This window comes from Bacillus sp. MMSF_3328 (assembly GCF_030733525.1).
GTDB lineage: Bacteria > Bacillota > Bacilli > Bacillales > Cytobacillaceae > Bacillus_AB > Bacillus_AB infantis.
Window position 1 is genome coordinate 1 of record NZ_JASHIV010000020.1, and the last position, 57,671, is coordinate 57,671.

A 57,671-nucleotide genomic window follows, 5' to 3' on the forward strand; every position below is an offset into this window, starting at 1 on the left:
CGCCGCACATGCCGATTTCCTGTTTTGGTTATCTGTCCTTGGCTTCTTCTTTCTCCACTTGAATACTCGCTAGGTATAAGACCAACATACGCCATGAATTGTTTGGGCGTAGTAAAACGTTTAAACGAACCGATTTCTGCCACAATGCTTGTCGCTGTGATAAAAGCCACACCTCTTAATGATTGGAGTGCCTGAATTTTCTGGGCGTGAATCCCTTCATTGGACTGAATCCTAATTTCTTCTTCAAGCCTTAGGATCCGTTGTGATAATTCCTTAATTTGGTGATAGTATTCCTGGAAAGTGATTTGCAGGGAAGTATTTTCAAACTTTAAAGTATCAAGCCATTCAAAATACTTTTTTGTCCACTTGTTTATTCCACTTGGAGGTTTAATGTCATTGCGAAGTAAAAACTTACTTAATCGATGCTTCCCCCTCAGTTCGTCTTCTTTAGCGTCTTCTCTGCATCTAATAAGATCCCGCAGCGCCTCATCTTCTTTATCTGGAACATAGATGGCAGTCAATTCGCCAGCACGGTACAAATGAGCTAAGCGAATAGAGTCCCTGCGGTCCGTCTTAATGCGTTCTCCGGGTCTTTTAGGAATAAGAGAAGGGGCAATTACTGAACACTGAATTCCCATTGTCATGAGTAGCCGATAGAGTGGATATCCGGTCGGACCGGCTTCATAACACACTCGGAGTGTTTCAGGCCTGCCTAACTTTTTCATTACTTTTTTTACTGCTTCTGGGGTATGGGGAATTAATCCCCAGTATCTAGGCTCTGTCCGGCCTTCTTCTGCGATAGCGACCGCAATCTTTTCTTTTGATACGTCTAAACCTACGTATTTTATGGTATCCTGCATAATAACTAGCTCCTTCCGTAATGTAGCTCTGATTTGGGAATGTATTTTAACAGTAAACATTCTAACCAGATTAACCTACGATGTTACGAGTAGGAGCTAGTTTCGTTCATGATAACTCGCGCTTGCGCGCTGTGGGGTCTCAACATTTCCGCTGCAATCCCGCAGGCGTCTACGTGTCTTCCTCTCCGTCCATCAGTGTTTTTCAAAAATTGTTCTTGCTTAACCCCATTATAAAGCAGCTAGCCGCACATATTAATTCAATCCTGAATAAATTTACTAATAAGCACTATTGGCTGGAGTCTTTGTCCTCCACTCCAATCAACTGGGTTTTAAAAACTGTTGGCACTTTGTGACCGATAACTTCATACGCTTTAACTTCATACTCTTTTTTATACAAATTTTCCTAAACTAAGCAGTTTTTATTGAGTTGCTTCATTTTCGTGTTCAGAGATGTCTGTGAGGGCTTTTCCGGCCTGGGCGTTGGTGCGGCTGATGACGGCAAGGTCGCCGAGGGAAATGATGCCGGCCAGTTTGCCGTTTTCTACAACTGGAAGCCTCCTGATCTGATGCTCAGCCATGATCCTTGACGCTTCACTGATATTGGTATCAGGCGAGACTGTAACAAGATCACTGCTCATGATATCCTCCACTTTTGTGGAACCCGGATGCTTCTCTGCCACCCCTCTTACCACGATGTCCCGATCTGTAATCATCCCTACAAGCCTGTCAGCATCCACAATCGGGATGGCGCCGACATCCTGCTCCTTCATTTTCAAAGCTACCTCATACATATTGTCCAGAAGAGTGCAGCAATCTACATCTCTTGTCATTATATCGCCAATTTTCTTCATTATAAGCCCTCCTTATTTGATTCCTGCCTGCCGCCTCATTCAGAGGGGCAGACAGATTCGCTAAAAGATAGGTTTTCCAGTCAAGGGATAATTATGTACTGCAGCGGCAAAATAAGGACAGCCATAAAGACCAGCATAATTGTGACTGTTTTAAGTTTTCTTCATCTATTCGTTGCAACTTTGACATTTTTCTACTATTATTAAATTTGAGATAAAAGGGTCCCGATTTCATTGCTTATAGTCCCGGGATGCCTTTTTTGAAAGGCTTGGCCGCTGGTTGCCTTTACTTACAGAATTGCTGTCCAAAAGGACGGCATTGTTTTTCAGGAGGGACAAAGATGAAGTTCGAAAATACTGGTTTGGAAGAACTGAAAGCAGACCTTACACGTCTTGATGAAGTGATGCTTGAACATGGATTGGTCCGTGAAGGCCAATGGGATTATGAAAGAGTTACATACGACCGCAAGTTTGAATTAAAAGAAGGCGTTTTCTATCTGCGTGTCTTCGGTTACGCAGCGGAAGGGGATATCGGCTCCCATAAAGCCGTTATCCAGCTGATGACTCCTTTATTAGGAAAGCATTATTATCCCCATGGAATTGAGTATGGAGAAGGAGAAAGCTTCCCTAAGACACTGGTCAGCCAATGCGAAAAAACCCTTGCAGACATCCAGAGCAAAGTTAAAGGGTTTGCACTGTAAGCTGCAGGAACCGCATTACAATGGGAAGCACTGTAAAAGACGCATGAAACCATGCGTCTTTTTTTCCAGATAAAAAAGCGGACAAAATCAGTTGTAGGCCAGCAGTTCTGCGTAATATAATATAATAATATATCTCAGTTTAAAGAATCAATATCTGAAGCTAAACCCTCAGTGATTTGGAAAGGAGTTTCACCTTGTCCGGTTTTTTTACAAAACGTTTTTTCATCTGGCTTATTGGGCTAATCTTAATAGGCACGCTTTTCTATTTCATCCTCCCTGTTTCCGTCCCGCTGATTGTTGCTTTTATAACAGCACTCATGCTTGAACCGCTCGTAAAGCTTCTGCAGGGAAAACTTAACATCAAACGAAGAATTTCCGTCATGATCGTTTTCATTGCTTTTGTTCTGTTTATTGGACTGTCCGGATATTTTATTACGACAAAAGTGATCACCGAAGCCATTAAGCTGGTTGAAAATGCTCCGGAATATGTGAATGAAATAAACAATGCATGGCTTGATGCAGAGGAAAAGTTCACCCGTGCTGCAGAAGATCTTCCAAAAGATGTGGTGGATGAGATCAGCAACCAGGTACAGACTTTCCTGAATAAAACGAAAACTGAACTGGTTGCATATGTAAGCATTGATAATGTGAAGGCGCTGCTGACCAATATCCCGAATTATCTTGTCAGCTTCATTGTTTATTTAATTGCATTATTCCTGTTCCTGATCGATCTTCCGAGGCTCCGGCGTGGTGCCTACAACCACTTGACAGAAAAGACAGCCGATAAGGTCTCTTTCATGACATCCCGTCTCTCTTATGTTGTACTGGGCTTTTTCAAGGCACAGTTCCTCGTAAGCCTGATCATCTTTTTTGTGAGTCTTGTCGGGCTTCTTATCATAGCGCCGGATATCGCACTGGTCATGGCGCTCGTCCTGTGGATCATTGATTTCATTCCGATCATAGGCTCAATTGTTATACTCGGGCCGTGGGCGCTGTTTCATCTTTTGACAGGAGATGTGGTTCTGGGCACGAAGCTTGCCGTCCTGGCAGCCGTCCTGCTCATCATCAGAAGAACCGTAGAGCCAAAAGTAATGGGAACCCACATCGGGCTCTCCCCACTTTCCACCTTGATAGCCATGTATCTCGGGCTTAAGCTCCTTGGCATTCTTGGCTTTATCATCGGGCCGCTTATTTTGATTGCTTTCAATTCTGCAAAAGAAGCAGGGCTGATTAAGATGGATTTCAAAGTTTAAACAGTTTCAAAAAACAAGCAGGGCTCTTATATAAAAGATCCCTGCTTGTTTTTTTCTGGAGTTAAAGAGATTCGGCAGCTTACCCAAACTCATGCTGCTCAAAATTATTGTTAGAAAAAATCATAGAAAAACGCTTTTTGATGGGGAACCATTTTTTCAAATATGTCAGCATCTTCTGCAGATCCCTTGATCTCTCCAAGTTCATACAGCTCAATCGGCCGCTTGTATCCAGTGATAACAGCCGTCAGTGCATTGATGCTCAATTGCAGCCCTCTCTTTGGCGGATGGGCGCAGCTGCCCCCCTCTTTTGGCGGAAAGTATTGAACACCATTGGCTGACAGCTGATAGGTCCCTGTGTTCCAGGGAGCTAATTCGTCTGCAACATGCAGGAACAATGATTGTTCCGGAATTCCGTTAAATCGATAGGTGCCCAATGCCATTGAAAGATCTACAATCCGTGCCATAAAATAAGGGGTGACCTCCATATGCTGCTTTGGCTGCTTGAGATAGTACGGGAAAGGATCGTGGACCGATGTAAGCACCTTTACTTTATCAACCATAGAATCATGCTGGCAGATAAAGTTCCACAAACCAATCCGAGCTTCAGCAGTTAAAGCAGCTAATTCCTGAATGTCGAGGATGCTCTTTTCAACCTTGTAAAGAATATAACCTTCCGGCCTTCCTTCATCCGTTTGCCATACCGCAATTTGATAGTCGGAATAAACACTCTTGAGCCACCAGTCCCTGTCCCTGACAAGCATGCCGGAAAACTTGCTGGTGAAGCGGTCGTATATCTCTTCTGCTGTTGCATCATGGGTATCTTTGTTAAATCTGGTGATCCTTCCGGACAGCTGGCCGATCATATGTAAATCTATTTTATTGATTTCAACTCTTTTTTGGTCAGAAACCAGTTCCCATCCGTATTTCCTGTAAAAATGAATATTGAAGGGATGGAGAAAGGATATTATCTGCCCATTTTCCTTCATAGCCGACAGAGCCTGGCGCATTAGTCCTGATACATAGCCCCTTCTTCTGTACTCAGGAAAGGTGGCCACTCCTGCTATTCCGCCCATTTTCCATTCTTTGTCCTGAATTTTAACTTTTAAGTCCAGTAAGTGAAGCTTGGCAGCCAGTTTTCCATCTTCATAGGCTCCATATATCTTATGTTTCCTCATTGTTTCTTTCCTTTTAGGGAAATCACTTTCTGGTACATGATATTGAAAAGCATAACTGGAAAGCCTGATGGCTTCATCAAATGAATCCTCTTGCAATAATTTTATTTCCACTATGATTGCCTCCATTCTACTTTTATCTATTCTATAGAGTGGCTTGTATTTCCTTCATTCAGAATCATAAGACAGTAAAAGGGAGGCACCGTCAAGCGGAGCCTCCCTTTTGTATAGCAGCGGACTGCAGAGCTTAATCAGAATCCTAAAATTGCTTTAATGACTGATGTGGTTTCCCCGCCATGATAGAACACATATAACAGCAGATAAACAGCTACTCCTGTTATCGCCGTAAAAAACCAGATGATGCTTGTTATCGGACCAATTTTTCGGTGCTTTTCCAATTTATTCGTATAGCCGGTCAGCAGTGTGACAATGCCGAATACTGCTCCTGTAGTAGCCAATGTAATATGGAAAATCAAAAATAAGGTATAATAAATTTTTATATCATCCGGCCCTCCAAAGGCAGTATTGCCGATAAAAACCGTCCTGCTCGCATAAATAATGAAGAAAATGATAGCAAATACTGCCGCCAGCAGCATTGTCTTTTTATGCGCTTCTATTTTCCGCTGGCGGATCTGATACCAGCCGATCGCTACTGTAACAGCGCTCAATACAATGAACGTGGTGCTGATTGTAGGCAAAACAGGCAATGAATAGTTCATAATAACTTCCTCTCTGGACTCATGTTTACAAAATCAATTCTATTAAAACAGCGGCGATTTTTCAATAAACAATCCGCTTCTTTCAGCAATGTTCCCTAATTGTTCATAAATCCAGATACCATTTAATAGAAAAAATCTCCCGGCCTGGGAGATTTTTTCCTACTCGGCAATCTGCGGATCAAGCGATCTGGAAGCCTTAAGTTCTGCTTCAGTTTCCTGCTGTTCCTTCTTGTACCATTGGAAGAAGACCTGAGCGAGGACAACCCCGTATACAACTTCCTGGAATACCTTCATAAGAACGCCGCCAAGCTGCTGGTCATTGAGGGCAGACATGCTGTTGAACATTTCAGGACCGCTCAAATTGAGCGAAGCCAGCGTGGCTGAAGGAACACAGAGATGCATGGCATCAGCCCAGGCACGCGGATCCGAGAAGGTCGCGTAAATAGGTGTGTCTGCAAAAATGATCAGCGCACAAGCAGGTGTAAGAAGAATGCCGTCAGCAAAAATATACCCGACCTTCTTCAGCCCATTCAAGGATTCGTATTCTTCAAGTTTATTCACAAGAGGCCACCACATCAGCCCGGCAAGGATGAACAGAAGTATAGAATAGCCGCCATGAAGCCACATATTCGTCTTGACTGCGTCAAAGATCAATGGAATATGGTAAATGGAGAAAATTCCATTGAACAAAATCAGGGCTATCAGGGGCTTTGTTAAGAACCTGAAAACTTTTTGAATACTTGCCGGTGCCAGTATCTTTCGCCATAGCCATTCCGGGATCCCTGTAATCAAAAGGGGCGGTACAATCAGATATAGTATCGACATCTGAATCATATGCGCGTAAAAGGTGATATGGCTCATCAGGTCTACCGGTGAGCCTTTTACTGCATACACAAGAATGATAGCAGCCGTAAACAGAACTGCCTGTTTGGCTGAAAGCGGGGTGCTCCCGCTGAATCGCTGCCGGTATTTTACTGTCAGCAGAAAATAGGCTGCAAGGATTGCCAGCATGACTATAAAGAAATAAGGACTCCAAAGCGCTCTAAAACCGAATATGTCTAGTGTAAGCATCGCTTGCCACCTCTTAAAGTAATATTGTCGCTTGCACTGTCAAATGCATGTACAAAGCCATTATACCGCTGCTGGAGATGAAACTCAATAATACACAGCTTACTGCAGGCAAGCCCTGCACAAAGTTCATCAAATCTCCTTATTCATACAAAAAAAAGAAAATCGGCTAAAAGCCGATTTCTTTTTTACCACCAGATAATTGTCATGAAAGCCAATACTGTAATTGCACCCACGAGCAAGCCGGAATACAGGAACAGTGCAGGAGCCTCATGGCCCTTATGGCTCATATGCATGAAATAATAAAGCTGGAAGATAACTTGCACAACTGCAAGGATCAGGATGAACGGCACGATGAACCATGCCGAAAATTCCTCATAGCCAACAGCTACAAATGCTACAAGCGTAAGGAAAATCATCAGGGCAAAAGTGATGACCTGCATTCTCATTTCCTCTGCACTTTTCTTGCGACGGTATTCAATGTCTACTCTTGGGTTACCTGAGTTCGGTTGTTGATTCGCCATCAGTTTATCCCACCATTCCCATTAAGTATACTACTGTAAAGATAAATACCCAAACAACGTCAATAAAATGCCAGTATAAGCTTGCGACATAAAATTTTGGAGCGTTGTAAAGGCTCAATCCCCGTCTTGAGTTGCGGATCAGCAGTGTTGTGATCCACAGGAGACCGAATGCAACGTGTCCTCCATGGAAGCCTACCAACGTATAAAAGGCTGAACCGAAAGCACTGCTTGTGAATGTATGGTGGTATTCATGCACATAGTGATTGAATTCGTAAATCTCCAGTCCAAGGAACGCAGCGCCGAGGGCAACGGTGATCCACATCCAGAGCTGCATCTTCTTGAAGTTGAAATTTTTCATATGGTACATGGCGTAAACGCTTGTCAGTGAGCTCGTCAATAGAAGCATGGTAGCTGCAAAGACGAGCGGCAATTCAAACAGGTCCTTAGCCAGGGCATGTTCTGTTCCCGGAACCTTATCTTTTAAAGCAAGATAGGTTGCGAAGAGAGATGCGAAAAGCACCGTCTCCCCGCCAAGGAAGAACCAGAAGCCTAGAAATTTATTCTTTGCTTCGAGGGTTTGTTTCTCAGGCGATGCAGGCCATGTTTCTACAGTCATTTTTTCTTCTGTATGCATTATGCCTTTACCCCCTTGTCATCATCTTCTTTAAGTAAATCTTCTTTATGAATATGGAAGCCGTGGTCATCCTTGACAGATCTCAGGAACATGGAGCCCAGTGTAATGGCCATGCCGAGAATCAGGACAGGAATGCCCCAGTTGTTGCCGTCGTCGCCGTGGTACATTGCACCAAAGGCAGCTACGAACAGTCCAAACGAAATCATGAATGGAATGAAAGATGAATTAGGCATATGGATATCGCCGATCGGCTCTGCAGGCGTCAACGCGTTCTTGCCTTCCATCTTTTCAAGCCAGTATGCATCTAAACCGCGGACAAGCGGCGTCTGCTTAAAGTTGTAGAATGGCGGCGGTGAAGGGATAGCCCACTCCAGTGTGCGCCCGTCTCCCCAAGGGTCATTCCCGACTTTAACATTTTTAACACTTGTCACAATGATATTGATAAGCAAAATCAGCACGGCAACTGCCATGAAGAATGCACCAATTGTACTGATCATATTTCCTGTTTCAAGCCCCTGTCCAGGCAGGAATGTGAATACGCGGCGAGGCATACCCATCAAGCCCAGGAAGTGCTGGATAAAGAATGTCAGATGGAAACCGATCAGGAACAGCCAGAAAGTGATCTTTCCAAGCTTTTCGCTCAGCATGGTTCCAAACATTTTTGGCCAGTAGAAATGAAGGCCTGCCAATAGTCCAAGAACAACACCGCCAACGATTACATAGTGGAAGTGAGCTACAACAAAGTAGCTGTCATGGAACTGGTAATCGGCTGGAGCAGCTGCGTTCATAACCCCTGTTACCCCGCCGGCAACAAAGGAAGGAATGAAGGCTACTGCATAAAGCATCGGTGTTGTAAATCTGATGCTTCCCCCCCACATTGTAAAGAGCCAGTTGAAAATCTTGATTCCTGTAGGAACAGCGATCGCCATTGTCGCTACAGCAAAGATAGCGTTGGCAATTGGCCCGAGCCCTGTTGTAAACATATGGTGAGCCCATACCATGAAGCCAAGGAAACCGATCAATACCGTTGCGAATACCATGGAAGAATATCCGAACAGCCTTTTTCTTGAGAAAGTAGCAAAGATCTCAGAGAAAATACCGAAAGCAGGCAGAATCAGGATATATACTTCAGGGTGTCCGAAAATCCAGAATAAATGCTCCCAGATAACTGTGTTTCCTCCGTTGGCAACATCAAAGAAATTAGAGCCGAACATGCGGTCAAAGATCAATAGAAAGATACCGACAGTAAGAGCCGGGAACGCAAACAGAATAAGTGCAGATACTACAAATGTAGACCATGTGAACAATGGCATACGCATATATGTCATGCCAGGGGCACGCATATTGACAATCGTTACAAGGAAGTTAATCCCCCCGATAAGGGTACCAGCACCGGAAATCTGCAGTCCGAGTGCATAGAAATCGATCCCGTGGCCTTCAGATGCCATCGATAAGGAAGCGTAAGACGTCCAACCAGCATCTGGAGCCCCTCCTAAAAACCATGACAGATTAAGGAAGATTCCTCCAAAGAAGAACAGCCAGAACCCAAGTGAGTTAAGGAACGGGAACGCTACATCCCGCGCACCGATCTGAAGAGGAACGACTGCGTTCATAAAAGCAAAGATCAATGGCATAGCTGCCAGGAATATCATGGTTGTACCGTGCATTGTCAATATCTCATTGTACAAGCCGGCACTTAAGAAATCATTGTTTGGAACTGCCAGCTGAATACGGATGAACATGGCTTCAAGTCCACCCACTATAAAGAAGAAACCGCCGGCAATTAGATAAAGGATCGCGATTTTCTTATGGTCCACTGTTGTTAGATAGTCCCATAAAGTGGCGCCGAATCCTTTCTTCTGAGCGTAGGTACTCACAAGTTTTACCTCCCTTTCGAACTCGTTACTCCTGAACTTTAAGGCCCATCAGATATTCTGTCAGAGCGTCAAGCTCCTCATCTGAAAGCTGGCCATATGTACCAGTCATTTTATTCCCCGGCTTATAAGCTTCAGGATCCTTCAGCCAGTTCTTCAATTCTTTTTCATTGTGATCCAGGATACCGGCAACACGGTCGCGCTCGCCAAAGTTTGCAAGGTTTGGAGCCTGCCTTGCCTGCTCCGGCCTTCCATCCACAGGAGTCACAGCGTGACAGCCGATACAGCTGTTGTTAAAGATCTCCTGACCCTGCTGTGCAACTTCTGACTGAGGCTGAGGCTCTTCTGCATTCTGCATATCCGCAACCCACTGATCAAACTCTTCGCCAGAGATTGCTTTCACCTTGAAGTCCATCAGAGCATGTGAAGGTCCGCAAAGCTCCGCACATTTTCCGTAAAAAAGATCGCCTGCAACATCAGAGCTCTCTTTATCGAACTTCAGATAGAACTTATTGACATTATCAGTGTTCGTATCCATCTTGCCCCCGACTGCAGGGACCCAGAATGAATGCTTAACATCAGATGCCTTCAGATTAAAGTAAACCTTTTCACCAGTTGGAACGACAAGTTCCTGCCCAGTGATGATCTCCTGGTTTGGATACTCAAATTCCCACCAGTAAAGATTTGCACGGACATTGACAACCAATGCATCCGTTTTCCCTTCTTCGTTCTTTTTCTCCATTGGAGAAACATCCGCAAGCTTGAAAGTCTGTGCTACTGTAGGAACGGTCAGAACAAGAAGCAGAAGAATAGGAATAACTGTCCAGATGATTTCTAATTTGTGACTTCCTTCAACCTGTTTTGGAATTCTTTCGTCTTTGCGGCGAAACTTAAAAATAACAACCAGGAAAAGCACCGTGACAACGACAATTACTCCCACCATAATCGCCGTGCTCAGCAGCATTAAGTCATATTGCGTTTTCGCAACTTCCCCGGAAGGCTGAAGCGTGGACAAAAACGGTTCGCCGCACCCGGAAAGAATGAGCGTCAAAATTGCAAACAGTGATGCAAGACGCCATTTTGCAAGCCTTTTCATGCTTAATCAAACCCCTCTTTCGTAAAAAATTTCTTTTGTTGTTTGATCAAAAAAAATATGGATAAATTCCCTCCCCCGCTCATGCGCGGAAGGGAATCTCCTAACGTAGGTTAAATAAGTGTAACGATCACCATTGCCACAAACATAATCGTCAGATATTGAAGCGAGTAAATGAACATTGCCTTTGCCCACTTAATATCATCCTTGAATTTGTTGGCATAGATCCCAAGGACTATCCAGCCGACATTCAATGCCGAAGCAAGGATCAGGAATGGAAGACCGAGAGATGTAAGCATCAGCGGCAGGGGCAGAAGCACAGCCAGCCATGCAAAAATATGTTTTTTCGTAGTGCGGAACCCTTTTACAACCGGAAGCATCGGTATGCCTGCTGCCCTGTATTCCTCTGCACGCCTCATGGCAAGTGCGTAGAAATGAGGAGGCTGCCAGGCAAACATAACAAGGAACAGCGCCCAAGCTATCATGTCCAGGTTTCCGTCAACTGCAGCCCAGCCGATCAGCGGCGGCACTGCTCCGGAAATGCTTCCTACGATTGTATTGGAAACATACTTGCGCTTAGTCCACATTGTATAGAGGACTACATAACTAAAGACGCCTATCAATCCAATTACAGCAGCTGCGGGTGATGCAAGGAGCAGCAGCAAGGTTCCCAATGCGATGGTGGATATGCTCAGCAGTGCCACCCTGCCCGGGCTGACCTTTCCTGTAACTGTAGGCCTGTCTTTTGTCCTTTCCATCAAATGGTCGATATCGCGGTCATAGTAATTGTTGTATGCACAGGAACCCGCAATGATCAGTGAAGATCCGACCAGTGTATAAAAAACAATATCAAGATTGTTGAAAAAATGCTGATCTGTAAAATGAAGGGCCAGCCACAAACCAGTGAAGGTAGTGATCATGTTTGAATTGATTATACCTACCTTGATGAGCGCCAGGAAATCCTTCCATGCAGTTGTCTCCGGTATATTGGCTTGAAGGCTTCGTTCACTGTTTTCTAAAGCAGCTTCACTGAAAGCCCTTGTGTTTGACATAACTTCTCCTCCTTTAACCCTTATCACAAATAAAGCTTTTCTACACTACAACTACTATAAGTAATACGATGCTATATTTGCAACAGAAAACGAGGGAATGCTAATCGAAATAGCAGTTATTACTATTCAAATGTCATAAAAATTGTCAAAAGTTTGTGTAGAAAAATAACTATGCCTCTGTATATTAAATCATACTTTGGCGTTTTTTTGTGAATTTTTTTCGAATTAATTATGACTAATTTGTGTCGAGGAGATGACAAACATTGTAACTGGTTACTTTTTTAGCATAATATATAATTGAAGCATTACGGAGATCTTACCTATTAGTACAACTGACTTGAATGAATAATAGATTATAGCCGGAATATGCTGCCGGGGAGTTGTAAAATCCTCCATAATTGTGTAGTATCGAACAGTCAGCGTTTTCGTGATACGATGCGCCGGCTGCCTCACCTGAACTATTATACCCTATTATTATACAGATTAAGTCTATTATGGCAATTTATGAAATTAATTTAAAAGAAGGTGACATGATTGCAGCGTTTGCTTAAATGGTTTGCAGTGCTGACAACGATCGGAATGCTGATGGTGCTCCTTGGAGGGGCTCTTGTGACAAAAACTGAATCCGGGATGGGATGCGGAAGATCCTGGCCGCTCTGCCACGGAGAGCTCATCCCGAGCAATATAACGCCGGAGCTGATCATTGAACTGGCCCACCGGGTTGTATCCGGCGGGGTCGGCATACTGGTCCTGGTGCTCTCGGTCTGGTCCTGGAAAGCGCTGGGCCATGTAAGAGAAACAAAATTCCTTGCTCTTGTCTCTTTCTTCTTTCTCGTCCTGCAGGGTCTGATCGGAGCAGCTGCGGTTAAATGGGGGCAGTCAGATTTTGTACTGGCCCTTCATTTCGGGATTTCCCTGATATCTTTTGCTTCAGTCCTCCTCCTCACACTTCTGATTTTTGAGGTGGATAAAAAGTTCCAGGCGGAAAAGCTTGTTCTGGATAAACGGATGCAAAAGCATATCATCGGCATTACGATTTATTCTTATGCGGTCGTGTACAGCGGTGCCCTCGTCAGGCATACCAATGCCAGCCTTGTTTGCCGCGATTGGCCATTCTGCCTGAATGACAGCATTATGCTGCCGGGCAATATGTATGAATGGATACAGATGGGCCACAGGGCTGCTGCCGGAATTATTTTTCTTTGGGTAGGTTATATCACTATATTGGCCGTCAGGCATTACCGCCACCAGAAGGTCGTGTTCTGGGGATGGATTATATCCTTTATCCTTGTGTCCCTTCAGGTTGCTTTTGGAGCGATGGTTGTTATATCCCGCCTCAACTTGTTCATTGCACTTGGACATGCCTTCTTCATCTCATGCCTGTTCGGTGTTTTCAGCTATTTTATCCTCCTTACTGCAAGGAGCAAGAAAAACGCCGCAGCACTTGCAAGCGTGCCGCCTGCAGCTGAAAAAGAAAACAATGCGGCACACCGGTCTGTTCCTGTTCAATAAGGACCGAGGAAACAGCTTTAAAAAAATGCTTCATTGCTGTATTCATAAAAAAGAGGATGGGCAGCTCACCGGCTACCCATCCTCTTTTGCTATATTTTTTCTTTCGGCCCTGATTTCCTCTATTTTGAAAGCTCGATCAAAAGGTCTCCAGTCTGGATGGCTTCCCCATTTGCAACATGGATTTCACCGACCGTACCGGAATAAGGGGCCTGGACGGTCGTTTCCATCTTCATCGCTTCCGTGATCATCAGATGATCGCCCTTTTCGACCTTTTCCCCTTTTTCAACAATAACCTTAATAACTGTACCTGGCATGGATGCTGCTATATGCTTCTCATTTTTAGGATCAGCCTTCATCTTTGCAGATGCAGCAATTTTAATGCTTTCATCCTTGATGGAAACCTCGCGGGGCTGCCCGTTCAATTCAAAGTAAACGATCCTGGTGCCGTCCGCTTGCGGCTGTCCGATGGAAACAAGCTTTACAATCAGCGTTTTTCCAGTTTCAATTTCCACTTCTATTTCTTCTCCCAGCCTCAGGCCGTACAGGTAGGTCGGCGTATCCAGAACGGAAACATCGCCAAACTGCTCGACAGTGCTGCAGTATTCCATGAATACTTTCGGATAGAGTGCATAGGCAATCGCTTCAAAGCTTGTCACCGGCCTTCCGAGCTCGTGGAAAAGCTTCTCCTTAAGCTTATCGAAATCCACGTCCTCCAGAAGCTCTCCCGGCCTTACAGTGATTGGTTCTTTACCCTTTAATATAACTTCCTGAAGCTCTTTCGGGAAGCCGCCATAAGGCTGGCCGAGAGACCCTTCAAACAGTTCAACTACAGAATCAGGGAAGTCGAGCGAGTGTCCGCGTGTGATGACATCTTCTTCTGTCAATTCATTTTGGACCATATACAGAGCCATATCGCCTACAACCTTTGATGAAGGAGTGACTTTTATGATATCGCCGAACATGTGGTTGACCCGGGAATACATTTCCTTGACCAGGTCCCATTTTTCCCCAAGGCCTACCGCTTTTGCCTGCTGCTGCAGGTTGCTGTACTGCCCTCCAGGCATCTCATGCTTATAGATCTCCGTATGTGGAGACTTCATTCCGGACTCAAAATCCTGGTAGTATTTCCGGACATCTTCCCAATAGTGGGACAGCTGCTCCAGTGCTTCAACATTCACTTCAGGCTGGCGTTCCTCTCCTGAAAGGGCATAATACAGGGAGCTTGCGCTTGGCTGTGAAGTCAGGCCGGCCATCGTGCTTAGTGCAACATCCACAATGTCCACACCGGCCTCGATAGCCTTGCTGTAGGTCATGACGCCGTTCCCGCTCGTATCATGCATGTGAAGATGGATTGGAATATCAACTGTTTCTTTCAGCTCTGAAATCAGTTCATACGCTGATTTCGGCTTGAGCAGCCCCGCCATATCTTTAATTGCCAGAATATGCGCTCCCTGGTTTTCAAGCTCCTTTGCCATTGATTTGTAATATTCCAGATTATACTTGGTCCTCGCGCTGTCCGAAATGTCGCCGGTGTAGCAGATGGCTGCTTCTGCTATTTTGCCGGTATCACGCACAGCCTCTATCGCCACTTCCATCCCTTTGACCCAGTTCAGGCTGTCAAATATACGGAAAACATCGATGCCTGCATAAGAAGACTTTTGAACAAACTCCCTGATCACATTATCAGGATAGTTTTTATAGCCTACAGCATTGGAAGCCCTCAAAAGCATCTGGAAAAGGACATTCGGCATTTTTTCCCTTAGCTTGAGAAGCCTTTCCCAAGGATCCTCTTTTAAGAAACGGTATGCAACATCAAAGGTTGCCCCTCCCCACATTTCATAAGAGAACATTTCCGGCAGAAGCTTTGCTGTCGGTTCTGCAATATGCGCGATGTCAGTCGTACGTACGCGCGTGGCCAGCAGGGACTGATGGGCATCACGGAAGGTGGTGTCAGTCAATAGGACCTTATCCTGCTCCTTGATCCATTTCACCAGACCTTCCGGACCCTGGCTGTCCAGGATCTGCTTTGTCCCGTCCTGGTATTCCTGGTTATAGCGGAGCTTCGGAATCCTCGGCTTCTCGAAAACCGGCCGCTTCTTTTTCTCTACCCCCGGGAAGCCGTTGACTGTTACATTGCCGATATAGGCAAGCATCTTTGTGCCGCGGTCTTTTCGTTTAGGGAATAAAAACAGCTCAGGCGATTTGTCGATGAAAGATGTATCATATTCCCCTGTAATGAACTTCTCGTGCTTGACGACATTTTCAAGGAAAGGAATATTTGTCTTGATTCCGCGGATCCTGAATTCCTGCAGGTTCCTCACCATTTTTGAAGCAGCCTGCTCAAAGGTTAGTGCCCATGTGGACAGTTTGACGAGCAGCGAATCATAATATGGGGTTATAACAGCCCCCTGGAAGCCATTGCCTGCATCGAGCCTCACCCCGAAACCGCCACCGGATCGGTAGGTCATGAGCTTCCCCGTATCAGGCATAAAATTGTTCAGAGGATCCTCAGTGGTAACCCGGGACTGGATCGCATAGCCATTGATCTTTATATCCTCCTGTGCAGGGATCCCCACTTCCCGGCTATGGAGATCAAATCCTTCTGCGACAAGGATCTGCGTCTGGACAATATCCACCCCTGTCACCATTTCAGTGATCGTATGCTCAACCTGTACGCGGGGATTTACCTCAATGAAGAAAAACTCATCCCCGGAGGTAAGGAATTCCACTGTTCCGGCATTCACATAGTCGACATTTTTCATCAGCCTTACAGCAGCATCGCAGATTCTCCCGCGGAATTCTTCAGAGAGAGAGACGCACGGTGCAACCTCGACCACTTTTTGATGGCGCCGCTGCACTGAGCAGTCCCTTTCAAACAGGTGGACGATGTTCCCGCTTTTGTCACCGATGATCTGAACTTCGATATGCTTAGGGTTTTCGATGAATTTTTCAACATAAACCTCATCATTCCCGAAAGCAGCCTTCGCTTCTGATTTCGCCCTTTCGTATGCCTCTTTCACATCATCAAGGCTTCTGACAATCCTCATCCCTCTGCCTCCGCCGCCAAGGGAGGCTTTGATGATGATCGGGAAACCATGGTCCTTCCCGAATAAAATCACTTCTTCCAGGCTTTTAACCGGCCCGTCGCTCCCCGGAATGACAGGGATTTCCGCACGCATCGCCTGATCTTTTGCCTTCACTTTGTCCCCGAACATATCCAGGTGCCGGGAAGTTGGTCCAATAAAAATGATGCCTTCCTCTTCACATCTTTTAGCGAATTCAATATTTTCTGACAAAAAACCATAGCCGGGATGAATGGCGTCAACATTTCTTGCCTTCGCAATCCCGATGATCCCCTCTATATCCAGATAGGCATCAATCGGCTTTTTGCCTTCTCCGACGAGGTACGCCTCATCTGCTTTATACCGGTGGTAGGAGCCTGAATCTTCCTTAGAATAAACAGCCACGGTCCGGATATTCAGCTCAGTGCATGCCCGAAAAACCCGGATTGCGATTTCTCCTCTATTGGCAACCAGTACCTTATTAATTTGTCTGCTCACAAATTCCACCCCATCCATAGTCTTTTAGATGCCTTTCCGGAACTTGCGGAAAGGCTTGGCTAATTTGTATTGCTATATGTAAAGACTTCGGCCGCTTTACAGCAGAGATTCTGCAGCAAAGCGGCCAAAGCCTGCAGCCCTGATTTAAATGCCTGCAGCTTTAAAGCGTTCCTGTATTAAGAGTGAATGTGTAAAAAAACGCAAGGAAAAAACACGTCCCCTGCGCTTATTTTTTATAAAAATAGGCTCCCCCGGAAACTTTCTGGTTTTGTTCTGCCTGTTTTTCGCTGGCTCTATTTTTATATTTAGATTCATAGTTTACAAACATTGATACGTTTACAAGAATCCCCATCGCAATTGAAAGCTGCAGAAGTGAAGATCCGCCGTAGCTCACAAATGGAAGCGGGACCCCTGTCAGAGGTATCACGCCTGAAATCCCTCCGAGGTTGATGAATGACTGGATGCCGATCATCCCAGCAATGCCGATGGCAAGCAGGCTTCCAAAAGGATCCTTGCATTTCATCCCTATGTACAGGCCCCTCAGAACGATATACCCAAGTGAGAGCAGAACGAAACAAACACCGAATGCCCCCAGCTCCTCTGCTATGACAGCCATGATGAAATCTGTGTGCGGTTCTGGCAGATAGCCAAGCTTCTGCACGCTCTGCCCGAGGCCGAGCCCTTTTACACCGCCTGCTCCGAGAGCCAGGAAAGAGTTGACAAGATGATACCCGTCATTCTGGGCATCTGCAAAGGGATCCTGAAGAACCTGGATCCTGGCCATTTGCACATCAGAGAAGAGCTTGTCATTCATAATCAGGATAAACGGGAGGGCAATGATAAAGGCAATCAGACACAGCTTTAAGATGTTTTTATAGCTCATGCCGGAACTCAGGATGATTGTGGCCGATATCAGGAAAATGATTGCCGCTGTCCCGAAATCCGGCTGTACAGCCACAAGCATGCAGACAAGGATCAAGTATACCAGGGGTGGGACAACCCCTTTATTAAACTGGTCGATATAGCTCTGTTTCTTTGCATAAACGGCTGATAGATAAATAATAACAAAAATCTTTACAAATTCTGAAGGCTGGAGGCTCAATGGCCCGAGTTTAAACCAGCTTTGCGCATTCCCTGCCACATGGCCGAATATAAACAAAGCGCCAAGGCCGATCAGTGAACCGAAAACCATCGGAACAAGGATCTTATTGCTGATCAGCGCCTTATAGGGAAAGAGTGCTGTGAAAATAAATACTAAGGCGGCCCCGAGCAGATAGATCTTCTGTCTTTGATAGAAATGGTCGCTTTCGAAGCCATACCTTTGCACGGCTGTTACCATACTTGCACTGTAAATCATAATGAGACCGAATAATGCCAGCATAACGACGACAGCAATCAATGTGTAATCGTATGATTTTAATATTTTTTTGAACATCCAACCTCTTCCTCATCTTCTGCGTTGTATTACCTATTCTACTATAGAAAGGAGATTCCTGCATTGAAGTAAAGAAATGTTAATTTTAATGTAACATATTAATTCATCAAACATCAGAATTATGTCATACTATTTAAAATTATGCTGCACTTCTTTTTCTTTACCATAGCATGTACAAAAAAACTCAAACCCTTGTGTTAAAAGAAAGTTTGAGTTTTTTACATTTATTTTCTTAATGAAGCTTCATGCAGGATGGAGAGTTCTTTTTCAAGCTCTCCCAGGATGGCTTTGCCTGTCTTTTCCTCGATGAGCCCGAGCCGGACGGCAAAATCTATTTCACGGGATAAACCGAACATCTGCGTATCAAGCACTTCCTCATACAAAGGGCACTGGGGCATTGTCAGATTATCCATCTGCACTTTAATAAGCTTTAATATTTTATCAGCGTCCGCCTTAAGCAAGGCATTGGCTTTTTCTTGATGATCGACTATCAGTTCTGACGCCAACATGGATCCCCCCGTTTCCGAGCGATTATCTATCTATAAATTTTATACTTAAGAAGGCAAAAATGCAAGACATATAAGGGGAAAGCTGCACATGCGGGGATAAATACCAGCACCCCGCAAGGAGGGGCTTCCAGTGTGAGGGTCCCATAGTATCTTTCACAGACAAAAATAGGTATAATTTAAGAAGGTACATACAGGAGGTAGCTAGTTATGGACAATATCATAATGATAAAAGGGAAAGTGAAATTTGAGATCACACTTGATCCCGGTGTATGGATTTTTGATGACCGAAGGGTAGACCTGAACGAATTCTTTCACGCTGATATCATCAAAAAGGATGAGCTCGAAGAGTATACAAAATCAGTTTCAAAGCACTGGGACAGAGAAATCATGGAGGGTGCTGTCCATCCTCCGACATTAAAGACCGAAAAAAAATTCGAGAAAGAAAAAGTGCTTAACGGGACTTTCGGCATTCCCTTAAAGCCTTTCCTTAAAAATGCCGAACCTGCTGAAGATGCCTCTTCCTTTGTCATCTCTGCCGGTGACGGCGAGGTGGAAATGCCGCTGGAAACCGCTGAAGATCTGATCCTCGGCTACTCTCTGAACGGCAAGCCGCTGAAAGAGGACGGCCCTGTGCACGTCTATTACGGAGACGGAAGCAATAAGGATAATCCGATCAGGCATATAAAGCAGTTCATCGTTCGCTGATTATCATGCAGGAGGGGGGAGCCGGGATGCTCCGCCCTCTTTAATTATGGGCATAAGATTAATATTCTACAGGGCGTAATCAGCTTTTGTATTACAGGAGTAAGTTCCATAAAGGCCGCTGTTCCCTCTCTTACTGATACAGCGGCTCAAGTTCCCCTTTTTCGTGCGCCATACGGATGACATGAAATTGAAACTGCTATATCCGGCTCCAGCCCGCCATATATATCTCTTATAAAAGATCAGCTGCCAGCTGTGCCAGACCTGACCTTTCCCCTTTAATAAGCTTAGTATGGCCTGAAATCTTTTGGTCCTTAAATCTTTCCACTACATAGGTAAGTCCATTATTGAAGGCATCAAGATACGGATGGTCGATCTGTTCCGGATCTCCCATCAGGACAATCTTGCTTCCTTCTCCCACCCGGGTAAGGATGGTCTTTACTTCGTGCTTGGTAAGGTTTTGGGCTTCATCAATGATGATATACTGATCCGGCACGCTTCTTCCCCTTATATATGTGAGCGCCTCGACCTCGATCGACCCCATCCCTGCAAGGATGGCATCAAGCTCGCCCGGTTTCTTGGCATTAAAAAGATATTCCAGATTATCGTAAATCGGCTGCATCCATGGCCTTAATTTTTCTTCTTTCTCTCCCGGGAGATAGCCGATATCCTTGCCTACAGGAACGATCGGCCTGGCCACCAGCAGCTTTTTGTATTCTCCGAAATCCTCAGTCTGCATCAGGCCTGCTGCCAGTGCGAGCAGTGTCTTCCCTGTCCCCGCTTTCCCAACCAGCGTCACAAGCGGCACATCTTTACGGAGAAGGAGCTCTGCGGCCATTGTCTGCTGTACATTGCGAGGGCGGATCCCCCAGATATGGTCCCCGTCAAACACAAGCTTTCTGGCTTTCTTTCCTGCCTGGTCTACTATGCCTATCGCAGAAGAAGAAGAGCCCAGTGCATCTTTCATAATGATGAATTGGTTGGGATAAAAAGGGTGATTGGCTATATCAGCAAGCGGCACCTCCCCTTTTTCATAAAATCTCCCCAAAAGATCGACGCTTACATACACCTCAAGAAATCCCGTATAAATATGGTCATTTTCAACCACCCTGTCACTCAGAAAATCTTCTGTCTGAAGCCCGATTGCATCCGCCTTCACCCTCACTAATGCATCTTTGCTGACAAGTATGACCGGGCGGCCGTTTTCCTTAGTCTCTTCTTCCAGTGAAAGATTCTTTGCGACTGCAAGGATCCGGTTGTCATTTGTTTTTTCAATGAATATCTCCTGCAATTCATGAAAAGACCGGTGATTCAGCTCAATTCTGAGTCCCCCGCCATTTTCAAGCTGAATCCTTTCATGCAGCTTGCCGGTTTCCCTCAGATTATCAATCAGCCTCGAAACCTGCCTTGCATTTCTCCCAACCTCGTCCATATATCGTTTCTTAGAGTCAACCTCTTCCAGGACAACTGCCGGAATGACTACTTCATTGTCTTCAAAAGAAAAGATAGAATGCGGGTCCTGCAGCAGGACATTGGTATCCAATACATATATTTTCGTCAATATGATGCCTCCTGCTCCTTGTAGGTCAAAATGAATGTTTCTTCTAAGGCTTATATTTCGCTGTCCGGAGCCTGCATTTTGCCTGGCTTGAAGAAGCAATCATAAGCTTTAAGAAACAAGCCTTGGTAAACTATATGTTTTCCTGCATAAAGATAGACGAATTTTTGCAGAATAATCCTTACGAAGAACTTTCCCGGGCATGTAGCTTTTCAGCATCTGGAAAACATCTGGAATAAGAATAATTGGAGGTGCTTAAATTGAAGAGATGGCTTGGTTATATAGCCGCTGTTTCAATGCTGGCAGGCTGTGCTGCGAACAGCCAATCAGCAGATGACGGCAGCCGGAATCTGGTGAATGTTAAGAACAGCACCATAACGAATAACAGCAGGGAATCAGAACAGGAGATCTCAAGGCATCTTGTAGATCTGGCAGAAAGGGTGCCAAATGTCAAAGATGCGGCGGCTGTGGTTTTCGCAGGATATGCCATTGTAGGGATTGATGTGGATAAAGATATAGACAGATCTGAAGTGGGCTCCATTAAATATTCTGTTACAGAAAGCCTGCGCAACGACCCTCATGGGGCAAGGGCGCTTGTAGTAGCAGACCCGGACTTGAATGCGAGGATCAGGGAAGTCGGCCAGGATATACAAAACGGGCGTCCCATCCAGGGCATACTGAATGAACTCGCAGATATCACGGGAAGGATTATGCCTGAAGTTCCCGGGGACATCACTGAGCCCCAGCCGAAGGATGCGACCGAGGAGCCAAAAAACAAGCTCAATTCATCAGAACGTTCTGAGCTGGAGGATAAGCAGCAAAAGCAATCGAATTACCATAAAGATTAAAGTTATATGAATCAGCACAAAAAAAGCTTAGTCCCGCGACTAAGCTTTTTTCATGGCCTCCATCACCTGCTGATCGAGCCTTTCTGCTGCTTTTTTATCATATGTTTTGTCATATTGGGGATCAGCTGTCATTTTAGATCCATAAAACATAACATCCCTTACCTCACTGATCTTCAGTTCTGCAAGTGCCAGCTTGAGGGGGACAGATTCCATTTTTTCCAGCTTCACTGCCGCTTCTCCCTGGATGGAGTATGTAGATTCGTTGGCAATGATATTGATGACTACATGCCTGTTATGTTTAATATTTTCAATAATCCTCGATCTGCTGTCAATAGCAAAGCAGATTGTTTCTTCATCCTTTGCCAGGACCCATGATATAGCATTCACGTTCGGCCCGCCTGTTTCATGGTCCACTGTTGCGAGAGTAACAAACCGCTCCTGCTGAAGCTCATCGAATAAGGGCTTGATCAGCCTCGGCTCAACTTGATTTGCCATTACTTTCCCCTCCTCTTAGTCCTATAATAGTATGACTTTCCCCAACTTTCAAGAACCCGTTCCCAGATGCTCTGCCCCCGGTGCAATCTAATTCGAAACTCTTGCCAAACTGTACTATAATATAAATAAGCAATATAGATAAGCAGCTTTTCTGACGGGCTGTCCCTTCGGCTGAAAAATAGGCAGAGGGCCGGCCGCGAGGACCAGTGCTGCTTCAGACTTCTGATCATTCAACTACATTAATAAATCGGGGTGTCATTATGAGAGTAAAATGTGTGCTTTGCGATAAGATAGAATCGATTGAAAATGAATCATTTCAGGCAAAACGCCTGCGTAACCGGCCGATCCATACGTATATGTGCAAGCCGTGCGAAGAAAGAATAACGGAAAAAACCAACCAAAGGGCCGCCACAGGCAACTTTAAGCTTTACCGGAGCCGCACGGAAGAAGAGGAATGGTAAAAACCGCCCTTGCCTCCGGGGCTGGAGCAGGCTTTTTTTTGGGATTATTCCTGAAGGCCGCTGAAACATTGACCGGCAAGAAAGTGTATGTGCTGCTTCTGAATATCGATTTTATTCCCGTGCTGGGGGATATTCGCTGGAGCGAGGCATCTGAATTCTTTTTCCATCTCCTATTTTCGCTGCTGTTAAGCTTTTGCCTGCTGCTTATTCTGCAGGCCGGAAAATGGCCGACACTGCGGGGATGCTTTTTATGGTAGTTTGCCATCACTTTTCCTGCCCTCCTGCTCTATTTTCCACTCTCCCTTCTGGCAGAGCGGCAGGTACCGCTCCCGGGTGATATGATGGCATTCGGTTTGTGGACAGCAGGCCATATTCTCTACAGCATAGTCCTCGCCAGCTTCTTTTGGCTGGGAATCAGAAAAACCCGCTTGCCCTGATGGGAGAAGCGGGTTTTTCTTATAATGGGAAGTTCGGATATTTCTCCGGCTCTTCATTGATTTGGTCCAGCATGACATCGATCAGCTCAGCCGGAAAACGGAAGCTTCTTCTTTCATTTTTATCTGTAAAAAAGACAGTATAAAAATCCGCTTCTTTAACAGCCTCAATCTCTGAAAGCTTTAAGTCCTCAGTCAGAATCGCTTTGAACATTTCTTCCGTTTCTGCAGCTGCAGTATCCTCCGGCCGTGCATCGCAAACAACCTTGATTGTAAGCCAATTATAGATTGAATCCTGCAGAGATTTCATCATAACGACCTGCCTCCCCGGCTGCTACATGCCTGCTTCCTGTTTTTTCTGCTGGTGCAGCCTGATTTTATAGATGATCAGGATAAGGGCGGCAACCACCAGGCCCTCCCCAATTGGGAGAAAGACTCCCAAAAAGGTCAGGACCGTGCAGCCCAGGATTAAAAACAAATAAATGACAGCCGACTTTGCCAGCGGGAGCTTTTTGGCAAATCCGAGCTTGAATACGACTACACATAAAAGAATGATGGTTATATAGAGCATCCACATTCCTAATTCAGGATTCTCGTCCACTTTATATAACGCGGCGAAAAAAGACAGGCGTTCAGCAATCATATTGCTCTCCTCCTTTTTAAGTCTTTAGTTCGTTTCTGCGTATTTCTTCTTTTTAGCGATCCGTTCACGTTCGTTCTTATCCAGGATTTTCTTGCGCAGGCGGATGGATTCCGGAGTCACTTCGCAATACTCATCATCATTCAGGTACTCAAGCGCTTCTTCAAGCGTCATGATGCGCGGCTTTTTCATAGTAGCCGTCTGGTCTTTATTGGCAGAACGTATATTGGTAGCCTGTTTTACTTTTGTGATATTGACGGTGATGTCATTCTCACGAGTATGTTCTCCAACAATCATGCCTTCATAGATTTCTGTTCCGGCTTCAAGGAAGATGATTCCTCTGTCTTCAACCTGCATGATTCCATAAGTAGAAGCTTTTCCGCTTTCCATGGACACAAGAACACCCTGGCGCCTTCCGCCAACCTGGCCCTGTGCCATTGGCTGATAGCTGTCAAAGGAATGGTTGATGATTCCATATCCGCGGGTAAGCGTCAGGAATTCAGTTGTATATCCGATCAGGCCGCGAGCAGGAACGTTAAAGATCAGGCGGACCTGGCCGCTGCCGTTATTAATCATATCAAGCATTTCGCCTTTTCGGGCACCGATTGATTCCATGATTGAACCAGTATGCTCCTCAGGAACATCGATCTGCACGCGCTCAACAGGCTCACATCTTACACCGTCGATTACTTTTACGATGACCTCCGGCTTTGACACTTGAAGCTCATAGCCTTCACGTCTCATATTTTCAATCAGGATGGAAAGGTGAAGCTCACCGCGTCCTGACACAACCCAAGCATCAGGTGACTCTGTGTTCTCAACGCGAAGACTTACATCTGTCTGAAGCTGGGCACGAAGCCTTTCTTCAATTTTACGTGATGTAACGAACTTGCCTTCTCTTCCTGCAAATGGACTGTTATTGACCAGGAATGTCATCTGCAGTGTAGGCTCGTCGATACGGAGGACAGGAAGAGCTTCCTGATGCTCAACAGGTGTAACGGTTTCCCCTACATTGATATCTTCCATTCCGGAAACGGCAATCAGGTCGCCTGCCTTTGCTTCCTGAATTTCCTGGCGCTTCAGCCCGAAGAAGCCAAAAATTTTGCTTACACGGAATTGTTTTACACTTCCGTCAAGCTTCATGAGTGCAACCTGCTGGCCGACCTGCATGGTTCCGCGGAAAACACGGCCAATCCCGATTCTTCCGACATAGTCGTTATAGTCAAGAAGGGCAACCTGGAATTGAAGATGCTCTTCACTATTGTCAACTGGTGCAGGAATATGATCGACAATCGCATCATAAAGGGACTGCATGTTCTCATCCTGCTTTTCAGGATCTGTACTTGCTGTTCCATTGATGGCAGATGCATAAATAACAGGGAACTCAAGCTGTTCTTCATTGGCATCAAGCTCGATGAACAGGTCAAGGACTTCGTCAATGACTTCGGCAGGACGCGCAAAGTCACGGTCAATTTTGTTAACAACAACAATTGGCGTCAGATTCTGTTCAAGCGCTTTTTTCAATACAAAGCGCGTCTGCGGCATACAGCCTTCGTATGCGTCGACAACAAGCAGAACACCATCAACCATTTTCATGATACGCTCAACCTCGCCGCCAAAGTCAGCGTGGCCCGGAGTATCAAGGATATTGATTCTTGTATCTTTGTACTGGATGGCTGTATTTTTAGCCAGGATGGTAATTCCGCGCTCTCTTTCAAGGTCATTGGAATCCATCGCACGTTCTTCCACATGCTCATTAGTCCGGAAAGTTCCTGACTGTTTCAGCAGCTGGTCAACAAGTGTCGTTTTTCCGTGGTCAACGTGGGCAATAATCGCGATATTGCGAAGATCTTCTCTGATTTTCAAAAAATTCACTCCTAGCTATATTCTAAGCTAATTTATTTTAAAGCTTTATAAACAATCACAACTAAAACATTATACCATAATGACAGTGGTAAACTAAAAGTTTTTTGTGTAAAATAAATTTTAAAGAAAAGAACACATATCTACACTATACCTAAAGACTGGGCTTGATATACATTTTCCATGCTTCAATTCTGGACTTGCTTATGATTTTAAGTGAATCTTCAGGTGCCTGGTCCCGGTTAAACTTTAGGGAGGGGGATTTTTTTGAAAAACATTAAGTGGCCTTTATTATTCTTTGCCGTGGCAGCAGCAGCCTGCATCATGGGTGTCGGCATATCGATTGCCGAGAAAAGTATATTCGGGGTAATTGCCTGTATTGCAGCCCTTGTGCTTGTAATGGGCTTCGGATTTAAAACCAAGAAGAAAATGCGCGAAAACGGATTATTATAACTATAGAACCAGCGAAGAAGCCGGCCCATTGGGGGTCCGGCTTCTTTTTATAGTCTGTTGCTGTTCATGGCTGAAGAGGCTTCAGCAAAAGGAGGTGCTCTTTGCCTCCTTCATCTTTTTCGGATTTATACTGCTCAAAGCCGCTTTTCGAAAGAAACTCCAGCCAGCCGGATTCACTTGCTGGAACAGCGGCAAATACCGCCTTATTTTCTGCAGCCAATTCTTCCCCTAGTGTCAAGAGGATCCCGCAGCCAAGGCCTGTCCCTCTTCTGTTTGGATGAACAAGGATAGTCCCGAGCCAAGGCTTCCGGTTAGAAGGTGCCCTTCTTACATGGAAGGTAACACCCGCCCTTTCACCATCCTTCTCCCACACTCTCCATTCTCCATCAAGTTCTGAATACACCTCTATGTATTCCTCAATGCCCCTCCCCTGTGTCTCATGCACAAGCCATTCTCCTGAATGGTCAGCCAAATATTGAAAAAAAGCATAGTCTCCTGCTGAAAGGCTCCTTGAGGTGATCTTACCAGCTGCCATTTTGCAAATAGTCCCTGAGGATCTTTTCATGCAGGCCAGGCTTGCAGATGAAAACTGAGCTTTGCTCTAACAGGTTCAGATCTTCCCCTTTCAGGGTAGTCGCTTTGCCTCCCAATTCGGTTATAAGGATATTCCCTCCAGCAAAGTCCCACGGGGCCAGTCTCAGTGATATATATGCATCGATGCGGCCTGTTGCAACATAAGCCATTTCAATAGCAGCAGATCCGTATGAACGGGTGCCTCTAACATCCCTGACAAGCGGGGCCAGCAGACTTGGGTCGATCCTTTTGTTTTCAGTGACCCAGGTAGCATTCAGCCCTATGATAGCATCCTGGACACTTGCTTCTTTCAGGCTCGGTATTTGCATATCGTCCAGATAGGCGCCTTTACCCTGGAAAGCATGATAAAGCTCATCATGGGCCACATCGTAAATAAGGCCGATCTTTCCAACCCCATCTTCATATATCCCGATCGATATGGCGAAATTCCTTTGCTGATGAACAAAATTCATTGTTCCATCAATTGGGTCGATAATCCAGACAACTCCATCCAGATCCTCTATTTTGTCCCCAAATCCTTCTTCGCCAAAAATGCGGTGTTCAGGATATGTTTCATTGATTTTGCTGATAAAAAACTGCTCGGTCGCCTGGTCGATGTCAGTCACAAGATCATTCCGGTTGGATTTCGTTTCAATAGTCAGCGTTTTTTTGAAAGAATCCTTAATCCTTCTTCCGGCTTCTTTTACCCATTCTTTTGCTTTTTCATCAATATGATCCCAGTTCGTCATTTCTCTTTCCTCCGTAAAGGCCGGGCTCCAGCTGCCAGCGCCCTGCGCCCGGCCATATATTAATGATAAGATTATCGGAAATGCAGGAACTTCTCAAGCATAGCGTCCCCCCGCCTCACTCTATTAAGCAATATCCTTCTTTTTTCCCTTCAGAAAAAATAATAAACGGACTCCAGCCATGTTACCGGGAGCCCGTTTTTATTTTCTATAGAAGTTTTCAACTGACCATTCTGACATTTTTTCTCCTTTTTAATGAACCTTTATATATATTTAAATAAATGCTAGAGCCTTTCTCTCACAGCGCTTTCAGCCTAACCAGCTCTTCACGTATCTTTTCGAGCTTTTGTTTTGTTCTTTTTTTGACATTCTCATTATTGTCGCCCATTGCTTCGAAAAGTGTCGCCAATTCATAATCCATTTCAAGCCTCAGTACGGCGGTTCTTTCCTTTTCACCGGCTTTTTTCTTTACAGAATTCATTAATTGTTTCATGATCTTGCACCCCTTCCGGTTTTAGTTGAATTTTCAGATATCTTTTTTTATTATAATATGAAGTCCTCAAAGCAGTTGCAACAAAATTGTGCTGATACCCATTGCCTGTAAATAAGAGGTCAGAAGCTGTTCATTTCCCCTTTTTCCTGCGCTGTGCTACAATGTTGCCAAAATCAGCAGGAGGTTATACATATGCCATTCAGCGGCTTTTCCAATGCAGACTTTGATGTTTTTAAAATAGATGGACTAGAAGAAAGAATGGATAGCTTGAAAGAAAATATCCGTCCAAAGCTTGAGGAGCTGGGCAGCTATTTTGCGCCGGGCTTATCAGCTCTTACAGGAGATGAAATGCATCCCCATGTTGCCAAGCATGCCAGAAGGACAATCAATCCGCCAAATGATACCTGGGTTGCCTTTGCGGCTAATCCAAGAGGATATAAAATGCTCCCCCATTTTCAGATCGGATTATGGGAAAGCCATGTGTTCATTTGGTTTGCCACCATTTACGAAGCACCCAATAAAAAGGAATTCGGGGCTGCATTAAAGAAAAACTTAAGCGAAATCTACAGCAGCATCCCCGGCAGCTATGTATGGTCAGGAGATCACACAAAGCCTGGCGCCGTTTCTCACAGTTCCCTTGATAAGTCAGAACTTGAGGCCATGTTCGACCGCCTCGAAAACGTTAAAAAGGCGGAAATCCTCTGCGGTGTCAACATACCGCGTGAAGAAGCCATCAAGCTCAGCGCTGAGGAATTCCTGCAGAAAGCTGATTCTGTATTTAAAAATCTATTACCCCTATACAAAATGGCATAAACGGGTCCAGACGCCCAAACTGCCAAAAGAACCTGCATCAGATCGATGCAGGTTCTTTTGTTTACTTCATTTTTACTTTGTCCCCGGCTTTTGCCTCTTTGGCTGCTTTTACGGAACGGTATGGCGAATACCCGCTCGTTTCTTCAAATTCGCTGCAGACTGTCTTTTCCTGGGCCTTGCCTGGTACAATTTCTTTAAAACGGCGGTACGAATCCATAAGGATTTCCCTGTCGACCCCTTTTTCATAAGCGGCTTCAACGCTCTCAAAGAACTTTATCACGTCTACAATTTCTTCTGTCGACCAATCCGGGTCGATTGGATATTGATATTCCAAAGATGTTCACTCCTCTTCAAGCATCTTAGCTGATTTTAACCAGTCCAAGAAAATTTTGCAATTCTTGTCCTAGTCTGCCCATGAGCGCCGGATATCTTCTGCTTCTTTTATAATCCTGCTGACCAGATCGCCAGCTGAAGGAATATCCTTAATCATGCCCATTACCTGCCCTGCCCAGGCAAATCCTTCAGTTTCAGAGCCGTCATGGATATAGCGCTTGTTTGCCTGCCCGCTTATATAATCCTTCAGTTCTTCATAACTGCCATTATTCTTTTCAATTTCCAATATTCTGTCCGCCCATGAGTTGGCAATGACCCTCGCAGGAGCCCCGAGCGAACGTTTAATGACAATGGTGTCATTTTCCGATCCCCCGACCAGTCTTTCTTTATACAGCTTTGAAGCATGCACACACTCTTCTGTAGCCACAAATCTTGTGCCCATTTCAATTCCTTCCGCACCAAGGCTCAAGGCAGCCATCAAGCCCCTGCCGTCGCCGATCCCGCCAGAGGCGATCACTGGAATCGACACAGCATCTGAAACCTGGGGAACAAGCACCATTGTCCCGGTATCTGTCCTTCCAAGATGCCCTCCCCCCTCCTGGCCGACAACCATCACAGCATCCGCGCCGAGTTCTTCTGCTTTAACAGCCTGCCTTCTTGCCGCCACAAGCACAAGCTTCCTGACATCAGTTCCCTTCAGCATCTCAAAAATCGGGGCCGGATTCCCGCCCGTCATAGAAATGACCGGGACACCCTCCTGAAGCGCTGCTTCCAGGAACCCCTCGAATGGCCTGCCATGCTGCCCGATGGCAAAATTAACGCCAAAAGGCTTTTCCGTTATCGTTTTGACCTTTCTGATTTCCGTTTTGAGCTCCTCCGGCGAAGGCAGCGACATGGCTGTTATTTGTCCCAGTCCGCCTGCATTGGAAACCGCTCCTGCAAGCTCAGAGTACGCAAGATGCGCGAGGCCTCCTTGAATGATCGGGTACTGTATATCCAATAATTCCGTTACTCTAGTCTGCCATTTCATCTTTGTCTCCCCTTTTCCTTCTCAATTCTCCTTCAAATACTTCGGGACAGCAGCTGAAAATTCCTTTTTTAACAGGCGGGAAACCGGAAATCCACTGTATGGGCGCAGGGGCGAATAGTCAAGAGTATTTCATCGAATGCTACAGAAAAGGGATATATTCAGCCGCTCTGCAAATTTGCCTGCCAATGCCGGCTAGAATCGCTTTGCATCCATATGCTTTAATGCTATAATTCATTTGTTTTATAAGTATATTAACGACAATGATTAAAGAGGTGTGGGAATAGTTGCTACAATCTGAAACACCGTTATTCAGCGGTTTACTGGAACATGCAAAAAAGAACCCTATTCAATTTCATATACCCGGACATAAAAAAGGGGCGGGAATTGATCCGGAGTTCCGAGAATTTATCGGAGATAATGCCCTGTCAATCGATTTGATTAACATCGGCCCCCTTGATGATCTCCATCAGCCGAAAGGAATCATCAAACAGGCGCAGGACCTGGCTGCAGAAGCATTTGGTGCAGATCATACATTCTTTTCAGTTCAGGGAACCAGCGGAGCGATCATGACGATGGTCATGGCAGTCTGCGGGCCTGGGGACAAAATTATCGTACCAAGAAATGTTCATAAATCGGTGATGTCAGCCATTGTCTTCTCAGGTGCGACCCCTATTTTCATTCACCCGGAGGTTGATGAAAAGCTGGGAATTTCACATGGAATCACTACAGATTCAGTGGAGAAGGCACTTAGCCAGCATCCCGACGCTAAAGGTGTGCTGGTTATCAATCCTACCTATTTTGGAATATCAGCAAACCTGAAGGAGATTGTTGAGATCGCTCATTCCTATGAGGTGCCTGTCCTTGTGGATGAAGCACATGGTGTTCATATTCATTTCCATGAAGACCTGCCGATGTCTGCGATGCAGGCTGGCGCCGATATGGCCGCTACCAGTGTCCATAAACTGGGCGGATCAATGACGCAAAGTTCAATCCTGAATGTTAAAGGAAATCTTGTTTCCCCTAAGCGCGTTCAGTCGATCCTAAGCATGCTGACAACGACCTCTACCTCCTATCTGCTGCTTGCGTCTCTTGATGTTGCAAGAAGAAGACTTGCTACAGAGGGGAAAGAGCTGATTGAGCGGACAATAGACCTGGCACAGTATATGAGGAAAGAAATCAATGAGGTTGACCGCCTCTACTGTGTCGGTGACGAGATTCTTGAAACCAAGGCGGCTTATGATTATGATCCGACCAAATTGATTATCTCTGTGAAAGAGTTAAATGTAACAGGATATGATGTAGAAAAATGGCTCCGCGAGAAGTTTAATATCGAGGTCGAGCTATCAGATTTATATAATATCCTCTGCATCATTACTCCAGGAGATACCAAACAAGAGGCAGATGCCCTGCTTGCTGCACTCAGGGAATTATCTGCGGGCGGCCTTCAAGAAACTGAACGCAAGGATGCAAAAGTGATGCTGCCTAATATACCGGTGCTTTCGTTAACGCCACGGGATGCTTTTTATGCAGAAACTGAGCTTGTCCCTTTTGACGAATCTGAAGGGCGCATCATTGCAGAATTCATCATGGTCTACCCTCCAGGAATTCCAATCTTCATTCCAGGGGAAATCATCACGAAGGATAATCTTGTCTATATTAAAACAAATATGGAGGCAGGACTGCCTGTCCAGGGACCTGAGGACTACGATTTCAAATTCCTGCGTGTGATTAAAGAGCATAAAGCGATCAGGTAAGAATATGGAACAAAAGCGCAAGCGCCTTGATCCACCCCTTAAGGAACGCAGACTAAAAACGCCACTTCCTGCTGCAACGTCTTGAGGCCCCCCATCCTGGGGGGCCTCAAGACGAACCTCCCCGAAAGGCGTTCTTTGCCTTTTTGGGAGGTTTGGCTTGTGACCTCGGCGCAGCTGCTGGACGTGGATCAAGAATTGATAATAATCCACAAGGATTACTAATTATAAATTCCTAAACAGTAAAAAAGAAAGCATGCAATTTTTGCATGCTTTCTTCTATAAAATCATTTTTAATGCTGATTCTAATTGCTTTTCTCTTTTTGTCCGCCTTTTCTGCAATTGCATTTCGCATACAGAACCGTTACCTTTTCATCTTCAAAGTGATCGATTGTTGAATTGCAATCCTGACATACTATTGTGCCCATCTGTTCAATCCCCTTTTCGCTGAATTTGGTTTTGAAAGCGTTTTATTTTACTCTAAATCTATAATATTATAACATTATTAAAATATCAAGCCTAAATTGTATGACACATTTTGCGGGTTATCGCTTATTTTTCATTCTTTTTTTCCAGGGAGGAAGGATCATTCCCTTTTAAAAACTTCTATAAGGTTACAGCATCCCGCAAGAATGGTAAAATTAAATCTAAATATTCTGTTTTTAAAGGAGGTTTCTTCATGTCGAGCAGCGCTTACATAAAACTGGTCAAAACATCAAGCCAGGAAACGATTACAATTCAGGAGGTAAAAGATTTACTGGAATATTATAAAGCTATAACCGCAAAAACCGGCGATCAGGTTGATTGGGGTTACAGCAAAGCAGCCTTTCCTTATGAAATAAAGGAATATACACAAGGAGACGGAAAACGGCTTTGGCTGCAATCTTTGGATGACCGTTATAATACGATACTGATAGGAGTAGGAACAGAAATGATACAAGATGCTGACAGCACAGAGCGGATCCAATCCTATATACAGCTTACCCTGCCGGAAAATGCAGCAATGGGCGACAAAAGCAAAGCGAATGAATTCTGTAAATTTTTAGCTAAGAAACTCCAGGCTGAACTGCAGCTGTTCAACGGAAGAATTATGTACTTTAACGGGCGAAAATAATAAGGTATGATAATATAGATTCGTTGAAATAAGTTTCAGGTATTAAGGAGTTGTCAGCTTGAAGAAAAGAGTCCTAATCATCATAATAGTCAGTCTGGCTTTTACACTGGTGTCCCCTTTCATCTTTGACGCAAGGCTGGAAGACAAGCCGGATTCATTAACACAGAATCTTCTATTCGGGGGCCCTTTCCCTTTTGCCGAGCAGACCAGCTATCTGCCAGAGCAGGAGGATGCATATCCGGTGGTTATACAATTTGAATCTCCCCTGGAAAAAGAAACGAATTACAAGCTTACGCCCCTCGTGTTGACAGAGCTGAGCTATTTTCTTTTCTTTTTCGCAGTCACAACTATAATAGCTAGATTATTTAAAGGGAATGTTAGAAGGTAAGAAGAAAGAGCGGCACTCGATGCCGCTCTTTTTCTGGTTTATAAAGCTGTTTGGATCCTGTCAGGATCCACAATTTCATACCCTTTTGCCTGAAGGCCCTTTACAATCCCCTCCAGCGCTGCATTCGTCCAATCTCTGTCATGCATAAGCAGATTGGCTCCGTCGGTCAGATATGGGGAATTGACCATAATGTCCGTCAAGGCCTCTTTGTTTTGATAGTCCTTTTCCCAATCGTATCCATATGTCCAGTTCATGAGCTCCATTCCTTCCGCTGCAGCAGCCTCCCTGCTTGCATCGGTATTGATCCCAAAAGGAGCCCTGAAAAATCGAGGCTTTTCCCCGATGATTTCTTCTACACGTTTATTTAATTTCAATACCTCTTCCTTTTGCTGTGCCGGGGTAATTTCCTTTAGATTACTGTGGCTGTATGTATGGTTCCCGATTGGAAAACCCAGATTATGTATCTCTTTCAATTTTTCTTCTTCCTCCGGGGTATCCAGAAAATGCCCGTTAACGAAAAATATGGCGCTGACACCCAGCTGATGCAATGTTTTAGCCATCTCTACGGCATGTTTATCAGGCGCATCATCAATGGTAAGGAGGACCACTTTTTTGTTCGCATCTGCCAGCGGCTCAATAGTCCAATTATTTTCATTAATGCGGTATAAAGGCTCTTTATCCTCCGTTTCAGCCGGCTGTTCTTCCTGAGATCCTGTCTCCTCTGCAGCTGAATCACTTGCCTCTTCATTTTCAGCAGTTTCTTCTGCATTGCTGCTTCCCTGCTCTTTGGCCGTTTCCACAGTATCTTTTGGTTCTTCTCCCTTATCTTTGCCTGCTTCTCCGCCTGCACCGCACGCAGAAAGCAGCATGGCAGACAGCACCAAGGCGGCAGTTTTTTTATTCATCATTACCCCTCCAATAAGCGTTATGCTTTTTATTATACTTATAAAATGTTAGTATAGAAAATGGTTTGTAACTGGTAGAGACAATCGAAATAACTCCCCCTTTTTATCCGTAAAGTATTTCTATCTGCTGTTTTCCCTAAACCACTGTTTCCACACCATACTATTTTCTAAACATAAAACTGCAGCCCATTCATCAGCAATGGCTGAGCCTGCACATATGTATGATTTGATTTGGAGGGATTGGATGAAGAAACTGACACCAGTTTTTTGGGTATCAGTTATCGTAACTGTATTATTTATTATCTGGGGGCTTATTCCAAAAAGGATATTGCCCAATGCAAATTTAGACGTTGTTACACAAAATGTTCAAGGATTCATCCTTGAGAAATTTGGCTGGTTTTATATGCTGTCAGCCTCGATCTTTTTAATTTTTGCTATTGTACTTATTTTCACAAAGTATGGAAACATTCGTTTAGGGAAAGATAATGAGCAGCCCGAATTCGGTTATTTAACCTGGTTTGCGATGCTGTTCAGTGCAGGAATGGGGATAGGCCTTGTATTCTGGGGAGCTGCAGAGCCTATGTATCATTATTTCGATCCGCCATTCGGCGACGGAGAAACGCCGGATTCTGCCAGAACAGCCATGAGATATTCCTTTTTCCACTGGGGACTCCACCCTTGGGCCATCTATGCAGTGATAGCCCTTGCTTTGGCTTACTTTCAGTTCAGGAAAGGGGCTCCAGGGGTCATCAGCTCCATTCTCCGTCCCATCTTAGGGGATAAAGTTGACGGAATGCTTGGTGTACTAATCAATTTCATCGCAGTATTTGCAACTGTCTTCGGTGTAGCCACTTCACTGGGACTGGGTGCCATTCAAATAAGCGGCGGCCTGTCACATGTGTTCAGCGGCGTCAGCAACGGCATCGGGACACAGATGATCATTATAGCCGCTGTCACGGTATTATTTATGCTTTCGGCCCAGACAGGGCTTAATAAAGGCATTAAATACTTGAGCAATCTTAATATCATCCTGGCCATTCTTCTGCTGCTATTCATGCTGTTTGTAGGGCCTACCAATTTTATTATGGATCTATTCACCACTACTATCGGTTCTTACTTGCAGAACCTGCCATCCATGAGCTTCAGGCTCAGCCCGTTTGATCAGGAACTGACATGGTTCCAGGATTGGACCATTTTCTATTGGGCCTGGTGGATTGCATGGGCTCCATTTGTGGGAACCTTCATTGCACGGATTTCAAAAGGCAGGACCATCAGGGAGTTTGTCATCGGTGTCCTTGCTGTACCAACATTATTCGGTGCGCTTTGGTTTTCAGTATTTGGAGGAACCGGTATTTTCCTCGAATTCTTTGAAAATACGCCAATCATGGATACGATGACCGAGAATGGCATGGAGATCGCTTTATTTGCTGTCTTTGAGCACTTCCCGTTATCAATGGTGCTGTCCTTGCTTGCCATCTTCCTTATCAGCACCTTCTTCATCACTTCAGCGGACTCGGCAACCTTCGTGCTTGGCATGCAAACGACGAACGGAAGCCTGAACCCGCCAAATAAAGTTAAATTTGTATGGGGCATTATCCAATCTGCTTCTGCAGCCATACTTCTGTGGACAGGCGGCCTTGAAGCATTGCAGCGTGCGTCTATTATTGCCGCCCTGCCATTTACAGTTATTATGCTCCTGATTGTAGTTTCACTGATGAAAGCCTTAAAAGAAGAAAATGTGAGCGATACAAAAGAAAAACAGCAAAAATCTGCATAATAGAAAAGCTTCGGGATGATTTATCCCGAAGCTTTTTTGGTTGGTGTATTTTTATATAGCATTGTTATCCTGCTGCGTTTGTGATTTTTTCAAAAGTGCGGCTACAGGTTATCTGCTGGGACCGCTATTTTTTCTATTTCCTAAGAATAGTGGTTCTAGCTCAACTGGCTGGGACCGCTATTTTTTCTTTTCCCAAGAATAGTGGTCCTAGCTGCCCATGCTGCCATCACCTTATATCTTCAAGTGGTCCTCCCATTTTACCCTAGAAAGGAAAGTCTGCAGGCTGCCTTATAAATTCCGTTCAACTACCACCAGGTACTCTCAATAATGAATAAATGCCAGAGCCGCCTGAAAGCAACCATACAGCCCCAAAGACAGCATAGTGACCATAAAAGTTCTCTTCGGTGATTTTATGATGAAATTACCCAAAATAACAGCAAGATAGAAAAATACAAAAAACATGAGAACATTATAAACTGGATGGTCATGCTTAGAAAGCCACTCCAAAAAAGTATAGCCGCTCCATATAATCAGCTGGATCATGATCACCGAATAAGTCTTCATATAAACACCGCCAATTGCAATATATATTCCCTTCATATGTTTGCTTGTAATCCAGGCTTATATGTATTATATGTACCACTCCGGCCGGGTATTTTTCAATTTTGTAACAATTGGGTGACAAGCGGAGATATTACTATTTATTATGTTAAAATATGGGCTATTATGACGAAATTATTTACAGCTTTTAACACATTAAGAGAAGAAAAGGTGAGCATAAATGAAGAGTTTCCGTTTTTTGCTGTTAGCTTCTTTTATGATATTGACCGTTTCCTGCAGCAAGACGAAAGCTGCTGATGATTTAATGCTTGATAGCTCGCAAAAGCAGGTGATTTTCTTTACAGATGAATCTGACTATCAAAATGAAGCACCATATTATGATGCAATCATAGAATTGAAAAAGGAATTTCCGGATGAAATGAAGAAAATGAAAGTCATAACGGCTGCCAAGGCGAAAAAGTATTATAGTACATTCGAACTTAAAGGATGCCCGGCCATTTTAGTTTTGCACCAGAACAGGATTACAGCAAAAGTGAATGGCGATGCATCAAAAGACAAAATCATTGAACCGCTGTCTAAAGCACTTAGGACCGGCACATAAAAAAGACCTTCCCTCTTTTGTGAGGAAAGGTCTTTCTCTTTATAAGTCCTGCATGCAGTCACAAATTATTTAATGATGTGAATTGGGCTTCCAAGTGCAACTTCAGCTGCTTCCATAGTGATCTCGCCAAGTGTTGGGTGAGCATGGATAGTCATAGCCAAGTCTTCAGCAGTCATGCCTGCTTCAATGGCAAGGCCAAGTTCAGCAATCATGTCAGATGCATTTGCACCAGCAATTTGCGCACCGATGACAAGGTCATCTTCTTTGCGTGTGATCAGCTTCACGAAACCGTCAGTGCTGTTTAAAGCAAGGGCACGGCCATTTGCTGCAAATGGGAATTTGGCAGCATTGACTGCAATTCCTTCTTCTTTAGCCTGCTGCTCAGTGTAACCCACTGAAGCCAGTTCAGGATCAGAGAATACAACTGCAGGGATTCCAAGATAGTCGATCTCAGAATTGTGGCCAGCGATTGCTTCAGCTGCGATTTTACCTTCATAAGAAGCTTTGTGAGCCAACGGAGGTCCTTCAACAATGTCACCTATAGCGTAGATGTTGCTTACGCTTGTACGGCACTGCTTGTCGATCTTGATGATGCCGCGGTCTGACATTTCAACGCCCGCCTGCTCAAGGCCAAGCTCGTCAGTATTTGGACGGCGTCCCACCATAACGAAGACATAATCAGCTTCAACAGATTTTTCTTCGCCTTTTACTTCATACTTGACTGTTACACCGCTGTCAGTTTCTTCAACACCTTTTGCAAGTGCATTAGTGATGATGTTAGCGCCTTTTTTCTTCAGGTTCTTTTTAACCAATGAAGACATTTGCTTTTCAAATCCGTTCAGGATCTCATCAGTTCCTTCAAGGATGGTCACTTCAGTACCGAAGTTAGCGTAAGCTCCGCCAAGCTCGGTTCCGATGTAGCCGCCGCCGATGACAACGATCTTCTCAGGAACTTCTTCAAGAGCCAGTGCGCCTGTTGAATCAAGCACGCGCTTTGAATATTTGAATGCAGGCAGTTCGATTGGACGTGAACCTGTCGCAACGATTGCATTCTTGAAAGTGTAAGTCTGGGAAGACTTCTCATCCATTACTTTCAGAGTATTTGCATCAACGAAGAAAGCTTCTCCGCGTGCGATCTCTACCTTGTTTCCTTTAAGAAGGCCTTCAACACCGCCAGTAAGCTTCTTGACAACTCCGGCTTTCCATTCCTGTACCTTTGTGAAATCTACTTTCACATTTTCCGCTGAAATGCCCATTTCTTCTGAATGCTTAGCATGTTCATAGCGGTGTCCAGCTGAAATCAAAGCCTTTGAAGGGATACAGCCGACATTCAGGCAGACGCCTCCAAGAGTTCCTCTTTCAACGATTGTTACTTTTTGTCCAAGCTGTGCTGCGCGGATAGCGGCAACATAGCCTCCAGGACCTGCACCGATTACTATAGTATCTGTTTCAATAGGGAAATCTCCAACTACCATTTAATTACGCCTCCATTAACAATAGTTCTGGATCGTTGAGTAAACGCTTGATGTGGTTTAATGCATTTTGTGCTGTTGCGCCATCGATGATTCTGTGGTCAAAGCTTAAAGAAAGTGCAAGAACTGGTGCTGCAACGATTTCTCCATCTTTCACTACAGGCTTTTCAGCGATGCGGCCAATTCCCAGGATCGCTACTTCAGGATGATTGATGACAGGTGTAAACCATTGTCCGCCCGCAGAGCCGATATTGGTAATTGTGCAAGAAGCGCCTTTCATTTCATCCGCAGCAAGCTTGCCGTCACGGGCCTTGGTTGCCAGGCTGTTGATTTCATCAGAGATAGCAAATGTAGATTTGCGGTCAGCATCCTTCACAACAGGAACAAGCAGGCCTTTCTCTGTATCAGCAGCAATTCCAATGTTGTAGTAATGCTTGTGAATGATCTCGCCAGCAGCATCGTCAATTGACGTGTTGAGCGCCGGGAATTCACGCAGTGCACTAGTCAATGCCTTTACCACATAAGGCAGGAATGTAAGCTTGATGCCTTTGTTTGCTGCAACTTCCTTGAATTTCTTACGGTGTGCTACCAGTTTTGTTACATCGATTTCATCCATTAATGTAACATGCGGTGCAGTCTGCTTGGAGTTAACCATAGCTTTTGCAATCGCTTTGCGGATTCCGCTCATTTTCTCGCGGGTTTCCGGATATTGGCCTTGAGGAGCTGCTGCTGCTGCCGCTGGTGCTGCTGCTTCTTCCTTAGCTGCCTCTGCCTGTGGTGCTTCCTGAGCAGGTGCTTGAGAGCCTCCGTTCAAGAATGATTCAATATCTTCCTTCAGCACACGTCCGTTTTTACCGCTGCCTGCTACCTGGCGGATATCAACGCCTTTGTCGCGTGCGAACTTGCGCACTGATGGCATAGCGATAATTCTGCGGTCAGGATCAACATCGGGCTGGGAAATAACTGTGCCTTTACCGGCGTCTTCCTGTCCAGGAGCTTCTTCCTTCTTCACATCCTGGCCAGCTTCCATTGTTGATTGAACCTGTGCTTCCGTTTTTTCGGCCGGCGCTTCATCACCGTGTTCACCTTTAAATTGTAAATCCTCATACCCCGGTGCGTCAAAAGATACGAGCACTTGTCCAACAGTAGCAACTGTTCCTTCGCTGATGTGGACCTCTTCAACAGTCCCTTCAACTGGGGATGGAATTTCTACTACTGATTTATCGTTTTGCACTTCGCACAATACGTCATCTTCTTGAACTTTATCGCCTGGTTTAATAAACCATTTTACGATTTCACCTTCGTGGATACCTTCACCGATATCAGGTAATCTGAATTGGAATGACAATGGGTTCACCTTCCTGTTAGTAAATTGAGTGATGATGCAGGAAAGGGAGAAAAAACTTCCCTCTCCCATTAAGAAATTGATCTATTAGAAAGTAAGTACTTTTTTAGCTGTTTCCAGTACATCTTTGTAGTTTGGCAGCCAGATTGTTTCTGCTTGAGAGAAAGCATAGACAGTATCAGGTGCTGCTACGCGGAGAACTGGAGCTTCCAGGCTGAGAATCGCTCTTTCATTGATTTCAGCAACAACCTGAGCAGCTACGCCTGCCTGCTTCTGTGCTTCCTGGACCACAATGGCACGGCCTGTTTTCTCTACAGAGGCAATGATTGTTTCAAGGTCCAGCGGTGCGATTGTACGAAGGTCTACTACTTCTACTGAATAGCCTTCTTTTTCAAGTTCTTCTGCTGCTTTTAATGATTCATGAACCATTGCTCCGTATGTGATGATGGAAAGGTCTGAACCTTCACGCTTCACATCAGCCTTGCCAAGAGGAATTGTGTATTCTTCTTCAGGCACCTCTTCACGGAATGCACGGTATAGCTTAAGATGCTCAAGGAAAATAACCGGATCGTTGTCACGGATAGATGAAATCAGAAGTCCTTTTGCATCGTAAGGAGTTGAAGGCACAACCACCTTTAGACCTGGTGATTGAGTCATCAGCCCTTCAAGGCTGTCAGAGTGAAGTTCCGGAGTATGCACTCCGCCCCCGAAAGGAGAACGCACAGTGACAGGAGAATGGTATCTGCCGCCTGAACGGTAGCGCATACGCGCCATTTGGCCGGCGATTGAGTCCATTACTTCGAACACAAATCCGAAGAATTGGATTTCCGGCACTGGACGGAAGCCCTGAAGGCCAAGACCAATTGCTAAACCGCCAATTCCAGATTCAGCAAGTGGAGTATCGAATACGCGGTCTTCGCCGAACTCTTTCTGAAGACCTTCCGTAGCACGGAATACACCGCCGTTAACGCCTACGTCTTCACCGAACACAAGTACGTTCGGATCATTGCGCATTTCTGTGCGCAACGCATCGGTGATTGCCTGGATCATTGTCATTTGCGCCATCGCTTACTTCGACTCCTTTGCTTGGTAAATTTCATATTGTTCTTTAAGGTTACGAGGCATTTCTTCATACATGTTCTCCATGAAGTCTGTTACTTTCTGCTTCGGATAACCGTCAGCTTTCTTGATTGCTTCTTTGATATCTTCTTTAGCCTGGTCGATTACTTCGTTTTCCTTTTCTTCGTTCCAGATGCCCTTGTTTTCAAGGAATTTGCGGAAACGGACTAAAGGATCCTTCTTTTCCCATTCGTTGTCAAGGTCCGTTGTACGGTAGCGAGTCGGATCATCGCCAGCCATTGTATGCGGGCCATAGCGGTATGTCATCGTTTCAATCAGAGTCGGGCCTTCGCCGTTTACTGCACGTTTGCGGGCATCGCTGACTGCTGCATATACAGCAAGGGGATCCATTCCGTCTACCTGAACTCCAGGGATACCTGCTGCGACTGCTTTTTGAGCTACAGTCTTAGCCGCTGATTGCTTTTCTACCGGAGTGGAAATCGCAAAGCGGTTGTTTTGAACAACAAAGATCGCTGGAGCCTTAAATGCCCCTGCAAAGTTAAGACCTTCGTAGAAATCACCTTGTGAAGCTCCGCCGTCGCCAGTGTATGTAATAGCTACTGAACCGGCACCGCGCTTCTTCATCCCAAGAGCCACACCTGCAGCCTGGATGATCTGAGCGCCGATGATGATTTGAGGTGAAATTGTATTCACACCTTCAGGCATCTGGTTGCCGTGGAAATGTCCGCGTGAGAACAAGAATGCCTGATACAGCGGCAGGCCGTGCCAGATCATTTGAGGAACATCGCGGTATCCCGGAAGGATGAAGTCTTCCTTCTCAAGAGCAAACTGTGAAGCAAGCTGTGAAGCTTCCTGTCCTGCTGTCGGCGCATAGAATCCAAGGCGCCCCTGTCTGTTTAGAGAGATGGAACGCTGATCAAGAATACGAGTGTATACCATGCGGCGCATCAATTCCTGAAGCTGCTCATCGCTTAATTCAGGCATTGCCGCTTCATTTACGACTTCGCCTTCTTCATTCAATATTTGAAACATTTCAAACTGCTCTTCTACCGCCTCAAGCGCTTTAGTAGCATCCAATTGTGCTTTCTTCGTTTTAGAAGCCATCTTTGTCACCCTTTCCTTTCATTAAAAAGACATTATTTTAAGAGATAAATACACAAAGCTTAGAATACCCAAAATGAATTCATCTTAGAAATCTGCTTTTGTTTTTTCCCTATTAAATTTAGCCGTACATGCAAAAAAACTGTCCGGCTCATCCTTTGACAGCTGCAAAACATAGTTTTACTTAGTTTTCCACAGATGCCTCCGGAAAAAACGTCTATTCTGATATTTCTTTACAATCATTTTCTGTATCATTGAATTATATATGTCTCACTGATACAAGCAATGAAATCACCTTACTCATTTTATTATAAGAAATCCGTTACAGTCAATTATTTAAACCTATTTTTCAAAAATTATTTCGAGTATTTTAAAAAACTGTATTAATAAGTCCTTATTAACTGTACTATAAAAAAGCAGCTTTTTAACAGGATGTGTTATAACAAGAGAAGAATTATTTAGGAAGAATTATTTTAAAAAAATACTTTGTGTCCAGCACAAAAAGTCTTTCGGCATCATCTGACCGAAAGACTTCTCGAATATTCCCCTTTTAACAGGCGTTGACTCTATGCTTATGTTTACTCAGCAGCAACCTCTACACCAGCCTGCTTATAGAAGGATAATTTTATTTCATTATATTTTTTTGTCAGCTCATTAAATTCTTTATTATGGACCGTCAGCTGCTCATAGGATTGATTGATTTTTTCAATCTGGGCTTCCAGCTGCTCCATTGTCAGGTCTTCCTTCTTGAACAGCGAATACAGCTCTTTGTCCAGTTCAAGGCCCTTCTTATATTCACTGTATAGTTCATCATGGACGCTGTAACGGTCCATCATCACTTTGTACAGTTCCTCAGCACTTTCTTTTGCTTCCTTATCTTCAATGTCAGGGATGATATCCTCAAGAGGTGCAAATTCTTCTTTGGAGGATTCAATGCTCTCCTGCTCTTTATTCATGAGCTCTTCCCTCTTCCCCACGGCTTCAAGGGCTTCATCTGACAGCTTTTTAATTTGGTCAAATTCCTTCATGCCCAGCGCAATGATCTGATCATAAAGTTCTTTTTCCTGCTTTTCCAGTTTAACAAGCGGGTCCTGCTGCTTTTCAAACCCGTCTTCTGCTTCTGCAGTTTTCTCCAGAAGGCTGTAGGCTTTTTCACCTGGTGTCTCCTTGTTCATGCATCCCCCGAGCACAAACAAACTTAAAAATAATACAGCCAGTACTTTTTTCTTTCTGATAACGGACATCATTAAACCCCCTAAGTGGAAAATAGCTGCTGCATATAAGCTGCATATAGGTGTGGTCCAAGATTCTTCATTAATTTTATGAAAAAGCTTGTCCAACCATTTAATTAGAATTCAGCAGGATAATGCCATAAAGATACATATTCTTCATTCTTTTCATTTATGACTGGGCAGCGGCCTACACCATTTTTTCCTTCTTTCATAGGCTATAGTAAATCGTCCATAAAACTTATAAATATGTAGGGGACGATACTTTATTTCAGGGAGGTTATCCTTATGTATGGTTATGGTGGATACGGTTACGGCTGCGGCTACCCTGTAGGCGGAGCTGGCTACGGAAGAGGATTTGCTTTAATTGTCGTTCTCTTCATTCTTCTTATTATTGTAGGCTGTTCCTGCTGGAAATTCTAATACAAGCCGAAAAGGTGCTTCGACAGAGCACCTTTTCTTTATTAACTTTTTTCTTTATGTCTGTTAGACTATTGACGTACATACAGCTCCCTGAACTTTAATCACTTACCCGCCAGCACAGCAGTTAAAACATATTATAATAAATTTCTGCCGAAAAAGGCATGCACAGGAGTGGATTTTTAATGATAACAGTGGCGGATATTATCCGGGATGGCCACCCATCCCTCAGGAAAACGGCTGAAGAGGTGCCTATGCCCCCTTCTGCCGAAGATAAACAGACTCTTGCCGAAATGATGGAATATGTAAGAAACAGCCAAAATCCTGCCCTGGCTGAAAAGTATGGGCTGAGGCCTGGAATTGGGCTTGCCGCCCCGCAGATTGACTGCCTGAAGAGAATGATTGCAGTCCATGTGACTGATACAGATGGGAAACTGTACAGCTTTGCACTTTTCAACCCGAAAATCGTCAGCCATTCGGTCGAGAAAGCCTTTTTAACGTCCGGAGAAGGATGTCTCTCAGTCGATGAGCCTTTTCCCGGGTTTGTTCCGCGCTATGCAAGGATTACCCTCAAAGCCTTTGATATAGACGGCAGAGAAGTGAAACTAAGGCTGAGAGGCCTACCGGCAATCGTTTTTCAGCATGAAATCGATCATCTGAACGGAGTCATGTTCTATGACCATATCAATAAGGAAAACCCGTTTGAAATAATGAAGGATGCCCTCCCGATTGAAAGGTAATCCTAAAAGGAGAAGCAGGCCCCTTTGCCTGCTTCTTTTTTCTTATATCAAACCAAGCTTTTTCAAACCGTTCCAGATTCCGTCTTCCCCGACATCTGAGGTGATATGGTCCGCATGGCGCTTCACTTCTTCTTCAGCATTGCCCATGGCAACCCCCGTGCCGACGGCCTGGAGCATTTCAATGTCATTCAAGCCATCTCCGAATGCATACACATCCTCAATTGCAAAGCCGAGACGGCTGATCATTTTCTTTATGCCCTCCGCTTTTGAGCCCCCGGCAGGAAGGACATCGACGGAATGGGGATGCCATCTGATGAAATGGAATTTCCCGTATCCTTCGCGATACTCCTGTTCGAGACTGTCATCCATAAAAATAAGGGACTGGTAGATTTCCCGCCCATTATAAAAGCTTTCATCTTTCTCAGGATGCGGGAACTTAAGTGTGCCAAGGCTTTCCTCAATATGGGGATGGTGCGGCACACTTGATTTCATGGTTGATTCGTTCATAAAAACGAGCGGATGCCCATTCCTTTTTCCATGTTCTAAAAGCCTTTCCAGCTCTTTTGTGTCCAAAGGATTGGCATAGATCGGTTCATTCTCGAACACCACGTACTGGCCATTAAAGCTGACATAAGAATCAATGCCCAGCTCTTCCCGGAGACTTTCATACATGAAAGGAGCACGGCCGGTCGCGATTGCCGTAAATACCCCCTTTTCCTGAAGGAGCCTGATTGCTTCCTTCGTTTTTACCGGAAGGTTTTTGCCGTGGTCCAGCAGTGTTCCATCAATATCAAAAAAAACAATTTTCTTCATTTTTTACTTCCTTTCCATTTGCATGGACTGCATTCTTAAGCAGCCAGATCTTGTTTCTTTACCCTCTTGACTTTATAGGAGGAAATATATATTCCCAGAAAGATGACAGCCAGGCCAACAGCCATCCCTGGCTTAATATGCTCGCCAAGGAGAAAGTACCCCCATGCGATTGCCGATACGGGGACGATATAGGTGACGAGGGAGGCAAACTCCGGGCTTCCCTTCTGTACAAGGAAATAGTATAGCAGATAGGCTGCGCCCGAGCCCAGGGCGCCGAGTATAACTAGAGAACCGAGTCTTTCCGGCGCAAAAAGAAGCGGGATGCTGGAAGGAGATGCAATCCCGGTATACAGGCCGCTTGCCAGGGCGGCTGATGTAAGCGTAAAAAGGGAAATCTGAAGGACGGAAACGCCCTCGAGATACTTTTTGGACAGATGGGTCCCTAATCCATAGCAGAATGCTGCCATAGACATGAATACGATTCCTGCGGTATTCCCCTCTGCCAAATCCCCGGTCCGGAAACCGCTGAGAATAAAAATACCGAAGAATCCGATCATAATACCGGCCCACTGGCTTTTCCGGAGCTTTGAACCGAAGAAAAGCCACCCAATGATGATCGTCCAGATCGGTGTAGTGGCATTAATGACAGAGGCCATACTCGATGAAATGGCCGTCTCGCTTTTAGAAATAAAATACCAGGGAAGTGCATTATTGATGAGCCCGACCAGGATCAGCAACCTGAAAGGCAGGCGTTTCCACTGAATCTTTTCTCTTTTAATAAAGCTGATCCCCCACAATGCTGCTGCACCAAATAGGCATCTGCCGAAGACAACCGCCTCAGGGCCCAGATCATGGAGCAGAATTTTAATAAAAAGGAATGATGTGCCCCAAATCAGACTTAGAGCGATCAGCGCACTATAAAGCTTACCCATTTTTCCACTCTTCTTTCCAAGATAACTTTCACTCTGTTAAAAGCTAACCCTTGAAATGCTAAATGTCAATCCAGCATATTTAACATTATTCCATCATTATCCATGAGATTTTTGGCCTTTTCATCATATAATAGAAGAAAAGGCGGCTTTCTTAATGCCCCCCAAAAAAACGGTTGTGTTCGGCAGCAGTAATTGTAATCCTTTACATTGGACAAGGTTGGGTTAAAATAGGAAGTAAGGAGATGATCCACTATGTTAAAGAAGCTGCGCAAAAAGCTCCTGAAACAGTGGAAAGACATGCTTCGCAAAAAATCGATCGCATAACCCCAGAGCCCTTCAAACTTGCGAAGGGCTCCTTCTTTAAGGTAAATTGTATAAAGGTTACATAGAAATGCGGAAGTGGCTTGCCCAGAGCCGACAAGCATAAGACGCGCAAGAATAAAAGGCGTTCTTTGCCTTTAATTCTTGGGTGGCTTATGACTCGAGGCTCTAGCCACTGGAGCTGGACAATGGGAAATGCGGAAAAGCCTTGGTCACAAAGGAACGCAGACTAAGAACACCACGTCCTGTGGCAACGTCTGCATGACCCGCGTCCTGCGGGCCTCAAGCATAAGACGAGCAGGACGGAAGGTTGTTCTTTAACCTTCTGGCCTGATTGGCTTATGACTCGAGGGGCTAGGCTTTGGAGCTGGACAATGAGAAAAGCGGAGGCGGCTTGCTCAGGTAAAGGAACGCAGGCTAAATACGCCACGTCCTGTGGCAACGCCTGCATGACCCACATCCTGTGGGCCCAGCATAAGACACCGCAGAATAAAAGGCTTTCTTTGCCTTTAATTCTGGCGTGGCTTATGACTCGAGGCTCTAGCCGCCGGAGCCGGAAAATGAAAATGCGGAAAAGCCTCTCCACGGACCTCTGAAGATAACACGCCAGGGCGGTGGACAGTGTAAATCAACAAACTGAAAATTCCTTTTTGGGGCGTTCGTTATCCCCCGGAAATATAAGGAAAAACTGTGCTTTATGTTCTTTTAAAAGAAAAAACATGAAAAACATGTTATTTTTTTATATAATAGAAAAAGTTATATCGGATTAAGGAGCGATTTATGATGATTTTTAAAGTTTATTACCAGGAATCCATTAAAGAAGTCCCAGTGAGGGAAAAAACGAAAACCGTTTATGTTGATGGAGATTCCCCGAAAGATGTACGTACGAAGCTGGCGGACAAACACTATAACATTGAACTCGTAGTCCCTGTTGAAGGCGATTACCTGGAATATGAAAAAAGAAACGAAGACTTTAAAGTATTGGAGATCTGATAATTTATGAAATTTGTCAAGAACGATCAAACAGCTGTATTTGCCCTTGGAGGACTTGGGGAAATCGGCAAAAACACTTATGCAGTCCAGTTCCAGGATGAAATCATCCTGATCGATGCTGGCATTAAATTCCCTGAGGATGAGCTTCTGGGAATTGATTATGTAATCCCTGATTATACGTATTTAGTTAAAAACGAAGACAAAATCAAAGGCCTCTTCATTACGCACGGACATGAAGACCATATCGGCGGCATTCCTTATCTATTAAGACAGGTGAATATTCCTGTGTACGGCGGTAAGCTCGCCCTTGGCCTTCTTCGCAATAAGCTGGAAGAGCATGGCCTTTTGAGAAAGACAAGAATGATTGAAATCAAGGAAGATGATATTATCAAATTCCGAAAAACTTCTGTCACTTTCTTCCGGACTACACACAGCATCCCTGATTCATATGGGGTAGTAGTGAAAACTCCGCCGGGGCAGGTAGTCCATACCGGGGATTTCAAGTTTGACTTCACTCCTGTCGGGGAGCCTGCGAACCTTACAAAAATGGCAGAGATCGGCAAGGATGGTGTCCTATGCCTCCTTTCTGACAGCACCAACAGTGAAATTCCTAATTTCACTATGTCTGAACGCCGTGTAGGAGAAAGCATTCATGACATTTTCCGCAAAGTGGATGGACGGATTATTTTTGCAACATTCGCTTCTAATATCCATCGCCTTCAGCAGGTTATCGAGGCTGCTGTGACCAATGGCAGAAAAGTGGCTGTTTTTGGCCGGAGCATGGAAGCTGCGATCAACATCGGGCGGGAGCTTGGCTATATAAGCGCTCCTAAGGATGTATTCATAGACGCACAGCAGATCAACAGGCTCCCAGCCAACCAGGTTACCATCCTTTGCACAGGAAGCCAGGGAGAGCCTATGGCAGCCCTATCACGGATTGCCAATGGAACACACCGCCAGATCCAGATCAACCCAGGTGATACAGTAGTGTTCTCATCTTCTCCTATTCCGGGAAATACGATCAGTGTCAGCAGAACAATCAACATGCTGTCCCGTGCAGGTGCAGAAGTCATTCACGGTCCGCTGAACGACATCCATACTTCCGGGCATGGCGGCCAGCAGGAGCAAAAACTGATGCTTCGACTGATCAAGCCGAAATTCTTCATGCCGATCCACGGAGAGTACAGAATGCAGAAAATGCACTCTAAACTTGCGATAGATTGCGGCATTCCTGAAGAAAACTGCTTTATAATGGACAATGGAGAAGTTCTGGCCCTGAGCGAGGATACCGCTCAGGTGGCAGGAAAGATTCCTTCAGGTTCTGTATATATCGACGGAAGCGGTGTGGGTGACATCGGAAATATCGTCCTCAGAGACCGCAGGATCCTTTCTGAGGAAGGTCTGGTCGTTGTCGTAGTCAGCATCAACATGAAAGACTTTAAGATTTCCGCAGGTCCTGATATCATTTCCCGCGGCTTCGTCTACATGCGTGAATCAGGCGACTTGATCAGCGATGCCCAATCCTTGATCTCTAAGCATCTGAACAAGGTCATGGAAAGAAAAACGACACAGTGGTCTGAAATTAAAAATGAAATTACTGACACACTATCACCTTTCCTTTATGAAAAAACAAAGCGCCGTCCAATGATCCTTCCGATCATTATGGAAGTGTAATAAACCATATTAAAAAGCACTCACAAATATTTGTGAGTGCTTTTTCCATTTTACAAGCAGTCAATGGACATCTGCCGTTTTCGCAGGTCCTGCCGGGGCTTGGGTTAAGCCATCAGCTTCTTCTCAAAGCGGTTGATATCAACATCTGCCCCAATAACGATGAGGATATCATCTTCCCGTATCACTTCATTTGCCTGCGGGGATACGATGATTTCATTTTTTCTTTTAATCGCAACAATATTGATGCCATAATTGGCACGGACATCCAAATCGATAATCGAATTTCCGCCAAGCTTATCGCTGGCCACAATCTCCACGATGCTGTGTTCATCTGAAAGTTCAAGATAATCCAGTACATTGTTGGAGACAATATTATGGGCAATTCTTCTGCCCATATCCCTTTCAGGATGGACAACATGGTCTGCTCCAATTTTGCGCAGGACTTTCTCATGATAATCATTTTGCGCTTTTACAGTAATCTTGTTCACACCGATTTCCTTTAGAATCAACGTTGTAAGGATGCTGGCCTGGATATTGTCACCAATGGCGACAATGACATGATCGAAATTCCTGATGCCCAGACTTTTAAGAACATTTTCATCGGTGGTATCCCCGACAACGGCATGAGATGCAATCAGTGCAAATTCGTTCACCCTGTCCTCATCATTGTCGATTGCCATTACCTCCATGCCCTCTTCTGCGAGCGCCCTGCAAATACTTCCTCCAAACCGTCCTAAACCTATTACGGCAAATTCTTTTTTCACGGATATTCCTCCAGCAGTTTCAAAGTTCGTCTCTATTTTATCATAGCTTAACTCTTAGTAGCATTCACTTTTCACCCTTAACATAATCGGCATTAAACAGGAACAGCCTCATCAAGAGGATCAATGACGGGATGAGGAGCAGCAGCCCTGCTATAAATGCCGCAACCAGTGCCATCCCCATTTCAGGATTTGTATAACCTGAATAGATCGTTATGAACGGGTCAAGGATGTAAGGGAGATGGGAAGCGCCATATCCGAAAAAGGCGAAAAAGAATTGAAGCATAACCAGGATAAAACTGGTCCCAAATCTCTTTTTCTTATAAACCATCAGCATAGCGGCCAGAAAACAGAGAAGCGATAAGCCAAACATCCACCAAATCTCTAAAGCATTATTGAAATGGCGCTCATTATGCTCCCTTAATGAAGCAAAGACAAGGAAGCTGGCAAGAATGGTTGGCGGACTCCAGAACAGGGCAAACGTCCTCAGCAGATCCCTTGCTGGAGTGTCTCCAGCCCTGTCTGCATAATAAGTAAGAAATACAGCACTGATAAAGAGCACCGATACAATGGCAAGAATCACCACAGACCAGGAATAAGGGGAGCTTACAAGCTCTCCAGCAAGGAAAATGACCTTATTTCCCTGTTCTTCAATAAATCCCCCTTCAGAAATCGTCAATGCCGTCGACAGTGCTGCGGGTATCAGCAGGCCCGTTGCGCCATAAAGAAACAGATAAAACGAATTGTCCTTTGAGCCATAATTCCCGAATGCATAGAATGATCCTCTAATGGCAAGGAGGATGAGGGCAATGCTTCCGGGTATCAGCAAAGCAGTTCCATAATAATAGGCTGCATCCGGAAAAAAGCCGACCAGCCCGACAAAGAAGAAAACAAAAAAGACATTGGTCACTTCCCATACAGGAGATAGATATCTGCTGATAATGTGGCTGATCACATGCTCCTTCCCTGTGACCCGTCCATAATAAGCAAAAAAACCGGCTCCAAAATCGATTGATGCCACAATAACATATCCATAGAGAAATACCCAGAGAACCGTTATGCCAAGGATTTCAATGCTCATGTCTCCCACCCCTTCCCCGTTTATTGGCCTATACCCGGAGAGTCCGGGAAACGGTCATTAAATTCGGCTTGTGCCGGCTTATTTCTGAACATTTTAAGCAGCACAGTGACTGTGATGATCCCCAATACAATGTACAAAGCTAAAAACATCAAGAAGGTCACGCCCACATTATCTGCCTGTGTAGCCCCCTCCGCCACCTTCATATAGCCTCTTAATATCCAGGGCTGTCTGCCGACCTCGGCATAGATCCAGCCGAATTCGATTGCGAGCATGGATAGAGGCCCTGAGCAGACAATGAGGAACAGCAGCCACTTTTTCAAAGGGTTAGCCTTTTTCCAATATGACAGAAAGACAAACAGCGCAGAAATGCCGAGAGCAAAGAAGCCGATTGAAACCATCGAATCAAACAGATAGTGGATCCATAGCGGAGGCCGTTCATCTTCCGGAAATTCATTCAGGCCAATCACTTCTGTATCAAAGGAGCTGCCTGCAAGGAAGCTCAGTGCATTTGGTATACGGATTTCATTCCTTATTTCATTGTTTTCATCAATCGTCCCAAAGACGATCAGATCAGCGCCTTTTTCTGTTTCGAAATGCCATTCAGCTGCAGCCAATTTTTCCGGCTGCTCTTTTGCAAGGAATTTTGCTGAAATATCACCTGCAATGGCAGTTGCCAGAGAAAAAAGCAGACCGCAAATCATTGTAAGCTTCAGTGCTTTCCGGTGATATTCAGACCCCCTGCCCCTCAGAATGGCAAAGGCAGCGAGGCTCGCCAGTATGAAAGCAGCTGTCATATATGACGATGTAAGGACATGCAGCACCTTTGACGGGGTTGCCGGATTGAACATAGCAGCGAGCGGGTCAATCTCCGTGATGGTCCTGCCTTCAAGCTTGAATCCCTGCGGAGTATTCATAAATGCATTAACCGTAGTAATGAAAAATGCAGAAGCAGAAGAGCCGATGATGACGGGTATTGAAAGCAGCCAATGATGAAGCGGCTTTTTGAACCGGTCCCATGTATAAAGGTAGATGCCCAGGAAGATGGCTTCAAAAAAGAAAGCAAAAGTTTCCATGAAGAGCGGCAGGCTGATTACATGGCCTGCAATCTGCATAAAGCTCGGCCATAAAAGAGAAAGCTGTAAGCCGATGCAGGTCCCGGTTACTACCCCGACCGCCACTGTGATGGTGAAGCCCCTTGCCCATCTGCGTGCCAGGAGGATATAATGATCATCCTTTTTCCTGATCCCAATGAATTCAGCTGCTGATATCAGCACAGGCACACCAACGCCGATGGTGGCAAAAATAATATGAAAAGCAAGAGTTAAAGAAGTGAGCATCCTGCTCAATGTGACACTATCCAATTCCATCTTCCAGCCTCCAGACATCTATATTTTCATTTTTTGCTTCTTTGGCTCGATAAGAGCATTTTCATTCCGTATGTATGTCCATTATCCTGAGCTGCTTCAGACTGTCTTTTACCCTAATTCATATGGATGCAATCTTATTCAAATGTAAAGAAAGCCTGAAAATATCCCAGCCGCTTGTGCAAATTCAAAAGAAAAAGCCGGAATGTACCACATTCCGGCGTCTTTCGGTCATGAATCCTTTTTCTGTCTATATTTCCTGTAAGTTATATAGCAAATGACCCCAATAACTCCAAGGAGCATAAGCACAGGAAGGTTCCCGGCTACGAACACAAACAGCCCGGAAAATGCAGAAAGCAGGAAGCTAAGACTTTCTGTAAACTGCTCTTTCGTTCTCTCCCACGTTTTCAAATCGGTTTTATCGATTGAAGGGGTCTGATCCTCATAGAGGCTGACCGTTACAGTCGAAAAATCAGTCTGGTTCTTCAAATAGTAGATTCTTCCGGCCAGCTGTTCGATTTCCTCTTGAATTCCGGCAAGGTCCTGTGAGATCTTTAGCAGATCTTCAGTTTTTTCAGCCTTTTCCATAAAAGAGATCAGCCGCTCTTCAACAACTCTCTTGGACCGCAGGCGGGACTCCAAATCCACATATTCTTCTGTCACGTCCTGGCCGCTTACATGTCTGTTATCCACTTTAGAGGCTGTACCTTCAGCATCATTCAAGAATTGATTAAAATTCTTCTGGGGGATTCTGATCACCAGTGTACCGCTAAGCTGCCTCTCATCATCCCGATAACTGCTGGATTCCAAAATGAACCCGCCGTATTGGGCCGCTTTTGACTCGAGTGCTGTTTGTGCTTTCATGAAGTCCTTTACCCTAAGATCCAATTCTGCGTTGTAAATAACCATCCTATCAGCCGCTGTACTCTGATCCGCCCCCTTTGCTTCGTTCCCGCCGCTGCTTATCTCTGACCCAGCATCCTGTTCAGCTGACTCAGCGGCAGACTCAGCTTTTTCATATGAACTCTCAGATTTGCCAGCTGAATCGGAAGCTTGTTCACTTTTGCTTTCTCCGCTGCTGCAGCCGAAGAGAATCATCGGGCTCAAACATATGAATAGCACCACTTTCCACTTCATAACATATCCCCCTTAAAATCGGCTCTTTTATTAGCAGACGCAAAGATTGCAGAAAAGTTACATTTTAATGAAGATTATTACAAATAACACAAAAAGCCACCAAATGGTGACTTTTTTTCAAATGAATATAAAGCGAATTATGCAGGCGTTGCCACAGGACGTGGCGTTCTTAGTCTGCGTTCCTAAGTGATCAAGGCTTTTCCGCATTTCTACCTGTCCAGCTCCGGCGGCTAGAGCCTCGAGTCATAAGCCACGCCAGAATTAAAGGCAAAGAACGCCTTTTATTCTGCCGCGTCTTATGCTTGTCGGCTCTGGGCAAGCCGCCTCCGCTTTTCCTTCTGTCCAGCTCCAAAGCCTAGCCCCTCGAGTCATAAGCCAATCAGGCCAGAAGGTTAAAGAACAACCTTCCGTCCTGCTCGTCTTATGCTTGAGGCCCGCAGGACGCGGGTCATGCAGACGTGGCCACAGGACGTGGCGTTCTTAGTCTGCGTTCCTTAGTGATCGAGGCTTTTCCGCATTTCTAATCTGTCCAGCTCCGGCGGCTAGAGCCTCGAGTCATAAGCCACGCCAGAATTAAAGGCAAAGAACGCCTTTTATTCTGCCGCATCTTATGCTTGTCGGCTCTGGGCAAGCCGCCTCCGCTTTTCTTTCTGTCCAGCTCCAAAGCCTAGCCCCTCGAGTCATAAGCCAATCAGGCCAGAAGGTTAAAGAACAACCTTCCGTCCTGCTCGTCTTATGCTTGTCGGGGCTGATCGAGGCTTTTCCGCATTTCTATATAGCATCCAGCATTGTAAATTGTGCTTTTACCAGCTGGAAGTATTGGCCTTTTTTGTCCATCAGTTCTTCGTGGCTTCCTTCTTCAAGGATGCTGCCATGGTCCAGTACGAAGATTTTGTCAGCATCGCGTATGGTTGACAATCTGTGGGCAATGATGATGGCTGTCCTTCCCTTTAAAAGGGTTTTAAGGGCTTCCTGTATCCTCATTTCGGTTTCGGTATCAATGCTGGCAGTTGCTTCATCAAGAATCAGGATGCGCGGATCGGCGAGCAGTGCCCTTGCAAAGGATAGAAGCTGCCTTTCTCCGACTGAGAGAATATTTCCCCTTTCCTCAACTTCTGTCTCATAGCCTTTAGGGAGATTGCGGATGAAATCAGCTGCTCCGACTGCCTCGGCCGCACGGATTACTTCTTCCTCAGAGGCATCTGGCCTGCCGAAGCGGATATTTTCTGCAATTGTACCGGAAAAAATAAAAGTATCCTGCAGCACTACGCTGATTTTAGCCCGCAGGCTCTTTAATGAAACATCCCTTAAATTATGACCGTCAATCAAAACCGCTCCTTCGGTAGGATCATAAAAACGGCTGATCAGATTCGCAATGGTTGTTTTTCCTGACCCGGTATGGCCGACCAGGGCAGCAGTCTGGCCTGCTTTTATTTCCAGATTGATCTTGTTTAATGCCGTTCTCTTGGAATCATAGGAGAACTCTGCATCCTTAAATTGAATCTGGCCCTTCATATCATCCAGGACAATCGCATTTTCAGATTCTGACACGATCGGTTTTTCATCAAGGAATTCGAAGATCCGCTCAGATGAGGCCATACCCATCAGAAGCTGGTTATAGACCATACCCAGCCTTGAAATCGGCTCCCAGAACATTCCCAGATAAAAAGCAAAAGATACGAACACACCGATGGTGATGCTGCCGTTCTGTATCAAGTGGGCTCCATACCAGATCAGTGCTGCAGTACCGAAAGCATTGGTCAATTCTACAAGCGGCCTGAACATGGCATTTTTTTGTGAAGCCTGCCTCCAGCTTTCGAAATTCTCGTTGTTCACACCATCAAAAAACATCATATTTTCTTTTTCCTGTGTAAACGCCTGGGTAACCCTGATCCCCTGCAGACTCTCATTCAAATGGGAGTTGAGCTTTGACTGCTTCAGCCTTACCGTCTGCCAGGACCTCCTGATATTCCTGCGCAGGCTCGTCGAGATAAAAAACATGATCGGCAGAATGACCATAATGGCCAATGTCAGCTGCGGGCTTAACGTGAACAGGATAACAAAAATGCCGCAAAGCAATATAAGGTCCATCAGCAGGTTAATGACACCGTTTGTAAACAGTTCCTGCAGGGAGTTGATATCATTCATGATCCTCACAAGGATGGATCCTGCAGACCGCTGATCAAAGAAACGGTGTGACAGGGTCTGGACATGGGCGAATAAATGCTTCCTTAAATCATAGATGACATTCTGGCCAAGGGCATTCATCCATTTGATCCTGAAAATATTAGCTATATAAGAACTCGTATATAAGGCAGCAATGATAATGACGAGGGTAGTGAGCAGCCCTGTGTCTTTGTCCTTCAGCGCCTTATCAAGTGTATAAACCCCGATCATAATCGGGATGATCAATCTAACTGCAGTCGTGATCAATACCATAAGGATCGACAAAGGGAGCAGCTTCTTGCGGTACGGCTTCATATAGCTGAACAGCCGGAACATCTGCTTCCAGTTAAACGGTTTTTCAATGACATCATCTGTTGAGTAATGGAATCTTTTCAATACTGTTTCTTTTGCTGTCTCCTTCAAGCTCACCCCTCCTTAGCTTATTTGAGATTGGAGGACCTTTTGATGGTCCTTGTATTGAATATCGTAAATCCGCTGATATGGACCGTTATTCTTCAGCAGATCTTCATGCCGGCCCCTTTCAGCAATGCGGCCGTCTTTAAAAACAAGGATTTCATCAGCATGCTTCAAGGAAGAAATCCTGTGAGCGATAATGAAGGTCGTCCGCCCCTTCATGACTTCCTTTAGTGCCTGCTGGATATTAAATTCTGTCGTCATATCCACTGCAGAGGTAGCATCGTCCAGGATAAGGATGCCGGGGTCTGTGCAGATCGCCCTGGCTATTGCAATCCTCTGTTTCTGGCCGCCGGACAGGCCCATTCCTCTTTCCCCGAGCATGGTATCATACCCTTCAGGCAGTTCCATGATGAATTCATGCGCCTGTGCCCGTTTAGCAGCATCCATGATTTCTTCTATGGAAGCTTCAGGTCTTCCATAAGAAATATTTGCTTTAATGGATGAAGAAAACAGGAAAGATTCCTGAAGGACAAAGCCTATTCCGCTTCTCAGCGCGTCAAGTGAATAGTCCCTGACATTTCTTCCATCAATCAGCACTTCCCCTGAAGATGCTTCGTAAAAGCGCGTCATCAGCTGGGTTACGCTTGTTTTGCCTGAACCGGTTGCACCGATGAGCCCGATTGTCTTGCCAGGATGCGCCTTGAATGAAACGTCATGGAGCGCCTCTTTATCTTCCTTTGTGTACTGTAAGGATACAGACTTGAAGTCTACCTCCCCATGGATCCTGTCGGGTTCGGCAGCATGGTCAGTCTCTTTGATTTCATTTTCTGCTTCCAGTATCTCCAGCAGCCTCTCGCCCGAAGCCTTGGCCTGGGAAAATAGATTGATGACAAATCCGAGGTTCATAATCGGCCACATTATATACCATACAAGACTGTAGAATGCTACAAGCTCCCCTGGCTGCAGGGATCCGTCTATTACGAGATACCCGCCATAAGAAAGCAGGAGAACGACACTGAGATTTCCCAGGAACTCCATAAGCGGGAAATATTTTGCCCAGATATCGGAGGTGAATAAATAATTGTCTTTATAGTCCTCATTGGACCGGTTGAACTTCCCTATTTCAAAGTCTTCCCTTGAAAGGGATTTCACCGTATTGATGCCGCTGATATTTTCCTGCACCTTTGTATTCAGCTTTCCGAACGACTTCCTGATGCCCCTGAAGGCAGGATGGACAGCTTTATCAAATTTAAAGGTTACCACAGCAAGAAA

The 57,671-nt window shown here is 45.1% G+C and carries 56 protein-coding genes (1 of these 56 running past the window's edge); 18 read left to right on the forward strand and 38 right to left on the reverse strand.

Translation table 11 applies throughout. The annotated features are described in order from the left end of the window. Positions 1-860, reverse strand: an 860-nt coding sequence (locus RBB45_RS21665; RefSeq protein ID WP_306010330.1) for an IS110 family RNA-guided transposase, incomplete at its 3' end; no start/stop codon positions are given. A gap of 419 nt (positions 861-1,279) precedes the next feature. Continuing rightward, positions 1,280-1,711, reverse strand: a complete 432-nt coding sequence (locus RBB45_RS21670) for a CBS domain-containing protein (protein ID WP_224950175.1) — start codon at positions 1,709-1,711, stop codon at positions 1,280-1,282. 338 nt (positions 1,712-2,049) lie between these two features. On the opposite strand from RBB45_RS21670, the gene RBB45_RS21675 reads away from it, so the two are divergent. Together RBB45_RS21675 and ytvI are read left to right on the forward strand one after the other, a co-directional pair. Then, the gene (locus tag RBB45_RS21675) at positions 2,050-2,409 is read left to right on the forward strand and encodes a YugN family protein (protein WP_009791136.1); all 360 of its coding nucleotides are present in this window, start codon (positions 2,050-2,052) and stop codon (positions 2,407-2,409) included. 194 nt (positions 2,410-2,603) lie between these two features. Next, positions 2,604-3,662 carry a sporulation integral membrane protein YtvI gene (gene ytvI / locus RBB45_RS21680; RefSeq protein WP_094768887.1) on the forward strand — a complete coding sequence of 353 codons (1,059 nt, stop codon included), beginning with the start codon at positions 2,604-2,606 and terminating at the stop codon, positions 3,660-3,662. 110 nt (positions 3,663-3,772) lie between these two features. Here the strand turns inward: ytvI and RBB45_RS21685 are convergent, their stop codons facing one another. The 8 genes from RBB45_RS21685 to cyoE form a co-directional block, all read right to left on the reverse strand. Then, positions 3,773-4,948 carry a GNAT family N-acetyltransferase gene (locus RBB45_RS21685; RefSeq protein WP_101550688.1) on the reverse strand — a complete coding sequence of 392 codons (1,176 nt, stop codon included), beginning with the start codon at positions 4,946-4,948 and terminating at the stop codon, positions 3,773-3,775. A gap of 137 nt (positions 4,949-5,085) precedes the next feature. Continuing rightward, positions 5,086-5,553: a DUF420 domain-containing protein gene (locus tag RBB45_RS21690; protein ID WP_009791133.1), complete on the reverse strand. Its 468-nt coding sequence runs from the start codon at positions 5,551-5,553 to the stop codon at positions 5,086-5,088. A gap of 159 nt (positions 5,554-5,712) precedes the next feature. Next, positions 5,713-6,624, reverse strand: a complete 912-nt coding sequence (gene ctaG, locus RBB45_RS21695; protein WP_022543684.1) for a cytochrome c oxidase assembly factor CtaG — start codon at positions 6,622-6,624, stop codon at positions 5,713-5,715. Between the two features lie 185 nt (positions 6,625-6,809). Beyond that, on the reverse strand, positions 6,810-7,145 hold the full coding sequence (gene ctaF, locus RBB45_RS21700) for a cytochrome c oxidase subunit IVB (RefSeq protein ID WP_035401058.1): 336 nt from the start codon (positions 7,143-7,145) through the stop codon (positions 6,810-6,812). Between the two features lie 4 nt (positions 7,146-7,149). After that, the gene (locus RBB45_RS21705; protein WP_009791129.1) at positions 7,150-7,779 is read right to left on the reverse strand and encodes a cytochrome (ubi)quinol oxidase subunit III; all 630 of its coding nucleotides are present in this window, start codon (positions 7,777-7,779) and stop codon (positions 7,150-7,152) included. Further along, positions 7,779-9,656 (reverse strand): cytochrome c oxidase subunit I, encoded by a 1,878-nt coding sequence (ctaD, locus tag RBB45_RS21710; RefSeq protein WP_022543683.1) that lies wholly within the window; start codon positions 9,654-9,656, stop codon positions 7,779-7,781. The genes RBB45_RS21705 and ctaD overlap by 1 nt, the downstream gene beginning before the upstream one ends. A gap of 25 nt (positions 9,657-9,681) precedes the next feature. Then, complete coding sequence (gene coxB, locus RBB45_RS21715) at positions 9,682-10,749, reverse strand: cytochrome c oxidase subunit II (RefSeq protein ID WP_009791127.1); 1,068 nt, start codon at positions 10,747-10,749, stop codon at positions 9,682-9,684. Positions 10,750-10,859: 110 nt separating this feature from the next. Continuing rightward, entirely contained in the window at positions 10,860-11,798 is a 939-nt protein-coding gene (gene cyoE, locus RBB45_RS21720; RefSeq protein WP_009791126.1) for a heme o synthase, read from the reverse strand. A gap of 534 nt (positions 11,799-12,332) precedes the next feature. Here cyoE and RBB45_RS21725 point away from each other — a divergent pair. Beyond that, positions 12,333-13,310, forward strand: coding sequence for a COX15/CtaA family protein (locus RBB45_RS21725; RefSeq protein WP_022543682.1), 978 nt, complete (start codon positions 12,333-12,335; stop codon positions 13,308-13,310). A 119-nt stretch (positions 13,311-13,429) separates the two neighbouring features. Here the strand turns inward: RBB45_RS21725 and pyc are convergent, their stop codons facing one another. The 3 genes from pyc to RBB45_RS21740 form a co-directional block, all read right to left on the reverse strand. Next, the gene (gene pyc / locus RBB45_RS21730) at positions 13,430-16,870 is read right to left on the reverse strand and encodes a pyruvate carboxylase (RefSeq protein ID WP_224950173.1); all 3,441 of its coding nucleotides are present in this window, start codon (positions 16,868-16,870) and stop codon (positions 13,430-13,432) included. A 226-nt stretch (positions 16,871-17,096) separates the two neighbouring features. Continuing rightward, complete coding sequence (locus tag RBB45_RS21735; protein ID WP_009791122.1) at positions 17,097-18,305, reverse strand: FtsW/RodA/SpoVE family cell cycle protein; 1,209 nt, start codon at positions 18,303-18,305, stop codon at positions 17,097-17,099. Between the two features lie 224 nt (positions 18,306-18,529). Further along, positions 18,530-18,811, reverse strand: a complete 282-nt coding sequence (locus RBB45_RS21740; RefSeq protein WP_094768883.1) for an Fpa/YlaN family protein — start codon at positions 18,809-18,811, stop codon at positions 18,530-18,532. 210 nt (positions 18,812-19,021) lie between these two features. Here RBB45_RS21740 and RBB45_RS21745 point away from each other — a divergent pair, with 210 nt between their 5' ends. Next, positions 19,022-19,519, forward strand: a complete 498-nt coding sequence (locus RBB45_RS21745) for a molybdopterin-binding protein (RefSeq protein ID WP_101550697.1) — start codon at positions 19,022-19,024, stop codon at positions 19,517-19,519. A gap of 229 nt (positions 19,520-19,748) precedes the next feature. On the opposite strand, the gene RBB45_RS21750 is transcribed toward RBB45_RS21745, so the two are convergent. Next, positions 19,749-21,077, reverse strand: a complete 1,329-nt coding sequence (locus tag RBB45_RS21750) for a PhoH family protein (protein ID WP_009791119.1) — start codon at positions 21,075-21,077, stop codon at positions 19,749-19,751. A gap of 257 nt (positions 21,078-21,334) precedes the next feature. On the opposite strand from RBB45_RS21750, the gene RBB45_RS21755 reads away from it, so the two are divergent. Beyond that, a complete protein-coding gene (locus RBB45_RS21755; RefSeq protein ID WP_022543679.1) occupies positions 21,335-21,922 on the forward strand; it encodes a YhcN/YlaJ family sporulation lipoprotein in 588 nt (195 codons plus the stop codon). Between the two features lie 39 nt (positions 21,923-21,961). Here the strand turns inward: RBB45_RS21755 and RBB45_RS21760 are convergent, their stop codons facing one another. Next, positions 21,962-22,417 carry a pyridoxamine 5'-phosphate oxidase family protein gene (locus RBB45_RS21760; protein WP_009791117.1) on the reverse strand — a complete coding sequence of 152 codons (456 nt, stop codon included), beginning with the start codon at positions 22,415-22,417 and terminating at the stop codon, positions 21,962-21,964. Positions 22,418-22,677: 260 nt separating this feature from the next. Here RBB45_RS21760 and RBB45_RS21765 point away from each other — a divergent pair, with 260 nt between their 5' ends. Both RBB45_RS21765 and RBB45_RS21770 read left to right on the forward strand, forming a co-directional pair. Continuing rightward, positions 22,678-22,878 (forward strand): YlaI family protein, encoded by a 201-nt coding sequence (locus RBB45_RS21765; RefSeq protein ID WP_009791115.1) that lies wholly within the window; start codon positions 22,678-22,680, stop codon positions 22,876-22,878. After that, positions 22,872-23,135: a hypothetical protein gene (locus RBB45_RS21770; protein WP_306010331.1), complete on the forward strand. Its 264-nt coding sequence runs from the start codon at positions 22,872-22,874 to the stop codon at positions 23,133-23,135. The genes RBB45_RS21765 and RBB45_RS21770 overlap by 7 nt, the downstream gene beginning before the upstream one ends. 199 nt (positions 23,136-23,334) lie before the next feature. On the opposite strand, the gene RBB45_RS21775 is transcribed toward RBB45_RS21770, so the two are convergent. From RBB45_RS21775 to typA, 3 genes are read right to left on the reverse strand one after another with little or no spacing between them, the layout of a single operon-like run. Then, the gene (locus RBB45_RS21775; protein ID WP_035401075.1) at positions 23,335-23,622 is read right to left on the reverse strand and encodes a hypothetical protein; all 288 of its coding nucleotides are present in this window, start codon (positions 23,620-23,622) and stop codon (positions 23,335-23,337) included. Positions 23,623-23,646: 24 nt separating this feature from the next. Then, the gene (locus RBB45_RS21780) at positions 23,647-23,955 is read right to left on the reverse strand and encodes a YlaH-like family protein (RefSeq protein WP_009791112.1); all 309 of its coding nucleotides are present in this window, start codon (positions 23,953-23,955) and stop codon (positions 23,647-23,649) included. A 24-nt stretch (positions 23,956-23,979) separates the two neighbouring features. Further along, entirely contained in the window at positions 23,980-25,818 is a 1,839-nt protein-coding gene (gene typA / locus RBB45_RS21785) for a translational GTPase TypA (protein WP_009791111.1), read from the reverse strand. 264 nt (positions 25,819-26,082) lie between these two features. On the opposite strand from typA, the gene RBB45_RS21790 reads away from it, so the two are divergent. Then, positions 26,083-26,268, forward strand: coding sequence for a YlaF family protein (locus RBB45_RS21790; protein WP_009791110.1), 186 nt, complete (start codon positions 26,083-26,085; stop codon positions 26,266-26,268). A 64-nt stretch (positions 26,269-26,332) separates the two neighbouring features. Here the strand turns inward: RBB45_RS21790 and RBB45_RS21795 are convergent, their stop codons facing one another. The 3 genes from RBB45_RS21795 to RBB45_RS21805 form a co-directional block, all read right to left on the reverse strand. After that, positions 26,333-26,803 carry a GNAT family N-acetyltransferase gene (locus tag RBB45_RS21795; protein WP_129611821.1) on the reverse strand — a complete coding sequence of 157 codons (471 nt, stop codon included), beginning with the start codon at positions 26,801-26,803 and terminating at the stop codon, positions 26,333-26,335. Then, on the reverse strand, positions 26,790-27,590 hold the full coding sequence (locus RBB45_RS21800; RefSeq protein WP_306010332.1) for an inositol monophosphatase family protein: 801 nt from the start codon (positions 27,588-27,590) through the stop codon (positions 26,790-26,792). Before RBB45_RS21800 ends, RBB45_RS21795 begins: the two co-directional genes overlap by 14 nt. Positions 27,591-27,885: 295 nt before the next feature. Then, positions 27,886-28,080, reverse strand: coding sequence for a hypothetical protein (locus tag RBB45_RS21805; protein WP_009791107.1), 195 nt, complete (start codon positions 28,078-28,080; stop codon positions 27,886-27,888). Between the two features lie 192 nt (positions 28,081-28,272). Here RBB45_RS21805 and RBB45_RS21810 point away from each other — a divergent pair, with 192 nt between their 5' ends. Further along, positions 28,273-28,893, forward strand: a complete 621-nt coding sequence (locus tag RBB45_RS21810; RefSeq protein WP_009791106.1) for a YktB family protein — start codon at positions 28,273-28,275, stop codon at positions 28,891-28,893. A 61-nt stretch (positions 28,894-28,954) separates the two neighbouring features. On the opposite strand, the gene RBB45_RS21815 is transcribed toward RBB45_RS21810, so the two are convergent. Further along, the gene (locus RBB45_RS21815) at positions 28,955-29,227 is read right to left on the reverse strand and encodes a UPF0223 family protein (protein ID WP_009791105.1); all 273 of its coding nucleotides are present in this window, start codon (positions 29,225-29,227) and stop codon (positions 28,955-28,957) included. Between the two features lie 69 nt (positions 29,228-29,296). Beyond that, a complete protein-coding gene (locus RBB45_RS21820; protein WP_022543677.1) occupies positions 29,297-30,256 on the reverse strand; it encodes an NAD(P)H-dependent flavin oxidoreductase in 960 nt (319 codons plus the stop codon). 284 nt (positions 30,257-30,540) lie between these two features. Here RBB45_RS21820 and RBB45_RS21825 point away from each other — a divergent pair, with 284 nt between their 5' ends. Next, the gene (locus tag RBB45_RS21825; protein ID WP_224950165.1) at positions 30,541-32,010 is read left to right on the forward strand and encodes an aminotransferase class I/II-fold pyridoxal phosphate-dependent enzyme; all 1,470 of its coding nucleotides are present in this window, start codon (positions 30,541-30,543) and stop codon (positions 32,008-32,010) included. A 302-nt stretch (positions 32,011-32,312) separates the two neighbouring features. Here the strand turns inward: RBB45_RS21825 and RBB45_RS21830 are convergent, their stop codons facing one another. Then, positions 32,313-32,435, reverse strand: coding sequence for a GapA-binding peptide SR1P (locus RBB45_RS21830; RefSeq protein WP_083783061.1), 123 nt, complete (start codon positions 32,433-32,435; stop codon positions 32,313-32,315). Between the two features lie 251 nt (positions 32,436-32,686). Here RBB45_RS21830 and RBB45_RS21835 point away from each other — a divergent pair, with 251 nt between their 5' ends. Next, the gene (locus RBB45_RS21835) at positions 32,687-33,121 is read left to right on the forward strand and encodes a DUF1885 family protein (RefSeq protein WP_101550705.1); all 435 of its coding nucleotides are present in this window, start codon (positions 32,687-32,689) and stop codon (positions 33,119-33,121) included. A gap of 58 nt (positions 33,122-33,179) precedes the next feature. Further along, positions 33,180-33,509 carry a hypothetical protein gene (locus RBB45_RS21840; RefSeq protein WP_009791099.1) on the forward strand — a complete coding sequence of 110 codons (330 nt, stop codon included), beginning with the start codon at positions 33,180-33,182 and terminating at the stop codon, positions 33,507-33,509. 38 nt (positions 33,510-33,547) lie between these two features. Here RBB45_RS21840 and RBB45_RS21845 read toward each other — a convergent pair whose 3' ends face one another. Continuing rightward, the gene (locus tag RBB45_RS21845; RefSeq protein WP_306010333.1) at positions 33,548-34,417 is read right to left on the reverse strand and encodes a polysaccharide deacetylase family protein; all 870 of its coding nucleotides are present in this window, start codon (positions 34,415-34,417) and stop codon (positions 33,548-33,550) included. Positions 34,418-34,658: 241 nt separating this feature from the next. Between RBB45_RS21845 and RBB45_RS21850 the strand changes: the two genes are divergently transcribed. Together RBB45_RS21850 and RBB45_RS21855 are read left to right on the forward strand one after the other, a co-directional pair. Then, positions 34,659-36,191, forward strand: coding sequence for a glycine betaine uptake BCCT transporter (locus RBB45_RS21850; RefSeq protein WP_094768877.1), 1,533 nt, complete (start codon positions 34,659-34,661; stop codon positions 36,189-36,191). Between the two features lie 781 nt (positions 36,192-36,972). After that, positions 36,973-37,353: a hypothetical protein gene (locus RBB45_RS21855; protein ID WP_022543673.1), complete on the forward strand. Its 381-nt coding sequence runs from the start codon at positions 36,973-36,975 to the stop codon at positions 37,351-37,353. A gap of 65 nt (positions 37,354-37,418) precedes the next feature. Here the strand turns inward: RBB45_RS21855 and lpdA are convergent, their stop codons facing one another. From lpdA to RBB45_RS21880, 5 genes are all read right to left on the reverse strand, one after another. Then, positions 37,419-38,828, reverse strand: coding sequence for a dihydrolipoyl dehydrogenase (lpdA, locus tag RBB45_RS21860; RefSeq protein ID WP_009791093.1), 1,410 nt, complete (start codon positions 38,826-38,828; stop codon positions 37,419-37,421). Positions 38,829-38,832: 4 nt separating this feature from the next. After that, the gene (locus tag RBB45_RS21865; RefSeq protein WP_148950217.1) at positions 38,833-40,173 is read right to left on the reverse strand and encodes a dihydrolipoamide acetyltransferase family protein; all 1,341 of its coding nucleotides are present in this window, start codon (positions 40,171-40,173) and stop codon (positions 38,833-38,835) included. Positions 40,174-40,257: 84 nt separating this feature from the next. Next, positions 40,258-41,235 (reverse strand): alpha-ketoacid dehydrogenase subunit beta, encoded by a 978-nt coding sequence (locus tag RBB45_RS21870; RefSeq protein WP_009791091.1) that lies wholly within the window; start codon positions 41,233-41,235, stop codon positions 40,258-40,260. A 3-nt stretch (positions 41,236-41,238) separates the two neighbouring features. Next, positions 41,239-42,354, reverse strand: coding sequence for a pyruvate dehydrogenase (acetyl-transferring) E1 component subunit alpha (gene pdhA / locus RBB45_RS21875; RefSeq protein WP_009791090.1), 1,116 nt, complete (start codon positions 42,352-42,354; stop codon positions 41,239-41,241). 575 nt (positions 42,355-42,929) lie between these two features. Beyond that, positions 42,930-43,598 (reverse strand): YkyA family protein, encoded by a 669-nt coding sequence (locus RBB45_RS21880; protein WP_224950157.1) that lies wholly within the window; start codon positions 43,596-43,598, stop codon positions 42,930-42,932. 270 nt (positions 43,599-43,868) lie between these two features. Between RBB45_RS21880 and RBB45_RS21885 the strand changes: the two genes are divergently transcribed. Both RBB45_RS21885 and def read left to right on the forward strand, forming a co-directional pair. Continuing rightward, positions 43,869-44,003 carry a YjcZ family sporulation protein gene (locus RBB45_RS21885; RefSeq protein WP_009791087.1) on the forward strand — a complete coding sequence of 45 codons (135 nt, stop codon included), beginning with the start codon at positions 43,869-43,871 and terminating at the stop codon, positions 44,001-44,003. Between the two features lie 182 nt (positions 44,004-44,185). After that, positions 44,186-44,740 carry a peptide deformylase gene (gene def / locus RBB45_RS21890; protein WP_009791086.1) on the forward strand — a complete coding sequence of 185 codons (555 nt, stop codon included), beginning with the start codon at positions 44,186-44,188 and terminating at the stop codon, positions 44,738-44,740. 42 nt (positions 44,741-44,782) lie between these two features. Here def and RBB45_RS21895 read toward each other — a convergent pair whose 3' ends face one another. Next, on the reverse strand, positions 44,783-45,553 hold the full coding sequence (locus tag RBB45_RS21895; protein ID WP_009791085.1) for a Cof-type HAD-IIB family hydrolase: 771 nt from the start codon (positions 45,551-45,553) through the stop codon (positions 44,783-44,785). A gap of 35 nt (positions 45,554-45,588) precedes the next feature. Beyond that, positions 45,589-46,485: a DMT family transporter gene (locus tag RBB45_RS21900; protein WP_094768875.1), complete on the reverse strand. Its 897-nt coding sequence runs from the start codon at positions 46,483-46,485 to the stop codon at positions 45,589-45,591. A 1,104-nt stretch (positions 46,486-47,589) separates the two neighbouring features. Between RBB45_RS21900 and RBB45_RS21905 the strand changes: the two genes are divergently transcribed. Together RBB45_RS21905 and rnjA are read left to right on the forward strand one after the other, a co-directional pair. Further along, positions 47,590-47,799: a DNA-dependent RNA polymerase subunit epsilon gene (locus tag RBB45_RS21905; protein WP_022543669.1), complete on the forward strand. Its 210-nt coding sequence runs from the start codon at positions 47,590-47,592 to the stop codon at positions 47,797-47,799. Between the two features lie 6 nt (positions 47,800-47,805). Then, positions 47,806-49,473 carry a ribonuclease J1 gene (gene rnjA, locus RBB45_RS21910; protein WP_009794332.1) on the forward strand — a complete coding sequence of 556 codons (1,668 nt, stop codon included), beginning with the start codon at positions 47,806-47,808 and terminating at the stop codon, positions 49,471-49,473. A 104-nt stretch (positions 49,474-49,577) separates the two neighbouring features. On the opposite strand, the gene RBB45_RS21915 is transcribed toward rnjA, so the two are convergent. From RBB45_RS21915 to RBB45_RS21940, 6 genes are all read right to left on the reverse strand, one after another. Then, positions 49,578-50,237: a potassium channel family protein gene (locus RBB45_RS21915; RefSeq protein WP_022543668.1), complete on the reverse strand. Its 660-nt coding sequence runs from the start codon at positions 50,235-50,237 to the stop codon at positions 49,578-49,580. A gap of 64 nt (positions 50,238-50,301) precedes the next feature. After that, entirely contained in the window at positions 50,302-51,315 is a 1,014-nt protein-coding gene (locus RBB45_RS21920) for a cytochrome d ubiquinol oxidase subunit II (RefSeq protein ID WP_101550712.1), read from the reverse strand. 20 nt (positions 51,316-51,335) lie between these two features. Then, on the reverse strand, positions 51,336-52,682 hold the full coding sequence (locus tag RBB45_RS21925) for a cytochrome ubiquinol oxidase subunit I (protein ID WP_101550714.1): 1,347 nt from the start codon (positions 52,680-52,682) through the stop codon (positions 51,336-51,338). A gap of 228 nt (positions 52,683-52,910) precedes the next feature. Continuing rightward, positions 52,911-53,816 carry a DUF4349 domain-containing protein gene (locus tag RBB45_RS21930; RefSeq protein WP_224950154.1) on the reverse strand — a complete coding sequence of 302 codons (906 nt, stop codon included), beginning with the start codon at positions 53,814-53,816 and terminating at the stop codon, positions 52,911-52,913. 771 nt (positions 53,817-54,587) lie between these two features. Next, complete coding sequence (locus tag RBB45_RS21935) at positions 54,588-56,405, reverse strand: ABC transporter ATP-binding protein (protein ID WP_224950152.1); 1,818 nt, start codon at positions 56,403-56,405, stop codon at positions 54,588-54,590. Positions 56,406-56,417: 12 nt separating this feature from the next. Beyond that, positions 56,418-57,671, reverse strand: the 3' portion of a protein-coding gene (locus RBB45_RS21940; protein ID WP_224950150.1) for an ABC transporter ATP-binding protein. 501 nt of this gene lie beyond the right edge of the window; the window shows 1,254 of its 1,755 coding nt (coding positions 502-1,755); its start codon lies beyond the right edge, outside the window; the stop codon is at positions 56,418-56,420.

Bases quoted from the DNA above. Each gene is read 5' to 3' on its own strand.
- RBB45_RS21855 (WP_022543673.1), top strand. From the start codon at position 36,973: ATGAAGAGTTTCCGTTTTTTGCTGTTAGCTTCTTTTATGATATTGACC.
- RBB45_RS21780 (WP_009791112.1), bottom strand. From the start codon at position 23,955: ATGATTGCTGAACGCCTGTCTTTTTTCGCCGCGTTATATAAAGTGGAC.
- RBB45_RS21885 (WP_009791087.1), top strand. From the start codon at position 43,869: ATGTATGGTTATGGTGGATACGGTTACGGCTGCGGCTACCCTGTAGGC.
- RBB45_RS21735 (WP_009791122.1), bottom strand. From the start codon at position 18,305: ATGTTCAAAAAAATATTAAAATCATACGATTACACATTGATTGCTGTC.
- lpdA (WP_009791093.1), bottom strand. From the start codon at position 38,828: ATGGTAGTTGGAGATTTCCCTATTGAAACAGATACTATAGTAATCGGT.
- RBB45_RS21690 (WP_009791133.1), bottom strand. From the start codon at position 5,553: ATGAACTATTCATTGCCTGTTTTGCCTACAATCAGCACCACGTTCATT.
- RBB45_RS21925 (WP_101550714.1), bottom strand. From the start codon at position 52,682: ATGGAATTGGATAGTGTCACATTGAGCAGGATGCTCACTTCTTTAACT.
- RBB45_RS21670 (WP_224950175.1), bottom strand. From the start codon at position 1,711: ATGAAGAAAATTGGCGATATAATGACAAGAGATGTAGATTGCTGCACT.
- RBB45_RS21820 (WP_022543677.1), bottom strand. From the start codon at position 30,256: ATGAAATGGCAGACTAGAGTAACGGAATTATTGGATATACAGTACCCG.
- cyoE (WP_009791126.1), bottom strand. From the start codon at position 11,798: ATGTCAAACACAAGGGCTTTCAGTGAAGCTGCTTTAGAAAACAGTGAA.
- RBB45_RS21770 (WP_306010331.1), top strand. From the start codon at position 22,872: ATGGTAAAAACCGCCCTTGCCTCCGGGGCTGGAGCAGGCTTTTTTTTG.
- RBB45_RS21775 (WP_035401075.1), bottom strand. From the start codon at position 23,622: ATGAAATCTCTGCAGGATTCAATCTATAATTGGCTTACAATCAAGGTT.
- ctaG (WP_022543684.1), bottom strand. From the start codon at position 6,624: ATGCTTACACTAGACATATTCGGTTTTAGAGCGCTTTGGAGTCCTTAT.
- RBB45_RS21850 (WP_094768877.1), top strand. From the start codon at position 34,659: ATGAAGAAACTGACACCAGTTTTTTGGGTATCAGTTATCGTAACTGTA.
- RBB45_RS21880 (WP_224950157.1), bottom strand. From the start codon at position 43,598: ATGATGTCCGTTATCAGAAAGAAAAAAGTACTGGCTGTATTATTTTTA.
- RBB45_RS21745 (WP_101550697.1), top strand. From the start codon at position 19,022: ATGGACAATATCATAATGATAAAAGGGAAAGTGAAATTTGAGATCACA.
- RBB45_RS21675 (WP_009791136.1), top strand. From the start codon at position 2,050: ATGAAGTTCGAAAATACTGGTTTGGAAGAACTGAAAGCAGACCTTACA.
- RBB45_RS21870 (WP_009791091.1), bottom strand. From the start codon at position 41,235: ATGGCGCAAATGACAATGATCCAGGCAATCACCGATGCGTTGCGCACA.
- ctaF (WP_035401058.1), bottom strand. From the start codon at position 7,145: ATGGCGAATCAACAACCGAACTCAGGTAACCCAAGAGTAGACATTGAA.
- rnjA (WP_009794332.1), top strand. From the start codon at position 47,806: ATGAAATTTGTCAAGAACGATCAAACAGCTGTATTTGCCCTTGGAGGA.
- RBB45_RS21900 (WP_094768875.1), bottom strand. From the start codon at position 46,485: ATGGGTAAGCTTTATAGTGCGCTGATCGCTCTAAGTCTGATTTGGGGC.
- RBB45_RS21930 (WP_224950154.1), bottom strand. From the start codon at position 53,816: ATGAAGTGGAAAGTGGTGCTATTCATATGTTTGAGCCCGATGATTCTC.
- RBB45_RS21895 (WP_009791085.1), bottom strand. From the start codon at position 45,553: ATGAAGAAAATTGTTTTTTTTGATATTGATGGAACACTGCTGGACCAC.
- RBB45_RS21905 (WP_022543669.1), top strand. From the start codon at position 47,590: ATGATTTTTAAAGTTTATTACCAGGAATCCATTAAAGAAGTCCCAGTG.
- RBB45_RS21830 (WP_083783061.1), bottom strand. From the start codon at position 32,435: ATGGGCACAATAGTATGTCAGGATTGCAATTCAACAATCGATCACTTT.
- RBB45_RS21795 (WP_129611821.1), bottom strand. From the start codon at position 26,803: ATGGCAGCTGGTAAGATCACCTCAAGGAGCCTTTCAGCAGGAGACTAT.
- RBB45_RS21835 (WP_101550705.1), top strand. From the start codon at position 32,687: ATGTCGAGCAGCGCTTACATAAAACTGGTCAAAACATCAAGCCAGGAA.
- RBB45_RS21765 (WP_009791115.1), top strand. From the start codon at position 22,678: ATGAGAGTAAAATGTGTGCTTTGCGATAAGATAGAATCGATTGAAAAT.
- RBB45_RS21760 (WP_009791117.1), bottom strand. From the start codon at position 22,417: ATGGCAAATCAAGTTGAGCCGAGGCTGATCAAGCCCTTATTCGATGAG.
- RBB45_RS21800 (WP_306010332.1), bottom strand. From the start codon at position 27,590: ATGACGAACTGGGATCATATTGATGAAAAAGCAAAAGAATGGGTAAAA.
- RBB45_RS21920 (WP_101550712.1), bottom strand. From the start codon at position 51,315: ATGAGCATTGAAATCCTTGGCATAACGGTTCTCTGGGTATTTCTCTAT.
- def (WP_009791086.1), top strand. From the start codon at position 44,186: ATGATAACAGTGGCGGATATTATCCGGGATGGCCACCCATCCCTCAGG.
- RBB45_RS21805 (WP_009791107.1), bottom strand. From the start codon at position 28,080: ATGAAACAATTAATGAATTCTGTAAAGAAAAAAGCCGGTGAAAAGGAA.
- RBB45_RS21810 (WP_009791106.1), top strand. From the start codon at position 28,273: ATGCCATTCAGCGGCTTTTCCAATGCAGACTTTGATGTTTTTAAAATA.
- coxB (WP_009791127.1), bottom strand. From the start codon at position 10,749: ATGAAAAGGCTTGCAAAATGGCGTCTTGCATCACTGTTTGCAATTTTG.
- pdhA (WP_009791090.1), bottom strand. From the start codon at position 42,354: ATGGCTTCTAAAACGAAGAAAGCACAATTGGATGCTACTAAAGCGCTT.
- RBB45_RS21845 (WP_306010333.1), bottom strand. From the start codon at position 34,417: ATGATGAATAAAAAAACTGCCGCCTTGGTGCTGTCTGCCATGCTGCTT.
- RBB45_RS21705 (WP_009791129.1), bottom strand. From the start codon at position 7,779: ATGCATACAGAAGAAAAAATGACTGTAGAAACATGGCCTGCATCGCCT.